56 protein-coding genes and 1 pseudogene (1 of these 57 cut by a window edge) are annotated in these 55,522 nt (G+C 60.5%); 25 read left to right on the plus strand and 32 right to left on the minus strand.

The window, feature by feature from the left end; genetic code table 11:
- Positions 1 to 160: 160 nt before the first annotated feature.
- The 8 genes from ACILRC_RS12530 to ACILRC_RS12565 form a co-directional block, all read right to left on the minus strand.
- Positions 161 to 1,801 (minus strand): methyl-accepting chemotaxis protein, encoded by a 1,641-nt coding sequence (locus tag ACILRC_RS12530; RefSeq protein ID WP_395669709.1) that lies wholly within the window; start codon positions 1,799 to 1,801, stop codon positions 161 to 163.
- Positions 1,802 to 1,817: 16 nt separating this feature from the next.
- Positions 1,818 to 2,555, minus strand: a complete 738-nt coding sequence (locus ACILRC_RS12535) for an amino acid ABC transporter ATP-binding protein (RefSeq protein WP_395669710.1) — start codon at positions 2,553 to 2,555, stop codon at positions 1,818 to 1,820.
- Positions 2,556 to 2,567: 12 nt separating this feature from the next.
- On the minus strand, positions 2,568 to 3,236 hold the full coding sequence (locus tag ACILRC_RS12540; RefSeq protein WP_395669711.1) for an amino acid ABC transporter permease: 669 nt from the start codon (positions 3,234 to 3,236) through the stop codon (positions 2,568 to 2,570).
- A gap of 1 nt (position 3,237) precedes the next feature.
- The gene (locus tag ACILRC_RS12545) at positions 3,238 to 3,996 is read right to left on the minus strand and encodes an amino acid ABC transporter permease (RefSeq protein WP_395669712.1); all 759 of its coding nucleotides are present in this window, start codon (positions 3,994 to 3,996) and stop codon (positions 3,238 to 3,240) included.
- Between the two features lie 42 nt (positions 3,997 to 4,038).
- Positions 4,039 to 4,929 carry an amino acid ABC transporter substrate-binding protein gene (locus tag ACILRC_RS12550; protein ID WP_395669713.1) on the minus strand — a complete coding sequence of 297 codons (891 nt, stop codon included), beginning with the start codon at positions 4,927 to 4,929 and terminating at the stop codon, positions 4,039 to 4,041.
- 61 nt (positions 4,930 to 4,990) lie between these two features.
- Entirely contained in the window at positions 4,991 to 5,356 is a 366-nt protein-coding gene (locus ACILRC_RS12555) for a RidA family protein (RefSeq protein ID WP_395669714.1), read from the minus strand.
- 247 nt (positions 5,357 to 5,603) lie between these two features.
- Positions 5,604 to 6,575 carry an ornithine cyclodeaminase family protein gene (locus ACILRC_RS12560; RefSeq protein ID WP_395669715.1) on the minus strand — a complete coding sequence of 324 codons (972 nt, stop codon included), beginning with the start codon at positions 6,573 to 6,575 and terminating at the stop codon, positions 5,604 to 5,606.
- A 17-nt stretch (positions 6,576 to 6,592) separates the two neighbouring features.
- Entirely contained in the window at positions 6,593 to 7,732 is a 1,140-nt protein-coding gene (locus ACILRC_RS12565; RefSeq protein WP_395669768.1) for an alanine racemase, read from the minus strand.
- A 192-nt stretch (positions 7,733 to 7,924) separates the two neighbouring features.
- On the opposite strand from ACILRC_RS12565, the gene ACILRC_RS12570 reads away from it, so the two are divergent.
- A complete protein-coding gene (locus ACILRC_RS12570) occupies positions 7,925 to 8,851 on the plus strand; it encodes a LysR family transcriptional regulator (protein ID WP_395669716.1) in 927 nt (308 codons plus the stop codon).
- Between the two features lie 327 nt (positions 8,852 to 9,178).
- On the opposite strand, the gene ACILRC_RS12575 is transcribed toward ACILRC_RS12570, so the two are convergent.
- On the minus strand, positions 9,179 to 9,748 hold the full coding sequence (locus ACILRC_RS12575; RefSeq protein WP_395669717.1) for a hypothetical protein: 570 nt from the start codon (positions 9,746 to 9,748) through the stop codon (positions 9,179 to 9,181).
- Between the two features lie 16 nt (positions 9,749 to 9,764).
- Complete coding sequence (locus tag ACILRC_RS12580; RefSeq protein ID WP_395669718.1) at positions 9,765 to 10,079, minus strand: transposase; 315 nt, start codon at positions 10,077 to 10,079, stop codon at positions 9,765 to 9,767.
- Positions 10,080 to 10,272: 193 nt separating this feature from the next.
- Between ACILRC_RS12580 and ACILRC_RS12585 the strand changes: the two genes are divergently transcribed.
- From ACILRC_RS12585 to ACILRC_RS12630, 10 genes are all read left to right on the plus strand, one after another.
- Positions 10,273 to 11,196 carry a hypothetical protein gene (locus tag ACILRC_RS12585; RefSeq protein ID WP_395669719.1) on the plus strand — a complete coding sequence of 308 codons (924 nt, stop codon included), beginning with the start codon at positions 10,273 to 10,275 and terminating at the stop codon, positions 11,194 to 11,196.
- Between the two features lie 296 nt (positions 11,197 to 11,492).
- Positions 11,493 to 12,767, plus strand: a complete 1,275-nt coding sequence (glyA, locus tag ACILRC_RS12590; protein WP_395669720.1) for a serine hydroxymethyltransferase — start codon at positions 11,493 to 11,495, stop codon at positions 12,765 to 12,767.
- 56 nt (positions 12,768 to 12,823) lie between these two features.
- Complete coding sequence (locus ACILRC_RS12595; RefSeq protein WP_395669721.1) at positions 12,824 to 14,215, plus strand: L-serine ammonia-lyase; 1,392 nt, start codon at positions 12,824 to 12,826, stop codon at positions 14,213 to 14,215.
- A gap of 50 nt (positions 14,216 to 14,265) precedes the next feature.
- On the plus strand, positions 14,266 to 15,516 hold the full coding sequence (locus ACILRC_RS12600; protein WP_395669722.1) for a sarcosine oxidase subunit beta family protein: 1,251 nt from the start codon (positions 14,266 to 14,268) through the stop codon (positions 15,514 to 15,516).
- A gap of 228 nt (positions 15,517 to 15,744) precedes the next feature.
- Entirely contained in the window at positions 15,745 to 16,062 is a 318-nt protein-coding gene (locus ACILRC_RS12605; RefSeq protein ID WP_395669723.1) for a sarcosine oxidase subunit delta, read from the plus strand.
- On the plus strand, positions 16,059 to 19,061 hold the full coding sequence (locus tag ACILRC_RS12610; protein ID WP_395669724.1) for a sarcosine oxidase subunit alpha family protein: 3,003 nt from the start codon (positions 16,059 to 16,061) through the stop codon (positions 19,059 to 19,061). The genes ACILRC_RS12605 and ACILRC_RS12610 overlap by 4 nt, the downstream gene beginning before the upstream one ends.
- A complete protein-coding gene (locus tag ACILRC_RS12615) occupies positions 19,054 to 19,635 on the plus strand; it encodes a sarcosine oxidase subunit gamma (protein WP_395669725.1) in 582 nt (193 codons plus the stop codon). Before ACILRC_RS12610 ends, ACILRC_RS12615 begins: the two co-directional genes overlap by 8 nt.
- A complete protein-coding gene (locus tag ACILRC_RS12620) occupies positions 19,628 to 21,712 on the plus strand; it encodes a hydantoinase/oxoprolinase family protein (RefSeq protein ID WP_395669726.1) in 2,085 nt (694 codons plus the stop codon). Before ACILRC_RS12615 ends, ACILRC_RS12620 begins: the two co-directional genes overlap by 8 nt.
- Positions 21,713 to 21,717: 5 nt before the next feature.
- Entirely contained in the window at positions 21,718 to 22,509 is a 792-nt protein-coding gene (locus ACILRC_RS12625; protein ID WP_395669727.1) for a hypothetical protein, read from the plus strand.
- 145 nt (positions 22,510 to 22,654) lie between these two features.
- Complete coding sequence (locus tag ACILRC_RS12630; protein ID WP_395669728.1) at positions 22,655 to 23,746, plus strand: sulfate ABC transporter substrate-binding protein; 1,092 nt, start codon at positions 22,655 to 22,657, stop codon at positions 23,744 to 23,746.
- Between the two features lie 87 nt (positions 23,747 to 23,833).
- Here the strand turns inward: ACILRC_RS12630 and ACILRC_RS12635 are convergent, their stop codons facing one another.
- Positions 23,834 to 25,261, minus strand: coding sequence for an aldehyde dehydrogenase family protein (locus ACILRC_RS12635; protein ID WP_395669729.1), 1,428 nt, complete (start codon positions 25,259 to 25,261; stop codon positions 23,834 to 23,836).
- A gap of 217 nt (positions 25,262 to 25,478) precedes the next feature.
- On the opposite strand from ACILRC_RS12635, the gene ACILRC_RS12640 reads away from it, so the two are divergent.
- Genes ACILRC_RS12640 through ACILRC_RS12650 form a run of 3 tightly spaced genes read left to right on the plus strand, consistent with a single transcriptional unit; the run spans position 25,479 to position 29,746 of the window.
- The gene (locus ACILRC_RS12640) at positions 25,479 to 28,043 is read left to right on the plus strand and encodes an FAD-dependent oxidoreductase (RefSeq protein ID WP_395669730.1); all 2,565 of its coding nucleotides are present in this window, start codon (positions 25,479 to 25,481) and stop codon (positions 28,041 to 28,043) included.
- A gap of 20 nt (positions 28,044 to 28,063) precedes the next feature.
- On the plus strand, positions 28,064 to 28,813 hold the full coding sequence (locus ACILRC_RS12645) for an electron transfer flavoprotein subunit beta/FixA family protein (RefSeq protein ID WP_395669731.1): 750 nt from the start codon (positions 28,064 to 28,066) through the stop codon (positions 28,811 to 28,813).
- Complete coding sequence (locus ACILRC_RS12650; protein WP_395668451.1) at positions 28,814 to 29,746, plus strand: electron transfer flavoprotein subunit alpha/FixB family protein; 933 nt, start codon at positions 28,814 to 28,816, stop codon at positions 29,744 to 29,746.
- On the opposite strand, the gene ACILRC_RS12655 is transcribed toward ACILRC_RS12650, so the two are convergent.
- Both ACILRC_RS12655 and ACILRC_RS12660 read right to left on the minus strand, forming a co-directional pair.
- Positions 29,712 to 30,140 (minus strand): DUF3703 domain-containing protein, encoded by a 429-nt coding sequence (locus ACILRC_RS12655; protein ID WP_395669732.1) that lies wholly within the window; start codon positions 30,138 to 30,140, stop codon positions 29,712 to 29,714. The genes ACILRC_RS12650 and ACILRC_RS12655 overlap by 35 nt on opposite strands.
- Complete coding sequence (locus tag ACILRC_RS12660; RefSeq protein WP_395669733.1) at positions 30,124 to 30,780, minus strand: cation transporter; 657 nt, start codon at positions 30,778 to 30,780, stop codon at positions 30,124 to 30,126. The genes ACILRC_RS12655 and ACILRC_RS12660 overlap by 17 nt, the downstream gene beginning before the upstream one ends.
- A gap of 78 nt (positions 30,781 to 30,858) precedes the next feature.
- On the opposite strand from ACILRC_RS12660, the gene ACILRC_RS12665 reads away from it, so the two are divergent.
- The gene (locus ACILRC_RS12665) at positions 30,859 to 31,323 is read left to right on the plus strand and encodes a Cd(II)/Pb(II)-responsive transcriptional regulator (RefSeq protein WP_395669734.1); all 465 of its coding nucleotides are present in this window, start codon (positions 30,859 to 30,861) and stop codon (positions 31,321 to 31,323) included.
- A gap of 85 nt (positions 31,324 to 31,408) precedes the next feature.
- Entirely contained in the window at positions 31,409 to 31,666 is a 258-nt protein-coding gene (locus ACILRC_RS12670; protein WP_395669735.1) for a DUF2442 domain-containing protein, read from the plus strand.
- A 36-nt stretch (positions 31,667 to 31,702) separates the two neighbouring features.
- Here ACILRC_RS12670 and ACILRC_RS12675 read toward each other — a convergent pair whose 3' ends face one another.
- The 6 genes from ACILRC_RS12675 to ACILRC_RS12700 form a co-directional block, all read right to left on the minus strand.
- Positions 31,703 to 32,005, minus strand: a complete 303-nt coding sequence (locus ACILRC_RS12675; protein ID WP_395669736.1) for a prevent-host-death protein — start codon at positions 32,003 to 32,005, stop codon at positions 31,703 to 31,705.
- Positions 31,998 to 32,156 carry a DUF433 domain-containing protein gene (locus ACILRC_RS12680; protein ID WP_395669737.1) on the minus strand — a complete coding sequence of 53 codons (159 nt, stop codon included), beginning with the start codon at positions 32,154 to 32,156 and terminating at the stop codon, positions 31,998 to 32,000. Before ACILRC_RS12680 ends, ACILRC_RS12675 begins: the two co-directional genes overlap by 8 nt.
- A 125-nt stretch (positions 32,157 to 32,281) precedes the next feature.
- On the minus strand, positions 32,282 to 33,010 hold the full coding sequence (locus ACILRC_RS12685; protein WP_395669738.1) for a hypothetical protein: 729 nt from the start codon (positions 33,008 to 33,010) through the stop codon (positions 32,282 to 32,284).
- A gap of 373 nt (positions 33,011 to 33,383) precedes the next feature.
- Positions 33,384 to 33,833: an SRPBCC family protein gene (locus ACILRC_RS12690; RefSeq protein ID WP_395669739.1), complete on the minus strand. Its 450-nt coding sequence runs from the start codon at positions 33,831 to 33,833 to the stop codon at positions 33,384 to 33,386.
- A gap of 81 nt (positions 33,834 to 33,914) precedes the next feature.
- Positions 33,915 to 35,159, minus strand: coding sequence for an MFS transporter (locus ACILRC_RS12695; RefSeq protein ID WP_395669740.1), 1,245 nt, complete (start codon positions 35,157 to 35,159; stop codon positions 33,915 to 33,917).
- 1 nt (position 35,160) lies between these two features.
- Positions 35,161 to 36,204 (minus strand): Bug family tripartite tricarboxylate transporter substrate binding protein, encoded by a 1,044-nt coding sequence (locus tag ACILRC_RS12700; protein WP_395669741.1) that lies wholly within the window; start codon positions 36,202 to 36,204, stop codon positions 35,161 to 35,163.
- 81 nt (positions 36,205 to 36,285) lie between these two features.
- Here ACILRC_RS12700 and ACILRC_RS12705 point away from each other — a divergent pair, with 81 nt between their 5' ends.
- Positions 36,286 to 37,032 carry an SDR family oxidoreductase gene (locus tag ACILRC_RS12705; protein WP_395669742.1) on the plus strand — a complete coding sequence of 249 codons (747 nt, stop codon included), beginning with the start codon at positions 36,286 to 36,288 and terminating at the stop codon, positions 37,030 to 37,032.
- A gap of 60 nt (positions 37,033 to 37,092) precedes the next feature.
- Here the strand turns inward: ACILRC_RS12705 and ACILRC_RS12710 are convergent, their stop codons facing one another.
- Both ACILRC_RS12710 and ACILRC_RS12715 read right to left on the minus strand, forming a co-directional pair.
- Positions 37,093 to 37,992, minus strand: a complete 900-nt coding sequence (locus ACILRC_RS12710) for an amidohydrolase family protein (RefSeq protein WP_395669743.1) — start codon at positions 37,990 to 37,992, stop codon at positions 37,093 to 37,095.
- Positions 37,976 to 38,665, minus strand: a complete 690-nt coding sequence (locus ACILRC_RS12715; protein ID WP_395669744.1) for an LON peptidase substrate-binding domain-containing protein — start codon at positions 38,663 to 38,665, stop codon at positions 37,976 to 37,978. Before ACILRC_RS12715 ends, ACILRC_RS12710 begins: the two co-directional genes overlap by 17 nt.
- A 139-nt stretch (positions 38,666 to 38,804) precedes the next feature.
- Between ACILRC_RS12715 and ACILRC_RS12720 the strand changes: the two genes are divergently transcribed.
- The 3 genes from ACILRC_RS12720 (at position 38,805) to ACILRC_RS12730 (ending at position 42,386) form a co-directional block, all read left to right on the plus strand.
- Complete coding sequence (locus tag ACILRC_RS12720) at positions 38,805 to 39,587, plus strand: enoyl-CoA hydratase/isomerase family protein (RefSeq protein ID WP_395669769.1); 783 nt, start codon at positions 38,805 to 38,807, stop codon at positions 39,585 to 39,587.
- Positions 39,588 to 39,589: 2 nt separating this feature from the next.
- A complete protein-coding gene (locus ACILRC_RS12725; protein ID WP_395669745.1) occupies positions 39,590 to 41,335 on the plus strand; it encodes a GMC family oxidoreductase in 1,746 nt (581 codons plus the stop codon).
- A 292-nt stretch (positions 41,336 to 41,627) separates the two neighbouring features.
- Positions 41,628 to 42,386 carry a TSUP family transporter gene (locus ACILRC_RS12730; protein WP_395669746.1) on the plus strand — a complete coding sequence of 253 codons (759 nt, stop codon included), beginning with the start codon at positions 41,628 to 41,630 and terminating at the stop codon, positions 42,384 to 42,386.
- Here ACILRC_RS12730 and mrdA read toward each other — a convergent pair.
- From mrdA to ACILRC_RS12750, 4 genes are read right to left on the minus strand one after another with little or no spacing between them, the layout of a single operon-like run.
- Complete coding sequence (gene mrdA, locus ACILRC_RS12735; protein WP_395669747.1) at positions 42,383 to 44,326, minus strand: penicillin-binding protein 2; 1,944 nt, start codon at positions 44,324 to 44,326, stop codon at positions 42,383 to 42,385. The genes ACILRC_RS12730 and mrdA overlap by 4 nt on opposite strands.
- A gap of 2 nt (positions 44,327 to 44,328) precedes the next feature.
- The gene (gene mreD / locus ACILRC_RS12740; RefSeq protein ID WP_395669748.1) at positions 44,329 to 44,859 is read right to left on the minus strand and encodes a rod shape-determining protein MreD; all 531 of its coding nucleotides are present in this window, start codon (positions 44,857 to 44,859) and stop codon (positions 44,329 to 44,331) included.
- 25 nt (positions 44,860 to 44,884) lie between these two features.
- Positions 44,885 to 45,811, minus strand: a complete 927-nt coding sequence (gene mreC, locus ACILRC_RS12745; RefSeq protein WP_395669749.1) for a rod shape-determining protein MreC — start codon at positions 45,809 to 45,811, stop codon at positions 44,885 to 44,887.
- 15 nt (positions 45,812 to 45,826) lie between these two features.
- Positions 45,827 to 46,870 (minus strand): rod shape-determining protein, encoded by a 1,044-nt coding sequence (locus ACILRC_RS12750; protein ID WP_395669750.1) that lies wholly within the window; start codon positions 46,868 to 46,870, stop codon positions 45,827 to 45,829.
- 199 nt (positions 46,871 to 47,069) lie between these two features.
- Here ACILRC_RS12750 and gatC point away from each other — a divergent pair, with 199 nt between their 5' ends.
- The 3 genes from gatC to gatB are packed head-to-tail and all read left to right on the plus strand — an operon-like array spanning position 47,070 to position 50,404.
- On the plus strand, positions 47,070 to 47,369 hold the full coding sequence (gene gatC / locus ACILRC_RS12755) for an Asp-tRNA(Asn)/Glu-tRNA(Gln) amidotransferase subunit GatC (protein WP_395669751.1): 300 nt from the start codon (positions 47,070 to 47,072) through the stop codon (positions 47,367 to 47,369).
- Positions 47,370 to 47,372: 3 nt separating this feature from the next.
- Positions 47,373 to 48,896 carry an Asp-tRNA(Asn)/Glu-tRNA(Gln) amidotransferase subunit GatA gene (gene gatA / locus ACILRC_RS12760; RefSeq protein WP_395669752.1) on the plus strand — a complete coding sequence of 508 codons (1,524 nt, stop codon included), beginning with the start codon at positions 47,373 to 47,375 and terminating at the stop codon, positions 48,894 to 48,896.
- Between the two features lie 2 nt (positions 48,897 to 48,898).
- Positions 48,899 to 50,404: an Asp-tRNA(Asn)/Glu-tRNA(Gln) amidotransferase subunit GatB gene (gene gatB, locus ACILRC_RS12765; protein WP_395669753.1), complete on the plus strand. Its 1,506-nt coding sequence runs from the start codon at positions 48,899 to 48,901 to the stop codon at positions 50,402 to 50,404.
- A 31-nt stretch (positions 50,405 to 50,435) separates the two neighbouring features.
- On the opposite strand, the gene ACILRC_RS12770 is transcribed toward gatB, so the two are convergent.
- Positions 50,436 to 51,074, minus strand: a complete 639-nt coding sequence (locus tag ACILRC_RS12770) for a DUF4124 domain-containing protein (protein WP_395669754.1) — start codon at positions 51,072 to 51,074, stop codon at positions 50,436 to 50,438.
- Positions 51,075 to 51,076: 2 nt separating this feature from the next.
- Positions 51,077 to 51,775: an orotate phosphoribosyltransferase gene (gene pyrE, locus ACILRC_RS12775; protein ID WP_395669755.1), complete on the minus strand. Its 699-nt coding sequence runs from the start codon at positions 51,773 to 51,775 to the stop codon at positions 51,077 to 51,079.
- Between pyrE and ACILRC_RS12780 the strand changes: the two genes are divergently transcribed.
- Positions 51,774 to 52,577 carry an exodeoxyribonuclease III gene (locus ACILRC_RS12780; RefSeq protein ID WP_395669756.1) on the plus strand — a complete coding sequence of 268 codons (804 nt, stop codon included), beginning with the start codon at positions 51,774 to 51,776 and terminating at the stop codon, positions 52,575 to 52,577. The genes pyrE and ACILRC_RS12780 overlap by 2 nt on opposite strands.
- A 218-nt stretch (positions 52,578 to 52,795) precedes the next feature.
- Here ACILRC_RS12780 and ACILRC_RS12785 read toward each other — a convergent pair whose 3' ends face one another.
- Positions 52,796 to 53,011 (minus strand): hypothetical protein, encoded by a 216-nt coding sequence (locus tag ACILRC_RS12785; protein ID WP_395669757.1) that lies wholly within the window; start codon positions 53,009 to 53,011, stop codon positions 52,796 to 52,798.
- Positions 53,008 to 53,220, minus strand: a complete 213-nt coding sequence (locus tag ACILRC_RS12790) for a DUF4177 domain-containing protein (RefSeq protein ID WP_395669758.1) — start codon at positions 53,218 to 53,220, stop codon at positions 53,008 to 53,010. Before ACILRC_RS12790 ends, ACILRC_RS12785 begins: the two co-directional genes overlap by 4 nt.
- Positions 53,221 to 53,379: 159 nt before the next feature.
- On the opposite strand from ACILRC_RS12790, the pseudogene ACILRC_RS12795 reads away from it, so the two are divergent.
- Positions 53,380 to 53,521 (plus strand): annotated as a pseudogene (locus ACILRC_RS12795) (IS110 family transposase); the annotation flags it as partial.
- Between the two features lie 360 nt (positions 53,522 to 53,881).
- Here ACILRC_RS12795 and ACILRC_RS12800 read toward each other — a convergent pair.
- From ACILRC_RS12800 to ACILRC_RS12810, 3 genes are all read right to left on the minus strand, one after another.
- Positions 53,882 to 54,466, minus strand: a complete 585-nt coding sequence (locus tag ACILRC_RS12800; RefSeq protein ID WP_395669759.1) for a hypothetical protein — start codon at positions 54,464 to 54,466, stop codon at positions 53,882 to 53,884.
- Between the two features lie 80 nt (positions 54,467 to 54,546).
- Positions 54,547 to 55,095 (minus strand): CC0125/CC1285 family lipoprotein, encoded by a 549-nt coding sequence (locus tag ACILRC_RS12805; protein ID WP_395669760.1) that lies wholly within the window; start codon positions 55,093 to 55,095, stop codon positions 54,547 to 54,549.
- A 101-nt stretch (positions 55,096 to 55,196) separates the two neighbouring features.
- Positions 55,197 to 55,522, minus strand: the 3' portion of a protein-coding gene (locus ACILRC_RS12810; protein ID WP_395669761.1) for a hypothetical protein. The gene runs 220 nt beyond the window's last position; 326 of the gene's 546 nt are visible here — the last part of the coding sequence; the start codon falls outside the window, past its right edge — the gene reads right to left on this strand; it ends in the stop codon at positions 55,197 to 55,199.

Below are 55,522 nucleotides of genomic sequence, written 5' to 3' on the forward strand. Positions count from 1 at the left end.
CAATCATGTCCATGGTGATCACCTCTTACATCCCCGCTGAAAGTTTCAGCAGAGCAGTGGAACACCCCTGTCAATTTTCAATCGGCACTTGCCCTTTCAGACTGTCAATTTTCGGTCGGCGGCAACATCCACCATATTGAAGTGGACACCATGCTCCCAACTATTGCAGCCAGAGACAAGATGGGTTCACCGCGCGCTTACGAATCAGCACTGATTCGGACTCAAAAAATTTCACTTGTTCAACGGTCTTGAACCTGGCCAACACCCGCTCAAGACTTTGCACCTGTTGCTCCAAAGTCAGGATAGCAGCAGTTGACTCTTCGACAAGAGCGGCGTTTTGCTGCGTGGATACATCCATGTGCGAAACTGCACGAGTAATTTCAGAGACACCGCGCGCTTGCTCGTGGGAAGAAATCTTAATCTCGTCAATAATCTCACCTACCCGACGCGCGGAGGTGACTATGCTCTGCATGGTGTACCCCGCACTCTGAACTAAGTTAGATCCCAGCTCGACATGGGCAACCGAAGTCTTGATGAGTGTGGAAATTTCTTTAGCGGCCTTCGCCGAACGTCCAGCCAGGCCGCGTACTTCAGAGGCTACGACGGCAAATCCACGCCCTTGCTCTCCCGCTCGTGCAGCTTCTACAGCGGCGTTGAGCGCAAGAATATTTGTCTGGAAAGCGATGCCATCAATAACGTTAATAATTTCCGAAATTTTCTTGCTGGAGTGATCAATATCGGACATGGTTGCCTTCACACCCCTCATTACCTCCCCACCCTTTTCAGCAACCACTGAAGCTATAGAAGCCACGCTACTTGCTTCACTTGCGTTTTCTGCATTACGCGCAGTGTCGTCATTAATCTGCAGCACGCTAGCAGCAGTTTGAGATAGTGACGAGGCCTGGTCTTCGGTGCGTTTGGAAAGGTCCAGATTGCCCGCAGAAATCTCGCGTACTGCGACGCCAATGGAGTCCGCTGCCCCTCTTATGCTTTCCACTATCTGGTGCAAATTAGTTTGCATGTAATTTAGCGCTTGCATGAGGCGCCCAATTTCATCGTTAGTAACTATGGGAACCCTATTGGTCAGATCACCAGCTGCGATCCGTTCCGTCATACGCATTGCTAACTTTAAAGGATGAGTTACACCCACGGTAATCCTCCAAGCAATCACTGCCCCGATGACTATCGCGGTCAAAACCAGGCTCCCCAGCAGCATTGACATCATGCTGAAAAGTGTTTTAGCCTCACGGTTCGCTGCTTGTGTTTGGGCAAACTGAAATGCAATTAGCTTGTCGGTAAACTTGCGTAAATCTTCTTCCGCTGGGCGCACACGGTCCATTAGTGTAAGCACTGCGGCCACGGTATCACCATCACTGGCCTGCTTTAATGCATCCTTGATCTCGGGTATCACCTTCTTCGTCTGTTCAGAAATTTGACGAAATAGGACTTGCTCATCGTTGCTAGCGTTTACTTCTCCAAGCAGTATGTTCAATGCTGATTCGCGATTAATGATATCTGCAACAGCATTTGCTGCGGCATTGATTTCCATTTTCAACTGAATCGGATCAAGTTCTGTGAACAAAACTACAGATCGGCTGTGGATAGTCGCGCGATTAATGCTTTCCACAAACGCGTTGGTCGCTTCCGTTTTGCGGTTAGTGATGTTCACGATGTTTTCCAAAGAATTACTGACCTTTTGCATAGAGTAGAACCCCGTCAGCGCAACGCAAACCAACAAAAACAAAACGGAGGAAAAACCAAGAGTCAACTTGTTAGCTATTGACGACGTGTAATAGGCCATAGGAATAACCCATTACTCAGTGCTTGAAAGTTTTCTTCAGAAATTCTTTAACGCGAGGATGACGATCCTCAGTGTTGCCGAAAAACTCCTCCTTAGAACAGTCCTCCAAGATGCACCCCCCCACGTCGATGAAGATCACTCGGTTTGCCACCTCGCGTGCAAAACCCATTTCGTGTGTAACAACCATCATCGTCATGCCTTCCTTTGCTAACGTAACAATGACGTCGAGCACCTCACCGACCATTTCCGGATCCAATGCAGAAGTAGGTTCATCAAAAAGCATGACGATGGGATCCATACTTAGTGCACGGGCAATTGCAACTCGTTGTTGTTGGCCACCAGAAAGCTGGCCTGGGAATTTGTCCTTGTGAGCCCTAAGGCCTACACGGTCGAGCATTTTTAGTCCGCGAACTAAAGCATCCTGCTGATTGCGTCCGAGCACTTTGACTTGAGCAATCGTAAGATTCTCAGCAACACTCAAATGTGGGAAGAGTTCAAAATGCTGGAATACCATGCCAACCCGCGAACGCAATTTGGACAAGTTTGTTTTTGGATGGTGAAGGCCGATGCCATCAACAAAAATCTCACCCTTTTGAAAGGACTCCAAGGCATTTACGGTCTTGATGAGCGTGGATTTGCCTGAGCCCGATGGCCCGCAAACCACCACAACATCGCCCTTGTTGATCGTCACACTGGAGTTATTGAGTACCTGTGTGGGACCATACCATTTCGACAAATTTTTGATTTCAATCACGATATAACCTACTTAACGAATGATTTGAATTTTTTGCTGCAGATGCCGCACGGCATAAGACAAACCCATACAAAGTACAAAATAGACACCTGCTGCCAGCAAATAGGCTTCTACTGGTCTCCCCAGGTTCTTGCCAGCGGTCTCAAAACCCTTGAGCATGTCATATGCCCCAATGGCATAAACTAAGGAAGTGTCTTGGAATAAAATAATGGTTTGGGTCAGTAAGACTGGCAACATATTGCGAAACGCTTGCGGCAAGATCACAAGCTGCATGTTTTGACCATAGGACATACCCAGCGCGTAGCCAGCGTTAACTTGCCCTTTAGGTATCGACTGAATACCAGCTCTTAGAATTTCAGAAAAGTATGCAGCTTCAAATGCGATGAAAGTAATTACTGCTGATGTCTCTGCGCCTAACGGGCGACCTATCGCAAAGGGAACTAGCAAAAAGAACCACAGAAGCACCATTACCAATGGAATTGAGCGCATGGTGTTTACATAGGCGGCTGCTGGTATATCCAGCGCGGGCCTGCCAGACAGGCGCATTAATGCGAGTAGTGTGCCTAAAGCAATCCCACCTAAAGTGGCCACTATAGTGAGCCAAACACTAAAGATGAAGCCCTTAGTCACAAAGGGGCCAATCACTTCCCATCTGAAAAACGTGAGGTCTAAATTACCCATTTCAGTGACCTCCGCCGATTCCACCAGCAGCCACAAATCCGGGAACTCTGGAGCGTTTCTCGACAAAGGAAGTTATGCGGTTCACTAGCAAGGCGGACGCAACATACAAGAGTGTCACTGACAAGTACATCTCCACGGGCAAAGAAGTTTCTTCCCCGGACTGCCGAGCAAAAAATGTAAGCTCTGTAACTGAGACAGCAAATGCAACCGATGAGTTTTTGAAAATGTTCATAGACTCGCTGGTAAGTGGCGGTATGACAATGCGAAGCGCCATTGGCAGCAACACATAACGATACGTTTGTGCAGTTGTGAAACCCATGGCCATTCCCGCATATTGCTGTCCTTTAGGGATCGCCTGTATGCCGGACCGCACCTGTTCAGCTACTCGCGCAGAAGTAAATAATCCCAGTGCGACGATGACCAACAACGAAGCTGGTATTTTTTGCAGCGCCGGGAACATGGTTGGCAATACGAAATACCAGATAAAGATCTGCACCAGTAGAGGTATGTTTCGAAAGAGTTCGACCCATGCGTTGCCTAGCCGTACTGCCCATGGGTTACTTGGCAAAGTACGCAATGTACCTATAACCAAACCTGCTGTCAGAGCAATAATCAGTGCACTCAGTGAGACTGTTAGCGTCCAACCCCATGCAGACAGTATCCAATCTAGATAAGTCTGATCATGGCCCTTTCCGAAGCAACCCGCCGATAATTCGCCGGTAGTTGTCTCCCTACAAAAAACTTGCCAGTCCAACGCCATCCGGCACTCCTTTATGTGGTGTTAACAGCTTAAGACGAGGTCTTATCTTCTGGCGTATTCTTCAGCAGGCTTGTCATTAGGCGTGGCCCATGCTGCCTTAGTACTTTCGCTGGCTGGAAGACCCACGCGTATACCCTTGGGTGGAATTGGTTGCATAAACCATTTGTCATATAGCTTGCCTAGTTCTCCAGACTTAGCTAGGCCGATTACGGTGTCATCAGCTAGCTTTTTAAAATCTATATCGTCCTTTCTAATCATTATTGCTAGCGGTTCAACGGATAGATTTACATTGAGGATTTTGTAGTCCTTGGGGCTCTTGGATAATGCAATATTGCTTGAGAGAACTTGACTATCGGCCACAAGAGCGTCAGCACGACCAGAGTCCAATAGCAGGAAGCTTTCAGCGTGATCTTTACCAAAGACTTCTTTGAAGTCGATATCAGTTGATCGCTCAAGCTTGCGCAGCATTTGTACCTCAGTTGAGCCGCTAGTGCTAGCCACAGTTCGACCATTCAGTTGGTTTATGCTATCAATGCCAGAATTAGTTTTCACGGCAACTCGGGTCTCTTGTACGTATGTTGTGACAAGAAAAGATACGTCTCTTTGTCGCGTAGCGTTATTCGTCGTCGATCCACATTCGATGTCTACTGTCCCGTTTTTAAGCAAGGGAATACGATTCTGAGAAGTTACAAGTTGATACTGCAGCTCAATTTTCCTGCCCACGATTTTTTCAAGATTAGTGATAATCCGTTGACATAATTCAACATGAAATCCGGCATATCTTCCGTCTCCTATGGCGTAAGACAGGGAACCAGAGGAATCACGCACTCCCATCGTGATGAATCCGGTATTTTTAACCTTGGCTAGGGTGTCATCTGCTGTCGCATGCCCATTTAAAGATAGCAGCGTAATAATTAAAAGTAGATATTTCATTTGGAATTTTCCTTTACATTGTTGACTACGACTTCTACGTTCTATTTCGATTTAATTTAATTCAAGATAGTGCAATGGCTTCGATCTCTACAGATAATCCAAAATGCAAGGTACTAACACCTGCTACTGCTCGAGCGGGCTTATGGACACCTATCCATTCGGAGTAGATGCGGTTGAATGTTGGCCAGTCCTTGATGTCGGTCACGTAAACCCTGACCTGTAGTAGACGGTCTTTTGTCACGCCTGCTAATGTCAAACAGCCTTCTAAATTATTCAGCACTTGAACAGTCTGATCAGCGAATGATCGATTCACCAAAGGAGTCCCGTCCTGCTGAACCGGAAGTTGTCCAGATATATAAATATTTCCACCGGCAACACAAACGTGGGAATAGTGGCCCGCAGGCTTTGCTATTTCCTCATTATTCATGCACCGGATCAATGGATTTGTGAGTGAATTTGAATTCATATAAGCGTTAAATCGTATTACCTTTGAAAATATACAGGATGGGGTCTAAGTTATCAAAAGAAATAAATTGGATTTTTTCATAAAATTTTTTTAACCAAGACCGCATTCAGAAATTTCACCTTCAGAGTCGCGGTTTCGGTCCCGGAACCTTCGTAAGAAGATTCTCATACATGAAATTCTTATCCAAAATTTTCCTTTCGTGCTTCTGCTACCACGGCCATGGGATACTCGTACCTATGCCCATCAAAGTTGCTTTGTTATATATGAGCCTTGCAACCGTGAGATCCTGTAGGGCGAGTCCAGTCATGTCAAAAATCGTTATTTCTCTTTCCCGACGTTCAAAATTCACTTTATTGTTCAGAAGATTGCCAAGTTCCTCGCAGACAGTATCAGGAGTCCATTGCAGTTCGCCGAGTTGTTGAGCTTGATGTTTGTCGTCTACAAAAAGTCGGGCAAAGGATAGAAGTCCAGAAGGCAGTTCGCGTTTTCCTTTGGTGTCTGCCCCTACACAATTCAGATGCGTACCCGCGCTTATATCGCTGATTTCAAACAGAGGTCCTGCTCCAGGTGTAGCTGTGATAACTATGTCTGCTCCGGATGTTGCAGCAGTTACATCACTTGCACACTTTATGTTGCACCTATTGTCGAATAGACCCTCAAACTCAGGGTTTCTTTGTTTATCTCCTGAAACATATTGAACGTTTCGTATACTGGAGAAGGTGTCTAGTGCAAACTCTAATTGCGAACGCGCTTGTACTCCAGTGCCGAAAATTGTCAGGTTCGCGCTTTCTTTTCTAGCCAGGTACTTCAGACCGAGTGCTCCAGCAGCCCCTGTACGTAATGTAGTGATTGCATTTGCATCCATCACGCAGAGCGGTCGGCCAGTGACGGGATCAATTAGTAATATTGTTCCCTGATGGGGCTCTGATCCATATTCTCGATTGTTTGGCCAATAGCCTGCTGCCTTAAACCCAAGCAAACCTTCAGATTGCACATCTCCGGCCTTCACGCCAAAAACACCACCAGTTGATAACTGCTCACGAATTACTGGGAATACCCGGCCCTTACCTTGTCCGTGTAACTCGAATGCTTCGCGTACTGCAGCCACAACATCTCTTGGAACGATAAGAGTAGCTACATCGTCCCTATTGATTAAAAGTAGGCGAGAATTATTTGACATAGTTGGATACGCGTTGATTACCAACCGCTAAAGCGGCTCCACGTAGCCAATAAATTGCCGTCAATAGGTAAAACCTGATATGCCGCGTGCTGGGCACCCGTGGCGCATGCGTGGTTCGGAACAACCCTAATCTGACTACCAATTGGAAAGCGCTGTTCGATATCTACCGAGGTATCTCCCCTCCACGTAAGTACACCATGTTCTTGGTTCGCTTCATTGAAAACCAAACTCTCTATCGGACTTCCAGCAATGTCGCAAACCAGTCCATAGCCATAGTCGTGCGGTTGTTTTTGGGTTCCTCTATCGCGACTCATCGCCATCCAGCCACCATCGGTGATGATCCAGCCCGCTTGGGGACGATGCCCTATCACCGTACATAGAACTGAAAGTGCGATGTCTTCCTTCTTGCAGATACCAATTTCGGCCATCACCAAATCAAAGAAGACATAGACACCTGCACGCACCTCCGTAACACCATCCAGAGACCGTGCACTCAATGCAGTGGGCGTCGATCCCACACTAACGACGTCACACAAGTAGCCAGCAGACCGCAGGCGATGCGCTGCCCGCACGCATCCAACCCTCTCTTGCTCAGCCATGGCTACAAGGTCTTCCTCCGAATGCAGAGCATATGAGCTTCCCGCATGCGTCATAACACCGCGCAGTTGCGCCCCGTATCGACCATCCACGCGCAGTGCATTGGCCACGTCCAGCAGTAATGGCGCCTCGGGTGCTATTCCAGAGCGGTGGTTGTCTGTGTCCACTTCGATTAGTACGTCAAATTGCTGTCGTTGGTCGATTCCAAATTGAGTGAGCTCCTTCGCTGCTGCAACTGATTCGACTAACAGCGTAAGCTTTAGTCCCGACTGAATTAACTTGAGCGCGTGTCCAAATTTGGCGGGAGCTATTGCCACAGCATAAAGAATGTCCTCTATCCCGGCTGCATGAAAGCGTTCTGCTTCCTTGAGAGTAGAAACCGTTATGCCTTTCGCACCTGCAGCTATCTGTCGCCGAACGACTTCAGGACATTTACTGGTTTTCGCATGTGGTCGGAACTTGACACCAAAAAGGTCCATGCGTTTCTGCATACGTTGGATGTTTCTGTACATCCGCTTCTCGTCGAGAAGGAGCGCCGGAGTTTCGAGCTGAGAGAGCATGTCGGTAATTGGCATGTTGTCGTGGAAAGCAAAGTTGGGGCGGTGTGCACAGGCGTTTTCCGTATGTGCGATCGTGTCCTTCGCGAGAAACATGTGACCGACACAATTTCTTCACAAAGAACGGTTAGAATTTAGCTAAATTCAGTTGAACTGTGTTTAACCTAAACTTAATAAAACGTTAACTTAAATTTAATGCTGGATTTCGAAGATTTGCAGTTAATTCGTGCCCTGAATCAGAACGGGTCGCTAGCTGCAGCTGCTCGTGCCTTAAACATCACGCCACCTGCGGTTTCTTTGCGACTCAAGCGTATGGAAAACAGCCTAGGGGTGCGACTTGTTTTACGTACTGCACGTGCATCGTCATTTACCGATGAAGGCCTTAGGTTGCGGGACGAGGCAGTCGCTTTGTTGGACAGACTGGAGTCAGTGTCGGAAGTCGTTACAGACTCTGCAGCTGCATTGGCAGGACACCTGCGAATCGGTGCGCCTTTCGGATTTGGACGCCACCATGTGGCACCTCTTATTAGCAGTTTTTGCAGCAAATATCCCGAGATAATTGCGAACCTCACATTATCTGAAAAACCTTTGGCCGAGACCACTGGGGTGGATCTAGTGTTCCACATTGGGGAGATCAAAGACTCATCTTTAATACGTCATGTACTCGCGCCGAACGAAAGGTTTGTTTGCGCCAGTCCGGAATATTTGCACCTTCACGGCGTTCCTCAACATCCATCTGAACTATCCAATAGGAAGTGCTTATGTTTGCGTGAGAACAACGAAAGCGTTGCGCTTTGGCGCTTTTTTTCTGCTCACGTGAACCGAGTGCGACCCAATGCTCGGCAGTCCATGCAAGTCAAGGTCACGCCATTCATGTCGTCCAATAACGGCGAAGTCATTAGCCAATGGACCCAAGAAGGAATGGGATTGATGGTGCGCTCTGAATGGGAGGCCGCGCCGCTGATCCGACAGGGACTCTTGGTGCGTGTTCTTGCCGATTGGCACCTCGAAGAAGCGCCCGTGCTCGCCTTGGTTCCCAGTCGATCTGGCACTTCTGCACGCATACATCGATTTTTGGAACACGCTAAACAAGCACTAAAGTCAGTGCCTTGGCGAAAATGATTTATTGATCTGACGTTAAATGATTGCGCCCGAGAATTTTCTCTAGCGTGCGCAATTTACTACCGGCCTTAAGAATAGCCAGTGCTTTTCCGGCAATCTCGGCAATGCTGGCTTACGATTTTCTACATGCCCGACCTTCACTTTGCCTGACTCTGTGCGGGTGCAACCTCATTAACGGCAGATCGCCAGCCTCCGGCAACACTTTGCCAGCTCCAAAAAGCTCGCTTTTAAGCCATATATATGCGTTTGCAGACCGCCGCTAACAAGGGGCAACGGCCACACAGAATCACCGCTGGCAGCAGCGGTTAATCGTGCTAAAAACTCGGATTACAACCGACTTCCAAAGCTGGTATCACCGCAGGGTAGCGGCCAATTTTTCTCCCCATGATTCCAAATACGGTCCCAAGTCGGATGCGCAATTTGGCTTATCGATACAGCTGCATGTCCGGTGATACCAATGGGCTTTGCAGGCTGCGGGTGATGAAGTTGCTGCTCTAGCCATGCGGACAGCAATGATTTCTGCGGGTGGGGATCGTATGCACCCAACGGAAATGACCGCAATGGCTCAGCCTTCGCAGCATTAAACCAACCTAGCAAGTTGACCTGAAACACGCTTAATCGCTCGCCGCCGAGTGAAGTCAACTTTTCCGACCACCACGATTGCTGCCATCCAGCATCGGCGTTGTGCAGCCGCTGAATGTCCCGCTGAAACTCGGACCATGCGTATGTTTGACCAATGGATTCCATTGCTCGCTTACGAAGATCGAAGTCATTAATCTGGAACTCACTCAATGCCTTGCGAAGATGGAACTCTGCTTGCACCTCGGCAAGCGCAGCACCGGATAGTGCGCTGGCGGCCACAGCATGCCCCGCATCCAAGACGGTTTTGCCCAACACACTGGCAACCAGTTTCTCAAAATGCCCTCTGCGTCTTGTCGCCGTTGTTGGCAAACCAGGCCGTAGCCTTTGCCAATATGTCGCGCTCCATCTGGACTTGGCGCAGCTTGCGACGCAGCTCTACGAGTTCTTGGCGTTCGCTGGTGCTCAGAGCACCGGGTTGGGCTGGCGCAGTGCCACTGGCATCATCGGCCATGCGCACCCAGTTCAGGATGCTGGTGGCGTGGCAGCCAAACTCTTTGGCCAGTTCGCCAGGCCTCCTGCCTGCGCGCACCAGATCGACCATCTGCTCACGAAATTGTGCCGGGTACGGCGCCTTGGGATTGGGCATCTTGGACTCCTTCTGCAAGAACAATAAGGTGTCCGCGAAATGGGGGCAACTTCACTTCTCTTCATGGTTACGTGTTCAGCCCGGACCGGCATTGGCATTTCTCGCGGATTGCGCTGCAGAACCGACTCGGCAGGGGGAGATTGTCGGACTTACGAGTTACTGGTCAAAAAACAGGGAGAGCCCACTGTCGGGTATGGACGCGAACAGCGAAGAGCTGGCCACCCACCTCTCAAACCTCTATGAAGTCATTTCGCTGGCCGCGCCCCCAGCGACGGACCCATATCGCACGGGGGTTTTCCGGCCCAATGCTAGGGACGACGCGAGCCATTTTCGGAGAGCCGTTTTAGGCAAGATTGAGGCGCTTGGCGGCCACTCTGCTTACGTGGCGGCCAGGCGACTGGCTTTGAAGTTCAAGAGTGAAGCGCCAATGGCGGACATGCTCGATGCGATGGCAATTCGGATCGCCGAACGCGCTGCGCTCCCGCCCCCTTGGACGACAGCGCAGTTCGTTGACTTTTCTCGTGAAGCAATGGCGGTGCCTGTCGAAGACGAGCAATCCCTCTGGCGACGGGTCAGGCGCGATACAAAGTCGGCCATCGAAAACATTCAGTCGGGGCGCTTTCACATTGGTAACTTGTTGAAGAAGGGAGAGGAGCGGGATATGCAGTTATGGCTTACCCGCGAACTGGAGTTGCTGTCTCAGCAGGCCTACTCTGTCCACCGCGAAAGCGAACTGGCGGACAGGACGATGCCAGACATTCGCGCCGAGACTCCACGCCATATGGTGACGCTGGAACTCAAGGTAGCAGACAAGCGCTCAGCCACCTCTCTGCTCTCCGATCTTGAGCGGCAACTGACAGGTGACTATCTGCACGACAAGAAGTCGAATCACGGCATATTTGTGGTCATGCTTAAAGAGCCAAGGGGTGGCTTTTCTTTTCTGAAGAAATCACTGTCATTTGCGGAGTTACGGAAGGTTTTGAACCATCGAGCCGATGAACTCACGAAGGAATCCTTAGGCAAGAAGCATGTAGAGGTGATAGCTTTTGAGTGTCCAAGCGGATACAGCCCTCGAAATCAGAGAATGTCTGATCACGCAAGAAGAGTTGCCCCGTAGGTAGTCATGCCTCGAGGGCGGTGTCCTTCTGGTTGACTTTCAACCATTGGTACAACTGCTGACTTCAAAGCTGAATACAGGATTTGGTTGATTTACGACAAGGGTGCAGCCGTCCAACGAGCACTGCGGCGCCCACGCTGACCTGCAGCAAAAAACCCCGGCCTGGGTACTGGGCATAGTGCAACCCCATGTCGCCCGCGCATTCCCCAGTGTCGTAATACCGACACCCCGCCGGGAGTGAGTCTCGACAATTCGGGGATCTGCATGCTTTGCACACCCCTACGCCGAGGCGCTTCATGACTTCGAACCCCAGCATCAACGCATTCGACCCCGAACTCGGCGCCGCCATGGACGCCGAGGCGCGCCGACAGCAGGACCACCTGGAGCTGATCGCCTCGGAAAACTACACCAGCGCCCGGGTGTTGGCCGCGCAAGGCAGCGTGCTGACCAACAAGTACGCCGAGGGCTATCCAGGCAAGCGCTACTACGGCGGCTGTGAGTTTGTCGATGTGGCCGAGCAATTGGCCATTGACCGGGCCAAAAAACTGTTCGGTGCCGATTGGGCCAATGTGCAACCGCATTCCGGCTCCAGCGCCAACGCGGCGGTGTACATGGCGCTGATGCAACCAGGCGAAACCATTTTGGGCATGAGCCTGGCCCACGGCGGCCACCTCACCCACGGCGCCAAGGTGAGCTTCTCCGGCAAGATTTACCACCCGGAGCAGTACGGCATAGATACCACCACGGGCCTGATCGACTACGACGCCTTGGAAGCGCAAGCCATTGCCGTCAAGCCCAAGATGATCGTGGCCGGTTATTCCGCGTACAGCCGCCACCTCGACTTTGCGCGCTTTCGCGCCATTGCCGACAAGGTCGGCGCGTTGTTGTGGGTGGACATGGCGCACTTTGCTGGTCTGGTCGCTGCCGGCCTGTACCCCAACCCGGTGCCTTTTGCCGACGTGGTCACCACCACCACCCACAAGACCTTGCGCGGCCCGCGCGGCGGCATGATTTTGTGCCGCGCCAACCCCGACATCGAGAAGAAGCTCAACGCCATGGTCTTCCCCGGAAGCCAGGGCGGCCCGCTGATGCATGTGATTGCCGCCAAGGCGGTGGCTTTCTTGGAGGCCTTGCAGCCCGAGTTTGTGGTCTACCAAAAGCAGGTCATTGCCAACGCCCGCGCCATGGCTGCGGTGTTCATGGCGCGCGGCTACGACGTGGTCTCCGGCGGCACCGACAACCACCTCATGCTGGTGAGCCTGATCGCCAAGGGCCTGACCGGCAAAGACGCCGACGCCGCACTGGGGCGCGCCCACATCACGGTCAACAAAAACTCGGTGCCCAACGACCCGCAAAGCCCGTTTGTGACCAGCGGCATCCGCGTGGGCACACCGGCCATTACCACCCGCGGCTTCGGTGTTACCGAATGCGAGCAGGTGGCCACCGCCATGTGCGATGTGATGGACAGCATGGCCAATGGCGGCGACAGCGCAGCCACCGAGCGCGACGTTGCAGGACGCATCACCGCGCTGTGCCACCGCTTCCCCGCGCCCGCACCGTTTGCAGCCTGACGTGCACGCCCGACCCCGCCCGAGCTACTCACCCACAACCCCAAAGGCCCACCGCCATGGCACTCAGTGTTTTTGACCTGTTCAAGATCGGCATCGGGCCGTCGAGCTCGCACACCGTGGGGCCCATGAAGGCCGCCGCCATGTTTGCAGGCCGCCTGCGCGAAGACGGTTTGCTAGACACCATCGCCCGCGTGGAGGTGCGCATGTACGGCTCGCTGGGCGCCACCGGCAAGGGCCATGGCACCGACAAAGCGGTGATGCTGGGCCTGGAAGGCCTGATGCCTGACACCATCGACCCCGACACCATCGAACCGCGCCTAAAGGCCATGCGGGCTGCCGGAAAGATTCAGCTCGCAGGCACCCACCCCTTGGCATTCAGCGAGAAGAACGACCTGACCTTTTTGCGCCGCGAGGCCTTGCCCTTCCACTCCAACGGCGTCAAGTTTGTCGGCTTTGGCGCCGACGGCGCGGTGCTAAGCGAGCGGCGTTACTTCTCGATTGGTGGCGGCTTCGTGGTCTCGCAAGAGGAGGCCGATGCGCCTACCGACGGCCCGGCCATCGTCTCCGACCCCACCACGGTGCGCTACCCGTTTTCCAGCGGCGACGATCTGATGGCCATTTGCGCCGGTACCGGTTTGACCATCGCGCAGGTGGTGCGGGTCAACGAGCAGTCCTGGCGTAGCGACGCCGAGATCGACGCCGGCCTGGACCGCATCTGGGACGCCATGAAGGCCTGCGTGGAACGCGGCATCCGCACCGAAGGCCACCTGCCGGGCAACCTGCTGGTCAAGCGCCGCGCCGCCGAGTTGCACCGCACCCTGAGCAGCCGGCCCGAGCAAGCCCTCAAGGACCAGCTCACCATCCTGGACTTTCTCAACGTCTACGCGATGGCGGTCAACGAAGAAAACGCCGCTGGTGGGCGCGTCGTCACCGCGCCGACCAATGGCGCGGCCGGAATCATCCCGGCGGTCATGCACTACTACGACCGCTTTGTGCCCGGCGCGCACCGCGCGGGCATCCACGACTTCTTGCTCACCGCCGGTGCCGTGGGCCAGCTCTACAAAGAAAACGCGTCCATCAGCGGCGCCGAAGTGGGCTGCCAAGGCGAGGTGGGCGTGGCCTGCTCGATGGCGGCAGCGGGCTTGGCCGCGGTCATGGGCGGCACGGTGCGCCAGGTGGAAAACGCCGCCGAAATTGGCATGGAGCACAACCTGGGCCTGACCTGCGACCCGGTCGGTGGGCGGGTGCAGATACCGTGCATCGAGCGCAACGCCATGGGCGCGGTCAAAGCGCTCAACGCGGCGCGCATGGCGCTGCGCGGCGATGGCACGCATTTTGTTTCGCTCGATCAGGTGATCAAAACCATGCGCGATACCGGGCGGGACATGATGACAAAATACAAAGAGACGTCGCGCGGCGGCTTGGCGGTGAACGTCATCGAATGCTGAGGATGTCGTGCTCTGGGGTGCTTGGACTGGGCAGTAACTGACAAAAGACTATGAGCCATTTTTCAATTTTTTCCATCGCCCGCAATGCGATGTCTTACCACGAAAACTGGCAAAAACAGTGGCGCAGCCCAGCGCCCAAAGCCAGTTACGACGCCATCATCGTGGGCGGCGGCGGCCACGGTTTGGCCACGGCCTACTACCTCGCCAAAGAGCACGGCATGCGCAACATCGCGGTGGTTGAGCGCGGCTGGTTGGGTGGCGGCAACACCGCGCGCAACACAACAATAGTGCGCTCCAACTACCTGTGGGACGACGCCACCCACCTGTACGAAAAAGCCTTGCAGTTGTGGGAAGGCCTGTCGCAAGACCTGAACTACAACACCATGTTCAGCCAACGCGGTGTGATGAACGTGGGCCACTCGCACCAAGACATGCGCGACATCCACCGCCGCGTCAACGCCAACCGCCTCAACGGTGTGGACGGCGTGGTGCTGAGCCCCGAAGAAATCAAAGCCATGGTGCCCATCATGAACACCTCGGGCTCGCTGCGCTACCCGGTCATGGGCGCGTCCTTCCAGCCCCGCGCAGGCGTAGCCCGCCACGACGCCATTGCCTGGGGCTTTGCCCGCGCTGCCGACCGCCTGGGTGTGGACATCATCCAAAACTGCGAGGTCATTGGCGTGCAGCGCGAGGGCGACCAGGTGGTGGGCATCGAGACCACGCGCGGCAGCATCAAGAGCAAAAAGATTGGCGTGGTCGCCGCCGGCCACAGCACGGTGATTGCCGATATGGCCGGCATCCGCCTGCCACTGGAAAGCCACCCACTGCAAGCACTGGTGTCCGAGCCACTCAAACCGATTCTGCACACCGTGGTCATGTCCAACGCCATCCACGCCTACGCCAGCCAGTCCGACAAGGGCGACCTGGTGATTGGCGCGGGCATCGACGCCTATGTGGGCTACGGTCAGCGCGGAAGTTTCCCGGTGATCGAGCACACGCTGCAGGCCATTTGCGAGCTGTTCCCCATCTTCCGCCGGGTGCGCATGAACCGGCAGTGGGGCGGCATTGTGGACGTGGCGCCCGACGCCTGCCCCATCATCTCCAAGACCCACATCAAGGGCCTGTACTTCAACTGCGGCTGGGGCACGGGCGGCTTCAAGGCTACTCCGGGGTCGGGCTGGGTGATGGCGCACACGATTGCGCAAGACAACCCGCACCCGCTCAATGCGGCCTTTACCTTGAACCGATTTAACACCGGGCATTTGATTGATGAGCATGGGGCGGCTGGGGTGGCGCATTGACCATGGTTTTGATTGACTTGGTTGCTTGCAGCGGCGGTGGTTGCCCCCCGCTTCCCCCCCGCCCCTTCACCCCGGGCGGGGTGAAGGGGAGCCCCAACAGCCGATTCGGTTGTGGCGCGCCGACCATCCATGAACTGGCGTGGCGAACTGGCGGTCACGCTGCGCGGCTCGCCTTTCTTTAGCAGCCCTAGCCCTATTTGAAGACAAACACAAACTCCAACCATCGACATGCTAAAAATCACCTGCCCCTGGTGTGGCCCCCGCGAAGAAAGTGAGTTTTCCTGCGGTGGCGAGGCCCATATTGCCCGCCCCCTGGACACCGATGCGCTGAGCGACGCGCAGTGGGGCGACTACCTGTTCATGCGCAAAAACCCCAAGGGCCTGCACCGCGAACAGTGGTTGCACAGCGCCGGATGCCGCCGCTGGTTCAACGCCGAGCGCCACACCGTGAGCTATGCCTTCACCAAGTTCTACAAGCCCGGCGTGGACCCGCAGACCGTGCCCAGCATCGCACCGGGCCAAGCCATCACCGGAGACGCACCGTGAGCGGCAAGCGCATTGCTTCCTTGGGCACGCGGCTGGACCGCAGCAAGTCCATCAGCTTCCAATTCAACGGCCGCAGCTACAACGGCTTTCAAGGTGACACCTTGGCTTCGGCCTTGCTGGCTGCGGGCGAGATGGTGCTGGCGCGCTCGTGGAAGTACCACCGTCCGCGCGGCATCATCACCTCGGGGGTGGAAGAACCCTCGGCCTTGGCGCAGATTGAGAGCGGCGCCTTCACCGTGCCCAACGCCAAGATGCCCGAGGTAGAGCTGTACCAGGGCCTGAGCGCCGAGGCCGTCAACGGCTGGCCCCATCTGCTGGCCCGCCTCTTTAGCATCAACCGCAATTTCTCTGCGCTGTTTCCTGCAGGCTTTTATTACAAGACCTTCATGTGGCCGGCCAAGGCCTGGATGCTGTATGAAAAAGTAATCCGCAAAGCCGGTGGCCTGGGCGCAGCGCCCACCGAGGCCGACCCCCAGCGCTATGTGCACCAGAACCTGCACTGCGATGTGCTGGTGGCCGGTGGCGGCGTGGCCGGGCTGGCTGCCGCGCTGGCAGCAGGGCGCAGCGGCGCGCGCGTGGTGCTGGCCGAGCTGGGCCCGGTACTGGGCGGCAGCGCCCACCGCTTGACCGGCACCATCGACGGCCAAAGCGCCAGCGACTGGGTGCGCGCCGCGCAGGCCGAGCTGGCCACCATGCCAGAGGTGACCGTACTGCGCCGCAGTGTGGTGTTTGGCTACCACGACCACAACTTTCTAACCATCCGCGAGTCGCTCACCGACCACCTGCCCCTCAAGGACCGCAAGGGTTTTCGCGAGCGGCTGTGGCGGGTGCGCGCTGGACAGGTCATTTTGGCCACGGGCGCGCACGAGCGCCCCATGGTGTTTGGCAACAACGACCTGCCCGGTGTGATGCTCTCCAGCGCGCTGGCCGATTACGCCCAGTGCTACGGCGTGCTGGTCGGCCAGCGCACCGTGCTGCTGACCAACAACGACACGGCCTATGCCGACGCGCTCACGCTGCAAGGCGCGGGCGCCCAGGTAACGGTGGTGGACACCCGCGCAGGCGCCGTGCTGGCGGGCAGCTTGGCGCAGCAGGCCCAGGAAGCCGGTGTGGCCGTGTTGCGCGGCTTTGTGCCGCTGCAGGCCACGGGCGGCAGCCAGGTCAGCTCGGTGGTGGTCTGCCAAACCGTGGGCACGCAAGCCACGGGCGAGCAGCGCACGCTGCCGGCAGACGCAGTGGGCATGTCCGGCGGCTGGAACCCGGCCATCCACTTGTATTCGCACGCGGGCGGCAAGGCACAGTGGTCGCAGGCTGGCGTGTGTTTTCAGCCGGGCACGCCGCTGCCCAACCAATGCAGCGTGGGCGCATGCAACGCCGACTGGTCGCTGGCGCACACCCTGAAAGCGGCCGACAGCGCCGGTCGCAGCGCTGCTGCACGCGCCGGGTTTTCCACGTCAGCGCGCAGCTACCAAACCCAGGAACCGGTGCCCGAGCCGATCGCGGAGTTCTGGATTGCCGAGACCGGCCAGCCGGTGTCGCGCCGCGCCAAGGCGTTTGTGGACTACCAAAACGATGTGGGTGCCAGCGACATTGAACTGGCGATCCGCGAGGGCTTCGAGTCCATCGAGCACATCAAGCGCTACACCGCCATGGGCTTTGGCACCGACCAGGGCAAGCTGGGCAACATCAATGGCATGGCCCTGGCCGCACGCGCCATGGGCAAGCCTATTGACCAAGTCGGCACCACCACCTTCCGTCCCAACTACCTGCCCATCAGCTTTGGCACCTTCGCCGGGCTGGAGCGCGGCGAGCTGTTCGACCCGGCGCGCAAAACCAGCCCGCATGAGCTCCATGTGGCCGCCGGTGCGCTGTTTGAAGACGTGGGCCAGTGGAAGCGCCCCTGGTACTTCCCCAAAGGCCAAGAAGATATGCACGCCGCCGTAAAGCGCGAGGTGCTGGCGGTGCGAAATGGCGTGGGCATCATGGACGCCTCCACGCTGGGCAAGATCGACATCCAGGGGCCGGACGCTGCCAAGCTCTTGAACTGGATGTACACCAACGCCTGGCTCAAGCTCGAAGTGGGCAAGTGCCGCTATGGCCTGATGCTCGACGAAAACGGCATGGTGTTCGACGATGGCGTGACCGCGCGCCTGGGCGAGAACCACTTCCACATGACCACCACCACCGGCGGCGCCGCCCGCGTGCTGGGCTGGATGGAGCGCTGGGTGCAAACCGAGTGGCCCGATATGCAGGTCTACATGACCTCGGTGACCGACCAGTGGTCCACCTTTGCGGTGGTGGGCCCGCAGAGTCGCACGGTGGTGGAGCGCGTGTGCAAGGACATCGACCTGAGCAACGCAGCATTTCCCTTCATGAGCTGGCGCGAAGGCACGATTGCTGGCGTCAAAGGCCGCATCATGCGTATCAGTTTTTCGGGCGAGATGTCGTTCGAGGTGAACGTGCCGTCCAACTACGGCGCATCGGTCTGGAAGGCGCTCATGGCAGCCGGTGCCGACCTGAACATCACGCCCTACGGCACCGAGTCCATGCACGTGCTGCGGGCGGAGAAGGGCTACATCATCGTGGGCCAGGACACCGACGGCTCCATCACCCCGCACGACTTGGGTATGGGCGGCATGGTATCCACCACCAAAGACTTTCTGGGCCGCCGCTCGCTGTCGCGCAGCCACACCGCAGGGCCGGACCGCAAGCAGCTGGTGGGCCTGATGACGCTAGATGCGCAACTGGTGTTGCCCGAAGGTACGCAACTCACCGAACTGGCCCAGTTGCCCGCGCCGCCGGTGCCCATGATCGGGCACGTGACGTCGAGCTACTACAGCCCCACGTTGCAGCGCTCGATTGCCATGGCCGTGGTGCGCAACGGCCACGCGCGCATGGGCCAAACCATTTACGCCGCGCTGGCCGATGGCCGCAATGTGGCTGCCACCGTGTGCAGTCCGGTTTTTTATGACCCAGAAGGGAAACGTCTCCATGCCTGAAGTCGTAATGGAAAGCCCGCTGGTCGGCATCGAACGCCCCAGCCACCGCGTAATGCAGGTGGACGGGCGCAACTGCTCGCTATCCGAAGTGCCCTTCATGGCCATGCTCAACCTGCGTGGAAACAGCGGCGACGCTGCGTTCACCCAGGCCATTGGGGCCGCGACCGGGCTGCGGCTCCCGGTGCAAGCCAACACCTGCGCCATGAACGGCCAGCGGCAGTTGTTGTGGCTGGGACCCGACGAGTGGCTGCTCAAAACCAGCCACGGCCAAGGCGAGGTGTTGATGGACGCGCTGCGCAGCGCGCTGCGGGGCCTGCATGCGGCGGTGGTGGCAGTGGGTGACGGCTACACCACGCTGACCGTCGAAGGTGACGGCGCGGCGGCATTGCTTTCGCGCGGTTGCCCACTGGACCTGCACCCGCGTGCATTTGCCGCAGGTGCAGTGGCACAAAGCCATGTCGCCAAAACCAACGTCACCGTGTTGTGCCTGGAAGCCGGCCAGCGCTACGAGCTCACCGTGCGCCGCAGCTACGCCGACTACCTGTTTCGCTGGCTCTGCCAAGCCGGTGCCTGAGACCTCGCCCAAGGCCGCCGTTGTAGTCGGCGGTGTCGCCTCGGCCGTGACGGGAGCTAGCCGCTACTTCCTGGGCATTGACACCGGCGGCACCTTCACCGACGCGGTGTTGCTTGACGAGGCCCAGGCCATCGTCGCCTCGGCCAAGAGCCTGACCACCCGCTTCGATCTGGCCGTTGGCATTGGCGCCTCGCTGGACAAGCTCCCACCTGCGCTGTTGGCGCAGGTGGTGCTGGTGTCGCTGTCGACCACGCTGACCACCAACTCGGTGGTCGAAGGCAAGGGCGCGCCGGTGTGCGTGCTGTTGGCGGGCTACGACGAGCGCCAGGTCAAGGCCAGCGGCCTGGTGGAGTTGCTGGGCATGGACTCGATCGCCATGCTGCCCGGTGGGCACGACGCTGGCGGCGCGGAGGCGCAGCCTCTGGACGAAGCGGCCACGCGCGCGGCGATCCTGCGCTTCGCCCCGCGCGTTTCGGCCTTTGCCATCTCGGCGAGCTTTGGGGTGCGCAACCCCGAGCATGAGCTGCAGATGCGCGCCTGGGTGGAAGAACTCTGCGACAAGCCGGTGGCCTGCGGACACGAGCTGGCCTCCAGCCTGGGTGCGCCGCGGCGCGCGATGACGGTGGCGCTCAATGCGCGCATGGTCTCGCATGTCAAGGCCCTGATCGACTCGGTGCAGCGCACCCTGGCCGCGCGCGCCATTGACGCACCGCTGATGGTGGTCAAGGGCGACGGCAGCCTGATCAACGTGGCCAGCGCACTGGCGCGGCCGGTGGGCACAGTGCTTTCCGGCCCGGCCGCCAGCGTGCTGGGCGCCTGCGCATTAAGTGGCCTGCGCAACGCGGTGGTGGCCGACATGGGCGGCACCACCACCGACATTGCGGTGGTGCGCAACGGCCAACCGGCGCTGAGTTTTGATGGCGCGCTGATCGGCCAGTGGCGCCCCATGGTGGAGGCCGTCAAGGTCTACGCCATCGGCTTGGGCGGCGACAGCGAGGTGCGCTTCTCTGGGGGCGAAGGGCTGGCCATTGGCCCGCGCCGGGTGGTACCGCTGAGCCTCTTGGCGCACGAGCACCCGCAGGTGCTTGCCGTGCTGCGCAACCAGCAAAGCGAATCGCCCCACGCCAGCCAGATCCGGTTTGCGCAGCGCCTGCATGCCGACGCCGCCATGCTCGCGCGATTGACCGATGATGAACTCGCCGCCTGGAACACCTTGGCCCAGGGCCCCGTCGACCTAGAGCGCGCCAATCTGGAGCAGCGCGCCCTGTCGCGCGCCATCGCCCGCCTCGAACGCAAGGGCTTGGCGATTTACAGCGGCTTCACCCCCAGCGACGCTGCGCATGTGCTGGGCATGTCGGCGCACTGGAACTCCGAGGCCGCCACGCTCGGCGCCATCATCTGGGCGCGCCAAATGCGCCACCTCTATGGCCTGGGCACCTGGGTGCTGGGCGACGCACGGGCCCCGGCCCGCCAGGTGGTCGACAAAGTGGTCGACACCATCTGCCAAAAACTGATCGAAGCCGGCCTGAACGATGCCGGCCACATGAACGAAGGCAACGCCCACAAAGTCGCCACGTTGCTCACGCACATGGCACTGCACCGGCGGGGCAGCGCGACCGCAGCCCAGCCGGTGTTCCAGCTGCAGTTCGCGCCCGAGCTCCCGCTGGTCGCCGTGGGCGCACCCGCGGCCAGCTACTACCCGGCGGTGGCGCAAGGCTTGGGCGTGCAACTGGTCATGCCGCCCCACGCCGATGTGGCCAACGCCGTCGGCGCCGTGCTGGGCCAGGTGGCGCAGCGGGTGCACCTGACCGTCACCCAACCGGTGCGCGGCACCTACCGCGTGTTTGGCCCCAACGGCCCGCACGACTTTGCAAACTTGGACGACGCCCTCGCGCTGGCCCGCAGCCAGGCCGCCGCACTGGCGCTGCAACGTGCGCACGATGCGGGCGCCAGCGCCCCGACCGTGTCGTTCAGCCAGGAAGACAACGCCGTAACCAATGACATCGACGGCCACCTGTTTTTCGAGGCCCGCATCACCGCCACCGCCAGCGGCGCGCCGGTCACCAAGGTCGTCTAGCCACGATGACGGCGACAGCGGCCCTGCTGGCCGAAGCCTTACAAGCCCACGGCTTGCAGTTGCGCGGTGGGTTTGCGGTGCAGCCGGACGAGGGCTTGGGAGCTGTAACGGATGGCCGCCCTGTGACTTCGCTGTGGATGGTGGGCGTGGTGGGGTCGGCGTTTTGGCCGACGTTTGTCGCCAGTAGCTTCTACCGCGACGGCTTGCCCGACCCGCTGGACCGGTGGAGCCAGTCCATTGGCGACGCGCTGGCCCAGCGCCTGGGCGGGCGTGCCCTGTACCCGTTTGACGGACCGCCCTACCACCCCTTCCAGCGATGGGCCGACCGCGCCGAGGTACTGCAGCCCAGCAGGATGCTGCTGCGCATCCACCCGCAGTTTGGTCTGTGGCACGCCTACCGTTTTGCATTGGCGCTGCCACAGGCGTTGGAGGTGCAGGATGTGGCGCACATCCAAACCAGCGCCAACAGCAGCAAGCCCCCTGGCGCCTGCGGCTCCCTACCTGGCACCCCACCGACCGCGCAGGGCGTCAGCGCCCCACGGTTTGAAACCGGGTTGTGCGCCACCTGCAGCGGTCAGCCCTGCCTGAGTGCATGCCCGGTGGGCGCGTACTCCACCGCTGGCTTTAATCTGGCGGCCTGCGCCACCCATCTGCACACCGAGGCGGGCCAACCTTGCATGCAAGCAGGCTGCCAGGCACGGCGCGCCTGCCCGGTGGGAGCGGAGCACCGCTACCGGCCCGAACATGCGGCATTCCACATGCGCGCCTTTGCGGCGGGCCGGGGACATGCAGGGTGATGTGCGCTCCGGTGTGCGGCCTGAAAAGTAGCTTGATATGCGGTTATGTAATTTGAAACTGATTTTTTAGTCGTTTCGGTTTTGACGGGTCGCTTCCAGAATCGGCGCCATCGCACTCTTGCGTTGCCTGATTTTGGAGTTCTGCATGACCAAGTCCTTGTTTGCGCACCCTACAGCGCTCAACACCGCCCAGGGCGCCCCGCTCAGCCTGCCGCGCCACAGCTTCACCCGGTTTGCGCTGGCGGCCACCGTGTCGCTGACCGCGCTTGTCGCCATCCTTCCGGCAACGGCCCAGGCCCAGGCACCGGCCGTGACCTTGCTCAACGTCTCCTACGACCCCACGCGGGAGTTTTACGTGGAGTTCAACGCCGCCTTCGCCAAGTACTGGAAGGCCAAGACCGGCCAGGATGTGACCATCAAACAAAGCCACGGCGGCTCGGGGCGGCAAGCGCGCTCCATCATCGACGGGCTGGACGCCGATGTGGCCACCCTGGCGCTGGCCGGCGACACCGACGCGCTGCACAGCAACGGCGGACTCATCCCCAAGGACTGGCAAAAGCGCCTGCCGCTCAACAGCTCGCCCTACACCTCCACCATCGTGCTGGTCACCCGCGCGGGCAATCCGAAAAACATCAAAGACTGGGATGACCTGATTCGCTCCGATGTGAAAGTCATCACCCCCAACCCCAAAACCTCGGGTGGCGCACGCTGGAACTACCTGGCCGCGTGGGAGTTTGCCAAGCGCAAATACGGCAGCGAAGCCAAGGCCAAGGAGTTCGTCACCAAGCTGTATGCCAACGTGCCGGTGCTCGATACCGGCGCGCGCGGCTCCTCGGTCACGTTTGCCCAGCGCGGCCAGGGCGATGTGTTTATCTCCTGGGAAAACGAGGCCTACCTGCTGGAAAAAGAGTTCGGTAACAAGGTGGACTTCATCTACCCCTCCCTGTCCATCCTGGCCGAACCCGCCGTGACCGTGGTCGACAAAAACGTGGACAAAAAAGGCACCCGCGCGGTGGCCGAGGAATACCTGAAGTACCTCTACACCGAAGAAGCGCAAGACCTGATCGGCAAACACTTCTACCGCCCCACCTCGGCCAAAGCCCAAGCCAAGTACGCCAAGCAGCTGCCCAAGCTCAACCTGTTCACCATCGGCGAGGCCTTCGGTGGCTGGGACGCGGCATCCAAAGTGCACTTTGTTGACGGTGCGAACTTCGACCAGATTTACACCACGAAGTAAGTGAGCCGCCTGTCGTGCAGCGCTATCGGCTGAGCACTCCATGGGCGCATACGAGACCGGCCCACAGCGCCAGGGTAGCCGCCGGACTTAAGCACCGTACCCGACCAGCCCCTTCACTTCCAGAAAATCGTGGATGCCCCAGTCGGCGTATTCGCGGCCGTTGCCGGACTGCTTGTAGCCACCGAACGGTGCGTGGGTGTCCCAGTCGGGGTAGTTGATGTTGACCTGGCCGGCACGTAGCTGGCGCGCCACCGCGCGGGCATGGGCCAAGTCGGACGACTGCACGTACGCGGCCAAGCCGTACACCGTGTCGTTGGCGATCTCGATTGCCTGCGCTTCGGTGTCGTAGGCCATGATGACCAGCACCGGCCCAAAAATCTCTTCCCGCGCCAGCGTCATCTCTGGCGTGACGTTGCCAAACACGGTGGGGCGCACGTAGTACCCGCGGCTCAAGCCCTCGGGCCGGCCCATGCCGCCGGTCACCAGCGTGCCGCCCTCTTGGATGCCCACTTCGATCAAGCGCTGGATTTTGTTGAACTGCAGCTCGCTGATCACCGGGCCCAGCACGGTGTCGGCCGCGCGCGGGTCGCCAATCTTGATCGCCTCGGCGGTGGCCCGGGCCACAGCGCAGGCTTGCTGCATTTTTGCGCGGGGCACCAGCATGCGGGTCGGCGCGTCGCAGGACTGGCCGGTGTTGCTCATGCAAGCGTCCACGCCTTTGCGCACGGCGGTGTCCAGGTCGGCATCGTCCAAGATGATGTTGGGCGACTTGCCGCCCAGCTCTTGCGCCACACGCTTGACCGTGTCCGCCGCTGTTTTGGCCACCTGGATACCAGCGCGGGTGGAGCCCGTAAAAGACACCATGTCCACATCCGGATGCGCGGACATAAAGTGCCCCACGTCGGGCCCGGTGCCGTTGATCATGTTGTACACACCGGGTGGCGTGCCTGCGGCCTCCATGATTTCAGAGAACACGATGCCGCTGATGGGCGCAATCTCGCTGGGCTTGAGCACCACGGTGCAGCCCGCTGCAATGGCGGGCGCCACCTTGCACACAATTTGGTTGAGCGGCCAGTTCCATGGCGTGATGAGCGCTGCCACACCGATGGCTTCGTGCACCACACGGGTGCTGCCACGTTGTGATTCAAATTCAAAGTTTTCCAGCGCGGTGATGGTGGCCTCCAGGTGCACCCGTCCGGCAAAGGTCTGGGCGTCGCGCGCCCAACTCAGAGGGGCGCCCATTTCGTCGGACACGGCCTGGGCGATGTCTTCGGAGCGCTCGTTGTAGATGGCCAAAATGCGCTTGAGCAAGGCCAGACGCTCTGCCACCGAGCTTGCCGAAAACGCAGGAAACGCCGCTTTGGCCGCCGCCACCGCGCGGTCCACATCGGCCGAGGAACCCAATGAAATCTCGGTGTAAGCCACTTCAGTAGCGGGGTTGATGACCGGCAGTGTGGCGGGTTGGACGGGGGCGACCCATTGGCCGTTGATAAAAAAGCGTTGGTGGTTGGTCACGTTGGAGCTTCCTGAAAAACCCGACATTACCGCAAACTGGCGGGGCTGGAATCGCGCGCCTGTGGATCGATATGCTGGTTCCAGTTTTTGCGGCTGCACTGACGCGATTCCATCAACGACTGTCGCAAATAATGCGTCGATCGCACCTGCGTTCAATACACTTTGGACCTCTGCCAAGAGGCACACCCCCACCTTTCCCTAGGAGCAAAGCGCAAACATGGCCCAATTTCCCCAACGCGCCAAAGTTGTCATCGTCGGCCAGGGCGGCATCGTCGGCGCATCCGTGGTGCACCACCTGATTGAACGTGGCTGGAGCGACATCGTCGGCATCGACAAGTCCGCCATCCCTACCGATGTAGGTTCGACCGCGCACGCATCGGACTTTTGCTTCAACACGATGCACGACCCGCTCACCATCTTCACCACCAAGTACAGCATCGACTTCTACGACAAGTTGGGCCGCTACGAGCGCATCGGCGGGCTGGAGGTGGCGCGGGTGGGCGACGACGAGCGCATGCAGGAGCTGCACCGCCGCGTGGCTTCAGGCAAAGCGTTTGGCAACCGGGTGGAGCTGATCACCCCGGCAGAGGCCAAGGCCCGTTTTCCGCTGCTGGAAGAAAGCATGATCCAAGGCGCGCTGTGGGACCCGGACGCCGGCCTGGTCAAACCGCGCTCGCAAATGGTGGCCGGCGAGTTGGTCGATGCCGCCATTGCCAGCGGCAAGCTGCAGTCGTTTGCCAACACAGCCTGCACCGGCTTGCGCATAGAGAACGGCCGCATCGTGGGCGTGGAAACCACCAAGGGTTTTATCGCCGCCGAGTACGTGGTGGTGTGCGCCGGTCTGTGGGGCCGCTTGATTGCGGGCATGGCCGGGGAAGACCTGCCCATCATGCCGGTGGACCACCCGCTCACCTTTTTCAAGCCCTACCTGGAGTTTGCAGGCACCGGCAAAGACATTGGCTACCCACTCTTGCGCGACCAGGGCAACTCGGCCTACCTGCGCGACACCGGCGACCCGAAGACGCCCGAGGGCGGGCAGATTGAGTGGGGCTACTACGAAGAGAAGAACCCCCGCATGTGCCACCCGCGCGATTTGCTGGAGAAAGAGCAGGCCCGCCTGAGCCCCTCGCAGCGCGACCTGGAGCTGGAGCAAATCATGGCGCCGCTGGAGCGCGCCATGGAGCTCACACCCATCCTGGCCGAGCTGGGCTACGACGACAAATACTCCTTCAACGGCCTGCTGCAAGTCACCACCGACGGCAACCCGTCGATTGGCGAGTCCTCCAAAGTGCGCGGCCTGTGGTACGCCGAGGCGGTGTGGGTGAAAGACGCACCCGGCATCGGCAAGCTGGTGGCCGACTGGATGACCGACGGCTACACCCACCTGGACCATGCCCGCATCGACGTGGCGCGCACCTACCCCTTCCAGCAAGACGAAAAATACATCCACGACCGCTGCTACGAGGGCGCGTTCAAGATCTACAACCCGCCGGTGCACAACCGCGAGCCCTACAGCGCCGGGCGCGGCATTTACAAAAGCCCGTTTTACGAGCGCGAGAAGGCGCTGGGCGCGTACTTCATGGAGCTCTCCGGCTGGGAGCGCGCCCACGGCTATGCCAGCAACGAACACCTGCTGGCCGTGTACGGCGACCAGGTGCCAGTGCGCGCCAACGAGTGGGACAACCGCCACTTCTGGCGCGTCTCCAACGCCGAGCATTTGAAGATGTCGCAAGACGTGGGGATGATCAACGTCTCGCACTTTGCCGAGTTCGATGTGCAGGGGCCGGACGCCGCCGATTTGCTGGAGTACATCTGCGTGGCCAAGGTCGGCGGCGACACGCCGGTGGGCAAGGGCGTTTACACCCATTTTCTGGACGCCAAAGGCGGCGTGCGCGCCGACCTGACGGTGCTGCGTCTGGCCGAAGACCACTACCGCGTGATCGACGGTGCCGACGCCGGCCACCGCGACCTGACCTGGGTGCGCCGCATGGCCCAGGACCGCGGTGCGCGGGTCACCATCACCGACACCACCACCGAGTACGGCTGCCTGGGCGTGTGGGGCCCGAACGCCCGCGCCACCATCCAAAAAATTGCCGAAGACCCGGCGGCCTGGACGCACGAGGCCTTTCCGTTCACCGCCTTGCGCAACCTCAAGATCGCCGGTGTGTCGGTGTTGGCATTTCGCATCTCCTACGTGGGCGAGCAGGGCTGGGAGCTGCACTTCAAACTCCAGGACGGCCTGCCGCTGTGGGACGCGCTCTTCGCTTTGGGCGTGACGCCGGTGGGCGTGGAAACCTACGCCAACAGCCGCCGCATGGAGAAAAGCCTGCGCCTGCAAAACGCCGATTTGCTCACCGAATACAACCTGTTCGAGGCCGACCTGGCCCGCCCCAAAGTCAAGGCCGCCGACTTCCACGGCAAGGCCGCGCACATGGCGTTTCGCGAACGCGCGCACCAACCGGCCATGCTGTGCACCCTGACCATGACCAACAACCTCGACAGCACCGGTGTGGCCCGCTACCCGCTGGGCAACCTGCCGGTGATGGACCCCGCCACCGGCAAGACGCTGGTCGATTCAGAGGGCCGCCGCTCCTACACCACCAGCATCGCCTACGGCCCCACCATCGGTAAAAACATTGCCCTGGCCTACCTGCCGTACGACTACTGCCAGGTGGGGCGCGAACTGCAGATTCAGTACTTTGGCGATGTGTACCCGGTGCGGGTGGAAGCAGTGGGCTACGGCCCCTTGTACGACCCGGAAAACACCAAGCCCCGCTCCTAAACCGTTACCCGGAGAAGCCCATGAAAGTCCTGGTCAGCGTCAAACGCGTGGTTGACTACAACGTCAAAGTGCGAGTCAAGTCCGATGGCAGCGGCGTCGACACCGCCAACGTCAAGATGAGCATGAACCCCTTTGACGAAATCGCGGTGGAAGAGGCGGTGCGCCTCAAAGAAAAAGGCGTGGTCAGCGAAATCGTTGCCGTCTCCTGCGGCCCCGCAGCCTGCGCCGAAACCCTGCGCACTGCGCTGGCCATCGGCGCCGACCGCGCCATCTTGGTCGAGAGTTCTGAAGAACTCCAACCCCTGGCCGTGGCCAAACTCCTCAAGGCCCTGGTCGCCAAAGAACAACCCGGCCTGGTCATCCTGGGCAAACAAGCCATCGACGACGACTGCAACCAAACCGGCCAAATGCTCGCCGCCCTGGGCGACTGGCCCCAAGCCACCTTTGCCAGCAAAGTCGAAGTGGCCGACGGCAAGCTCCTGGCCACCCGCGAAGTCGATGGCGGCTCCGAAACCCTGAGCTTGAGCCTGCCCGCCATCATCACCACCGATTTGCGCCTGAACGAGCCCCGGTATGTGACCCTGCCCAACATCATGAAGGCCAAGAAAAAGCAGCTCGACACCGTCAAGCCCGAAGATTTGGGCGTGGACGTCGCCCCGCGCATCAAAACCCTCAAAGTCTCTGAGCCGCCCCAGCGCAGCGCCGGCATCAAGGTGGCCGATGTGGCCGCTTTGGTAGACAAACTCAAGAACGAAGCAAAGGTGATCTAAATGGCATCCCTCGTCATCGCCGAACACGACAACGCCACCCTCAAAGGCGCCACCCTCAACACCGTGACCGCTGCCCTGCAGTGCGGTGGGGACGTGCACCTGCTGGTAGCAGGCCACCAGGCCCAAGGCGCTGCCGCCCAGGGCGCGCAGATCGCTGGTGTGGCCAAAGTCATCCACATCGACGACGCCGGCTTGGCGCACGGCCTGGCCGAGAACGTCGCAGCCCAGGTGCTGGCCTTGGCTGGCAACTACAGCCACATCGTCTTTGCTGCCACCGCTTCGGGCAAGAACATCGCACCACGCGTGGCCGCCAAGCTCGATGTGGGCCAAGTCTCGGACATCACCAAAGTGGTCAGCCCCGACACCTTTGAGCGCCCCATCTATGCGGGCAACGCCATCGCCACGGTACAAGCCAGCGACGCCACCAAGGTGCTCACCGTGCGCACCACCGGCTTTGACCCGGCAGCCGCCAGCGGTGGCAGTGCCACCGTCGAGGTGCAAGCGGCCGCAGCGGCTGCCAGCAGCGTGCAGTTTGTGCGCAGCGAGATCGCCAAGATGGACCGCCCGGAACTCACTGCGGCCAAGATCATCGTCTCGGGCGGGCGTGCGCTGGGCTCGAATGAGAAGTTCATGGAAGTGATGACGCCGCTGGCCGACAAGCTCGGCGCAGCCATGGGTGCGAGCCGTGCGGCGGTGGACGCGGGCTACGCGCCCAACGACTGGCAGGTGGGCCAGACCGGCAAGATCGTCGCCCCCCAGCTGTACGTGGCCTGCGGCATCAGCGGCGCTATCCAGCACCTGGCAGGCATGAAAGACAGCAAGGTGATTGTGGCCATCAACAAGGATGGCGAGGCTCCGATCTTCAGCGTGGCCGACTACGGGCTGGAGGCTGACTTGTTTACCGCGGTGCCGGCTTTGGTGGCGGCGTTGTAGGAGTTGGACCGACAGGGGCTGGACGCTGTCCATTGAGTGCAGCTATCAGCGCAGCGAGTTCGGGCCGCACAGGCAAGGGCGCGAAGGCGCTCACGGCGGCCCGGCCCGGATTGCCCAGCGGCAGTCGCCCGCTTAGGTGGCCCAGGGGCACCAACGCCAGCCTGAACGCCTGACCGGCCGCCTCCGACCAGTCGCGGGTGCGCAGGGCCAGGGCCAACATATGTACGTGGGTCTGGAGGTGCGGCCTGAGCTGCAACTGCCCCACCACATGGGCCGCCTCCAGGTACAACCAGGCCTGCTCCGTAGAGGCGGCGGCCTGCGCACCCTGGATCAACTTGGCGTGGGTGGCGCGGTCCAATCGGCGCTCGCCCGAAGTTTCAGTGGGCATGTCCATGGTGGTCTCCTTCGTCACCGTCTTGATGCAACTCCCCACGTGCCTGCCGCAGCACCGTCCAGCCGCCGTGCAGGGCCAGCGCCGCCATCAGGCTGGCCACCGCCAGATCGGGCCAGGCCGCACCCGTGCCGAATACGCCGAGTGCGGCCAAGAGCACGGCCAGGTTGCCGATGGCATCGTTGCGCGAGCACAGCCACACGCTGCGCATATTGGCGTCGCCTTCGCGGAACGCGTAAAGCATCCACGCCACCGCCACGTTAGCCATCAAAGCCAGCAGCGCCACGGCACCCATGGTCGTGGCTTGGGGAACACCACCGTTCCAGACCGACCACAGCGCAGCACCCAGCAGGTAGAGGCCAAAGCCCATCATGCTCAGCGCCTTGAGGATGGCCGCGCGCGACCGCCAGGCCAAGGCCGAGGCCAGCACCGCCAGCGACACCGCGTAGTTCATCGCGTCGCCCGCAAAATCGACCGCATCGGCCAGCAGCGAGAGTGAACCGGACTGCAAACCTGCGCCGATCTCGATGAGAAACATCGCGGCGTTCAGCACCAGCGCAGTCCAAAGAATCTTGCGGTAACGCGGCAGGTTGATCGTGGACTTTGGCTCCGGAGTTGCGTGGGCACTGCAATAGGCTGACATGGTTTTTCCTTTCAATGCGTGCATTGGAAACCTTGGAGCCACTACAGTGTCAAGCGTCGAATATGAAAGGGCGTTGCCATGCAGATCAAAGACCTGTCCCGCGCCACCGGCGTGGATGTCGAAACCATCCGTTTCTATGAAAAGCAGGGCCTGTTGCCCGAACCAGCGCGGCGCGACAACGGCTACCGGGACTACGCAGCGTCGCACCTAGAGCGGCTCTCGTTCATCCGCCACTGCCGCGCGCTGGATATGCCACTGGCCGATGTCCAGCGGCTTCTGGTTTTTGTGGGCGAACCCGCCGCCAACTGCGGGGAGGTGGACCAGCTGGTGGACGAGCAACTGGCCAGGGTGCGGGCCCGCCTCAAGAGCATGCGCGCCCTGGAGAAGCAGCTACTGCAGCTGCGCGCGCGCTGCTCCGGCACACACGCAGGGCACTGCGGCATTCTGGATGAGCTGGTGTCTGCAGCCCATGGCGAGGCTTGCGCTTGTCATGCGGCTGCAAGCAGCAGCCGTTTGTCAGGGAGGCAGGCGCAATCCTTTTAAGGGCTTAGTGTGCTTTCGCAAACACCGGCGTCCTGTGAATTCGGCGCCAGGGCACCCACCTTCATCTGCACTTTGAAACAGCACTTTGGCATCTGAAGTCACCCACATTTCCGCGCGCTGCTTTTGGCTGCTGCTAGGCGACGAAGAAATGGCCGTACCGTTCGCTGAATTCCCGTGGTTGAAGAAAGCCACGATTGGGCAACTCTCTGATGTGCAGCGCCCCTCGGAAGACCATTTGTACTGGCCGCAACTCGACGTTGACCTCTCCATTGAATCGATCCGCGAACCTGCGGCCTTTCCGCTGGTGTCGAGGAGCGCGGGCTATTGGGTTCGCGTCCGCTGATGACGTGCTGCTTGCAGCGTTAACCGCCACAGGTGGTCAGCCGCACTTCTTGGTCGTGCTCTTGCCAGCGTTTGCTAAGCCACTGCGCTTGGCGGCAGTCTTGCGCCGGTGCTGCAGCTGGGCAAGGGCCGTGTCTGCTTCAAAGGTGCGGCCTGCCGCGATATCGGCCAGGCCACGATTGGCGTCGTCGATCAACAACCGGTGGGCGCGCTCGCGCTCCAGCCAGTGGTAGCAGTCCAGCCTATTGGTGTTTATCACTACAACGTGGCTTTCTCTATTGTTGGTGACTATCTTCTCCGCACCGGCCTTCACTTGAGGCGGCAGACCCAGTTCATTCACGGGGAATCGATAGCTTAGGTGTCCAGTGAAGTCGCAGCCATGCCAGGTAGTCGAGTAGCTTCTTGACAGGCACGCGCGCGCCGAAAAAGCAAACCGCTCCGCTCATGACTTCGGGGTCGCGGCTTACAAGAGATGCATCCCTAGACTCCATAATGCTTTAGAGAAATCCGAGGCGGCTTGGGTCATATTCGAATGCTCAGGTTCTATGGTGCGCTCAAACGCTGGAATTCACTGGACTGACGCGGCTTGCCGCGACAGGTCAGGCGGGATGAAATGTTAAGCGTTTGCAAGATCAACTTTCGACATGGGGATGGCGCTTTCCATGACGATGCGGAATGCCAGCCCGGGTTCAATTGCTTCCTTGCCGGCGTAGATGGCTTCTTGGATTGCGAGGCTATAAAGGATTGGCCAGTCTACTGGGTTGGGGCAAAACAACTTGATGGTTGGAAGAAGCGTGGGCCAAAGAGCCTTTAGATAGTTAAGTGGCGTATCGGAGGGTTTGTGATTGTCGGGAACACGAGGAATCCCAAATTGCTCGCTACCCAACACAGCAATTGTGTGTTGGAGGATTTCATTCAGATCAGGAAAGTCTTTGGCACCAGCATGCTGCGCAGCGCCTCCTACCAAGCTCCACACGGAGTATTGGGACCCAGCGAGGGCATATGGGTCACCAAAGAAATACTGCTTGCCATCCTTTGTACCAATGACTTGAAAAGGCGCCGTCTCCGGCATGCCTTTAGCCAAAGCCTGTGCTCGAAGATTTGCTTGGCATGCGTAGCCTGCCAAGGCGCCCAGTGCAGTTAAGAGAGACTCAACATGAACGCCTTTTGAGTCCTTCATACCGTCAAGCAGGCGCTGAAACACCTCTTTGGCACCGAGTTTGGCACCAACTAGAGGATCTTCTTGACTGCGTTTCTGGATCGCGTTGAGGAGCGCCTCCGTCTTCGGATCCAATTGCGGTTCTTTTTTCTCTTGTTGTTTCGAGCCGAAAAACTTGCCAAACATGATTAGCGTCCTGAGAAAATGTGAGTGAAATTGGCGCAGGGTGAAGAACACTAACCTAATGTCCAGAGCAAATCCCGCTCCATAACTTGCGCGCTGCTCCATAAGTTGCTCATCCGTCCGCCTTCGAAGTGGCTTGCGGCTTGAACTGCCGCTCAATATGCCGTACGAATGCGCAACTATAAAAGTACTCCGAATCCCAACATCCCGGCGCTGCAGTCCACTCGGATGCTGGGCTAGCTGCGCGAGCACATTCTGCAAATGCACTATTCCCTCCGCACCAAGCAGGTGTACGTCTTCTAGTGCCGAGTCGTCGTTCGCAGGTCGGGCAATGGCGGGTCCATGCGACACCCATGCACCCGACAGCGATGCTGCCCTACCCACCCGCAATCTCCGGCTCCACCAAGGTCGCCAATTGCGCCAGCGACTCCTGCCAGCCCAGGTAGCACATCTCCACCGGTATCACCTCGGGAATGCCAGTTTGCGTGATGCGAACTTCGGTGCCGCACAGCACCTTGTGCAAGGCCACCGTTACCAGCAGTTCGCCCGGCAGGTTGGGGTTGTCAAACTTGTCGGTGTAGCGCAGCAGTGCGCCGGGAATCAGCTCCAGGTATTCGCCGCCAAAGGCGTGGCTGTGGCCGGTGCCGAAGTTGGTAAACGACATGCGAAAGCTGCCGCCCACGCGGGCATCCAGGTGGTGCACTTTGCAGGTGAAGCCGTAGGGCGCAATCCATTTGGCCATGGCGTCTGCGTCTGAAAACGCGCGGTACACGCGCTCGGGGGGTGCGCGCAAAACGCGGTGCAGTTCTACAGTTCCAGTGGCCATGTTGGCTTCTCCTTGGTTGAAGTAGCACGATAAAAACCGTTGCCGCCCGCAGCAGAACTTGCCTGCGCTTGCGGCAAGCCGCTAGCGCGGCCCGCGCACCCGTTTGGCGCCGGGCACGCCGAGTTGCGGGTGCAGTCGCCCGGCCACACTCCACGCGGCCAGCATGCCCGCACCCGCGGCGGCAAACACGGCGGAAACGGGGAACACCAGCAACACCAGCCAGGCCACGCCCGGCGAGACGATGCCCGAGGCATCGCGAAAGCTGGAGTACACCGAGGACATTTCGGTGCGTTCCGAGGGCTTCACCGCCATCATGAACGGCAGGCCGGCGCACACATCGAGCAGCACCAGAAAACAGGTGCCCGCCACCAACAGCGCCACCGTCACCCAGGGCAGCGGCGCCGCCAGCGTGGCCAGCACAAAGCACACGCCGCTGACCAGGCAGCCGGTGCGCACCGCTTTGCGTACCGAGTGCCTGCGCATCCACTTGAGCATCAGCGGCGCCAGTAGCAGCCCCATGTTGGCCACCGAACTGGCAATGCCACCGACCTGCTCGCCCAGTCCATTTTCCACTGCAAAAATGCCCACGTAAACGAAGTAAAACCACCAGCCACACGAGCGCATCAGCGGGATGAACCACCCCGTTACCAGCCGCGGCTGCTGAAAAAACCGCCGCAAGTTGGCCAGCGGATGCGATGCGCGCTTTCGCACCACCGCAATGGCCTTCCCGCTGCCCAGCCGCATGCGCCGGGTCAGCCACAGCATGAACAAAGCCGCCAGCGCCACCAGCACAAACGGCGCGCCATGCCAAAACGACATCAGCCACACGCCCAGCACCGGCCCGATTACCCAGCCCCAGGCGCCATAAAACAGGCGCAGCGTTTCGAGTTTGCTGAACTCGGATTTGTCCACATAGTCCAGCACATAGGCGTTGAAGCAGACAAACGAGGTGGCCGCCGCCATCACCGCGCACAGCAGCGCCAGCGTGACCCACTTGCCACCCGCCACGCCCAGCAGCGCCGCCACCGCATACAGCAAGATGGCCACCGAGTACACCCGCTGGCGGGGCACGTAGCGGGTCAGGCTGGGCACGGTCAACGCCGTCAACAAAGACACCAGCCCAATGACAAAGTAGATCTGCGACACCAGCGCCGCGCTGCCCCAGGCGCGGTACATCACCAGCGGAAACACCGACAGCGTGGTGCCGCGGATCACCGCCTCGATGCCGCCCACAATGCCAAAACCGACCGCGTCGGGCAGCGGCGTGCGCAAGCTCCCAAGCGAACGTGGCAGCTGCAAATGCTCAAGCAATCGTGGGTTGCGCAAGCTACTGCGCCACAAAGCCGCTGGCCTTGATGAGCCGTGCCCAGGCCTGAGAGTACGCCTGCTCCCGGCTGGCGAGCTGCTGCTGGTTCATGAAACCCACCGTCAGTCCCATGGCGGTCAGGCGTTCGCGCACATCCGCTTGGGCCAGCACCTTGGCCAGGGCATCGGCGATTTTGTCGAGCGCAGCGCGCGGTGTGCCCGCAGGCGCGAACAGGCCGTAGTAGGGCACATCGTCAAACCCGGCCAAGCCCAGTTCGGAGAAGGTGGGCACGTCGGGCAAGGTAGCCTGGCGCGTGGGCCCCAGCACCGCCAACACCCGCAGCTTGCCGGCCTTGTGGTTCTCGATGAAGTCCGGCACCGAGGCCACGCCGGACGCAATCTGGTTGCCCAGCATGTCGGCCATCATGGGCGCGCTGCCGCGGTAAGGCGCGGCCTGCAAGTCGAGGGCGTATTTCTGGCCGATCACCTTCACCAAAAACTCGGGCGTGGAGGCCGGTGCCGGCACGCCCACCGTGCCCTTGCCCGCACCTTGAGATTTGACCCAAGCCACGTACTCGGCCACCGATTTGGCCGGCGTACCGCCCGACACCGCGAAAGCGTTGACGAACGTGGCAAAGCCAACCACCGGCACAAAGTCCTTGGCCGGATCGAAGCCTGGGTTCTTCATCACCTGGGGCAGGATGGAGATGGTGTGGTCGTGCGTCAAAAACACGGTATTGCCATCGGGCGCTGCGGCCTTGAGCGCCTGCGCGGCAATCTGGCCACCGGCACCAGCGCGGTTGTCCACCACCACCGGCACGCCGAGCTGGTCTTTGAGGCGGTCGGCCAGGGTGCGGGCAATCGCGTCGGTGCCACCACCCGGCGGAAAGCCCACCAAGATATGCAACGTGTTGTTTTGCGCCTGCACGCCGGCGCACGCCAGCAAGGCCAAAGCGGCCGCCGCGCGGCGGGCGATGCGACCCAGCCCACTGAACCTTGTGGATCCGCCCCAACCGACGACCCGACCCCAGCCACCCATCCCACTGCCATCTTGCAATCGCGCCATGCTGTGTCCCTCCAAATAGCCATGCCGAATAGGCCCTATTGTGTGGCGCAAAATGCCGCAAAACCTTCCGGAGAAACCCACGTGAAACCCCTTGTTTTGATCACCGGCGCCTCGCGCGGCATTGGCGCGGCCACCGCTTTGCTGGCTGCGCGCGCAGGCTACGCGGTGGCGGTGAACTACCGCGCCAATTCGCTTGCCGCCGACGAGGTGGTGCGCCAGATCCGCGCCCAGGGCGGCACCGCCATGGCGGTGCAGGCCGATGTGACCGATGAAGCGCAGGTGCTGGCCATGTTTGCCCACATCGACGCCAAGCTCGGGCGCATCAGCGCACTGGTCAACAACGCGGGCGTGGTGGATGTGGCCTGCCGGGTGGAGGCGATGTCGGTGGCGCGGCTGCAACGGCAGTTCGCGACCAACGTGATTGGCAGCATGGTCTGCGCGCGCGAGGCCGTGTTGCGCATGAGCACGCGCCACGGCGGCGCGGGCGGGGCCATCGTCAACCTCTCCAGCGTGGCCGCCACCCTTGGTTCGGCGGGCCAGTACGTGGACTATGCGGCCAGCAAGGGCGCCATTGACACCTTCACCGTCGGGCTGGCGCGCGAGGTGGCCGACGAGGGCATCCGCGTCAACGCGGTGCGCCCCGGCGTGATTGACACCGAGATCCACGCCTCGGGCGGCCAGCCCGAACGCGCGCAGCAGCTCGCCGCCCACATTCCCATGCGCCGCCCCGGCAGCGCGCAAGAGGTGGCCAACACGGTGCTGTTTTTGCTCAGTGGCGCGTCGAGCTACACCACCGGTGCCATCGTCGATGTGGGTGGTGGGCGCTAGCTGGCGGTAGCGGGCACAACGGGGCGCGCACACGGGCGCGCAACAGCACGCCCAGGCCGCTCAGGGGCTGCCCAAGCCGAACAGGCGCGCGCCGTTGTCCCACGCAATTTTGCGGGCGACCGCCGGCGGCAAGTCGCCCAGCCAGGCGCGGTACTCGGCAAAGGTCTCGCCGTAATACTGCCAGCGCTGGTTGACCCAGGTGTCCGAGCCCAGCAAGAAGCGGTCGGGGTAGGCGATGAGCAATTGCCGCCACTGCGGGCACAAGACCACGGTTGTGGCGCCGCCGCTGCATGTCAGGCCGGGGCGGTACGACAACTCGCCCATCAGCAGCGGATAGGCATCGAGCAAAGCCTTGACACGCTCCACCGGCACACCGCCAATGCCGGTGTGCGCCCAGATCAGCCGCACCGCCTTGCCGCGTGAAGGCGTGGGTTGCATCAGACCATCGATTGCGACGTCATCGACATGGGCCAGGACAACGAGCTTGCGCGCTTCGGCCAGGGCCATCAGTTTTTGGGCCACCGGTCCGGCCGCGTTGGCGCTGTCGTACAAATGAAACTCGCCAATGCCACGGTACGGCCCTGCAGCGGTGCCACGGGCCAGTTCGGCCAGCACCATGTCGTAAATGCTGTCGTCTTGGAACCAGGTGCTGTAGTCCTCGCGGTTGCGGTACAGGCGCACCAAGGGTACGACCGTGACACCAGCCGCAGCGGTTTCAGTACGCGCCTCGGCTAAGGTGCGGGTGCCATCGTTGGGGCGCGAATTGGCCACGATAGCGCGCACCCCACTGCGTTGCATGCGCGCCAGCACATCAGGTACCGGATGCGGGCCTTGCGCTTCGACGTTGTAGTGCAAATGGGCGTCAAACACCGGGCCGGTGTACGCGGCGACTTGCGCCAGTGCGGGCCAGGACACACAGGAAACCAGCGCCAACAGCGCGCAACTAGCGACCGACCGCATGGATGTGCTTGCCCAGCATGTCGCCCACCAGTTCCAGGCGAAGCAAGGGGTTGTCAAGTTGCATCAGGTTTTGCTTGGCATCCAGCGGCATGGCAAGCAGATCGCACCAGCGGTTGGCCACCCAACCGCAATCGTCAAGGTGGAAGGGCAAGGGCGCAGTGGCCTGCGGCGGCCCGTTCACGCGCTGCTGCTCCAGCACACGCGCCAGTGCGTCGGCAAGGGGCAGCAAATCGGGTGGGACGGGGGTGCTCTGGTCGCCGCCCAGGGTGTCCGCATCGGCCACCCACAGACCGTACTTGCGCTGGTTGCGCGTGCGGATGCGAAAGCGCGCACCGCCTTGGCAGCGCACCACCATCAGGCCGGCTTGCGGCGCAGAAAACTCGGTCACGGTTGCCAGGGTGCCCACATCGGCAAAGTGCTCAGGCGCAAAGCCCTCGGCCCCGGTGGCGTGGGTGTCCACGCGGCGCACTTCGCTGCCCTTGCGCAGCGCCACCACGCCAAACGGTGTGCCGTTCTTGTGGCATTTGCCAATCATGTCGAGGTAGCGCACTTCAAAGATTTGCAGGTCCAGCATGCCGCCTGGAAACAAGACGGTGGACAGCGGGAACAAGGGCAACTCGGCGATGGGGCCGGTGGCGTCAGGCGGCTGAGGCGCGGGGGCGTTGGGGTGCATGGGCGGTCCCTCGGGGGTGGCACGGGTGGGGCACAAATGCGCTGGCGCGCTGTGGCTGCCCAACCATGCTACCGCGTGCAACAGCGGTGCAAGCAAAATAGGGTTTGTTCTCCACCTTAAATCACGCCGCGCCATGCCCATGCCCATTCCCAGTTCAACCCCCGAGTTGTCGCTTGCGCAGCACGGCGCCTGCCTGTGGCTCACCATCACCCGCGAGGAGCGCCGCAACGCCATGAGCCACAGCCTGCTGGCCACCATGGCGGATGCCATCCATGCGGCACAACAGCAGCGCGACATCCGCGCCATCGTCATCACCGGTGCGGGCACCAAGGCGTTTTGCGCCGGGGCCGATCTGCAAACCGCCAACGCCTTCACCACCGACCATTCCGAACCCCAAGGTCACTTGGCGCGCGTGCTGCGCGCGGCCCGCGCCAGCAACATCCCGCTGATCGCGCGGGTCAACGGCGCTTGCATGGCCGGTGGCATGGGCCTCTTGTCGATGTGCGATATGGCGGTGGCCGCGCGCCACGCAGTGTTTGGCCTGCCCGAGGTCAAGCTGGGCTTGTTTCCCGCCCAGGTGCTCAGCGTGCTGCAACACCTCATCCCGCGCCGGGCGCTGGTGGAGATGTGCCTCACCGGCGAGCCCATCAGCAGCGCCCAAGCGCTCGAATTCGGCCTGGTCAATTACGTAGACGACGATGTGGACGCCAAGCTGCAGTGGCTGCTTGAGCGCATGCTCGACAAATCGCCCGCTGCGATTCGACGCGGGCTCTACACCTTGAAGCGCGTGGAATCGCTGGCGTTTGAGGAGTCGATATCCTTCACCGAGAGCCAGATCGCCCTGTTCACACTGACCGAAGACGCGCAAGAAGGCCAAAAGGCATTTCAAGAAAAGCGCAAACCCGTGTGGACGGGAAAGTAGCCATGAGCGACACCACGTTCGACTACATCATCGTCGGCGCCGGCACCGCCGGCTGCCTCTTGGCCAACCGCCTGAGCGCCGACGCCAGCAAGCGCGTACTACTGATCGAAGCCGGCCGCAGGGACGATTACCACTGGATCCATATCCCTATGGGTTACCTGCACTGCATCGGCAACCCGCGCACCGACTGGCTATTTCATACCGAGCCCGAAGCCGGCCTCAACGGCCGCAGCCTGCGCTACCCGCGCGGCAAGACGCTGGGTGGCTGCAGCAGCATCAACGGCATGATCTACATGCGCGGCCAGGCCCGCGACTACGACCAGTGGGCGCAAACCACCGGCGATGCCAGCTGGAACTGGGACCACAGCTTGCCCTACTTCATGCTGCACGAAGACCACTACCAAGGCGCAGGCCCTTTCCACGGAGCGCGCGGCACCGCCCCGGCCCTGATGCAAGACGACAGCACGCCCTACCGCAGCATCTTGCGCCACCGCAACGCCGGTGGCGAGTGGCGCATCGAAAAGCAGCGCCTGCACTGGGACCTGCTCGACGCTTTTGCGCAGGCCGCCACCGAGGCCGGCATTCCTGCCACCAGCGATTTCAACCGCGGCGACAACCACGGCGTGGGTTACTTCGAGGTCAACCAGCGCAGCGGCTGGCGCTGGAACACGGCCAAAGCTTTTCTGCGGCCCACCTGCTACGGGCGGCCCAACTTCGAGCTGTGGACCGGCGCCCAGGTGGCCAAGTTGCTGCTCGACGCCAACACCACGCCCGAGGCCGACACCGACGAGGCGCGCCCGATGCGCTGCACTGGCCTGCAGGTCTGGAACGGCCAGGAGATGGTGACGGTGACCGCCCGCGCCGAGGTGCTGCTGTGCGCGGGCAGCGTCGGCTCGCCGCACATCCTGCAGCTCTCGGGCCTGGGCCCGGCGGCGCTCTTGCAAGCCCACGGAATCGCGGTGGCGCAAGACACGCCGGGCGTGGGTGAGAACCTGCAAGACCACCTGCAAATCCGCGCGGTCTACCAAGTGCGTGGTGCGCGCACCCTCAACACGCAGGCGCACTCGCTTTGGGGCAAGGCGCGCATTGCGCTGGAGTACGCCTTCAAACGCAGCGGACCCATGAGCATGGCGCCCAGCCAGCTCGGTGCCTTCACCCGCAGCGACCCCAGCCAGCCCCACCCGAACCTGCAGTACCACGTGCAGCCACTCAGCCTGGACGCCTTTGGTGAACCCCTGCACCGCTTCGACGCCTTCACCGCCAGCGTGTGCAACCTCAACCCCACCAGCCGCGGCACGGTGCGTCTGAAGTCGGCGGACTTTGCCGCTGCACCGGCCATCGCGCCCAACTACCTCAGCACCGAAGCGGACCGCAAGATCGCAGCGGATTCACTGCGGATCACCCGGCGCATCGTGGCGCAACCGGCCTTGCAAAAGTATGCGCCGCAAGAAGTCAAACCTGGCACCACATTCCAGAGCGATGCCGAATTGGCCCAAATGGCCGGCGACATCGCCACCACCATCTTCCATCCCGTGGGCACCACCGCCATGGGCCACACTGCGGGCGCGCACAACGACCCGATGGCGGTGGTCAACGCACGCCTGAAGGTGCGCGGTGTGGCCGGCCTGCGGGTGGTCGATGCCGGGGTGATGCCGCGTATCACCAGCGGCAACACCAACGCACCCACGCTCATGGTTGCGGAGAAAGCCGCGCAATGGATCGCAGAGGATGCGCTGGCACAGCGCTGAGCAGTGGCTGCGCGCCCACTAGGGTTAGCCCGAAAGGGTTAATCCGGATACGCCGCCACCCATGCGACGACTACATTGGGTCCCTTCTCATCCAAGCAGGCAGCTGCGACGCAACCGTGACGAGAAACTTGAAGTAGACGCCGAGGACCCAAGCCGCTTTGCGGCCCACAACAACTACGGCAGCAACCCGATTTGCTGCTCCAAAAGCACCGGACACCCCGGTGCTTTTTTTATGGCCTCGCCGCTGCAGCGCAGGCGTCAGTACCGAAGGTGCGGGTGCGACAATCGACCGATGGAATTGCTCGTTGTCTCGCTGGCCTCGCTGCTGGCCGGTTTTGTGGACTCGATCGTGGGTGGCGGCGGCCTGATTTTGATGCCCGCGCTGTTTGCCACCTTCCCCAACGCGGCCCCGGCGACGCTGTTGGGCACCAACAAAGCCACCTCCATCTGGGGCACCGCGATGGCCACGCTGCAGTACAGCCGCCGGGTCACCTTGCCATGGCACGCCTTGCTGCCAGCCGCAGGCGCTGGCTTTGTCGCGTCCTTGGGTGGCGCTTGGCTGGTAACCCAAGTGTCACCGGATTTTTTGCGCAAGTTCATGCCGGTGCTGCTGGTGGCGGTGCTCATTTACACACTGGCCAAGAAGGAACTGGGGCGCCACCACGCGCCGCGTTTCTCTGGCGGCTTTGAGGTGGCCGTGGCCTGCGGCATTGGCGCGGTAGTGGGGTTTTACGACGGCTTTTTCGGGCCGGGCACCGGCAGCTTTTTTGTGTTCTTGATCGTGCGCCTGCTGGGTTATGACTTCCTCCATGCGTCGGCGTCGGCCAAGCTGCTCAACACCGCCACCAACCTGTCCGCGCTCATTTTGTTTTCGTTCAAAGGCCATGTGTGGTGGCATTTCGCGGTGTTCATGGCCGTGGCCAATGTGGCAGGCAGCCTGCTGGGAACCCACATGGCGCTCAAGCACGGCACCGGCTTTGTGCGCGGCGCTTTTTTGCTGGTGGTGTCGGCCTTGATCTGCAAGACCGCTTACGACGCGTTTCTGCGCTAAGGGGCCAACCAAGGCACTTCGCTGGCAGGGCGGGTTGGTCCCAGCGGCGGGCCGGCCTGGCCTTTACTGACGGCCAATAGATCCTGCTCGCTGGGGTATTGCCCCACCAACCAGTAGTCGAACACCCGCCGGGCGATGGGCGCGGCCGAGGCCGAGCCAAAGCCTGCGTTTTCCACAATCACCGCCAACGCAATCTTGGGCTCATCCGCTGGCGCGAACGCCACGTACAGCGAGTGGTCGCGCAGGTGCTCCTCCATTTTGGAGGCGTTGTACTTTTCGTTTTTGCCCAGACCCACCGCCTGCGCGGTGCCGGTCTTGCCGCCGCTGGTGTAGGCCGCCCCGGCGAACACCCGCGCCGAGGTGCCAACTTGCGTGACATCGACCATCGCTTTGCGGATGGTGTCCAGATGCTCGGGCTTGTAGCCCAAGTCCACCGGCGGCGCTGGCGCCACCGGGCTGCGGCTGCGGGTGGTGGCGTCTTCGATGGCGGTGACCAGCTGCGGCTGGCGCTTGATGCCTTGGTTGGCCACGATGGCCATGGCCTGCGCGAGCTGCAGCATGGTGAAACTGTTGTAGCCCTGGCCAATGCCCAGCGAAATGGTTTCTCCTGCATACCACCTCTGCTGGTCTGGACGTTTGTAGTACCTGCGCTTCCATTCCTGGCTAGGCAAGATGCCACGGACTTCGCCCAGCAAGTCCAGGCCGGTGAGTTGACCAAAACCAAGCGGCTTCATGAAGTCGTGCATCGCGTCCACGCCGAGCTCGTTGGCCAGCGAGTAGAAGTAAGCGTTGCTGGACTCGACGATGGCACGGTGCATGTCCATGATGCCGCCGCGCTCGTTTTCCGGGCTGCCAAAGCGGTGGCCGCCAAACATGTAAAAGCCCGGATCGTTGATGAGCGTTGCCGCGCTGCGTTTGCCGGTTTCCAGTGCGGCCAGCGCCATGAAGGGCTTGTAGGTTGACCCCGGCGGGTAGGTGCCGCGCAACGCGCGGTTGAGCAGCGGCTTGTCGGGTGAGCCGTTGAGCATTTGCCAGTTTTCCTGGTCAATGCCTTCGACAAACAGGTTGGCGTCAAACGTGGGTTTGCTCACAAAAGCCAGCACCTCGCCGGTCTTGGGGTCCAGCGCCACCAAAGCGCCACGGCGCTCGCCAAACATGTCTTCGATCAGCTTTTGTAGCTTGATGTCAATCGACAGCACCACGCCGTTGCCGGGCGTGGCCGGCGTGCTGGCCAGCTTGCGGGTGGCACGCCCTCCAGCCGAGGTTTCGATCTGTTCCACCCCGGTGATGCCGTGCAACTGGCTCTCGAAACTTTGCTCCACACCGAGCTTGCCGATGTACTCAGTGCCCCGGTAGTTGGCCTGGTCTTCACTTTCGTCGATGCGTTCTTTCTCGGCCTGGTTGATGCGGCCGATGTAGCCAATCACATGGCTTGCCAGTTCGCCATACGGGTAGCTGCGAAACAGGCGCGCCTTGATCTCGACGCCAGGAAAGCGAAAACGCTGCGCTGCAAAGCGGGCCACTTCGGTATCGCTCAAGCGGGTGCGGATGGGCAAGGACTCAAAGTTGCGGGATTCTTCAAGCAACTTTTTGAACCGCCTACGCTCGCGCGGCGTGATGTCAATCACTTTGGAGAGTTCGTCCAAAGTCTGGTCCAGAGCGCCGGTCTTGGACGGCGTGATCTCCAGGGTGTAGGCCGAATAGTTGCTGGCCAGCACGATGCCATTGCGGTCGGTGATCAGCCCGCGGTTGGGAACGATGGGGACGATGGCGGTGCGGTTGGTCTCGGCCTGGGCGCGCAGCTCGTCATGGCGCCACACCTGCAGATAGACCAGCCGCGCCAGCAGCAAAGCAAAGCACACCAGCACCACCAGGCTGATGACAAAAACGCGCGAACGAAAGCGCGACAAATCCGCCTCGACATTGCGCAGCTCGGTCATTGCTACAACGGCCGGTTGGCGTCGGGATCGGGTGCGCGGCGTTGGGGTGCCAGCAAGGCAATGCTGGCCAGCGGCCACAACAGCGCCTCGAGCACCGGCGCCAACAACAGCAAGAAGCCCGGAAACCTGCCTCCCACCACCAACCGCAGAATCAGCTCGATGGCATGTGCTGCCGCAAACAACGGAAACACCTGGGCGGCCTGCGAGGGCACGGTGAACCACAGCAGCCGGCGGTGGATGGTGATAGCAAAAAAGCTCAGTACGGTGTAGGACATGGCGTGCTGCCCCAGCAAGGCGCCTTGGTGCACATCCATCATCAGGCCAAACACAAAGGCCGCCACGATGCCCACACGCATGGGTTGGTGCACCGTCCAAAACACCAGCACCAAGGCCAGCACATCGGGCGTCCACGCAGCGCGGCCCCACAGCGCCATGTTTTGCAGCATGTTGAACAACAAGGCGGCCAACAAACTACCCCAGATAAACACCGGATTGGCTGGCAGCAGCAACTGCTGGCCTTGGCGCATGATCATGGGCGCACTCCCTCGCAGCTGCGCATCATTTCAAGTCCCTGCTGCGACTGGGTTTGGCCGCCGGTGCCAGTTGCGGTTCCGGACGGGGTGCGATGCTTGCGTTCCCAGGCGCCAACACCACCACATGGCTGGCGCCAGCCACCAGCGCAACCGGCACGCAGTAGATGCGGGCAAACATCGCATCGACGCGCCGTTCCACTTTCTCGACCCGCGCCACCGGCAGGCCCGGCGGGTACACACCATCGACTCCGCTGGTGGTGAGCAAGTCGCCCACCACCACATCGGCATTGGCAGCCATGAAGCGCAACTCCATCGCATCGGCGTGGGTGGCCGTGTCGCCAAAAGCAACGCCACGCGCACCGGTGCGGGTGTTGAGCACGGGTACGGCGTGGTCCCGGTCGGTGATCAGAGTGACTTCGCTGACCAAGGGGTACAGGCGGGTCACTTGCCCCAGCACGCCCGACGCGTCCAGCACCGGCGAGCCCAGCGCCACCTGGTGCAGCATGCCTTTGTCGATGATGACTTTGCGGGTGTAGGGGTCGGCGGCGTCGTATAGCACCTGCGCCGCCACGCCGTCCACCGGCAGCCGCGCACGCAAATCCAGCAATTGGCGCAGGCGCTGGTTTTCCAGCAGCAACTGCTCCACTTGGTTGGCGCGCAGGGATTGCAGGCTGAGTTGGGCTTGCGCGCGCTCTTTGGCCGACTCGGCTGAGCCTACCGAAACCAGGTAGCCAGACACCGACTGCACCAAGTGCACCGGCTGCAATGCCAGCCACTGCATGGGGTACAGCACCGTGCCAAAGAAGGCGCGCATAGGCTGCATCACCTGAAAGCGCGCATCGGCCACCATCAAAAACAGCGCCATGGCGCTGCACACTGCCAGCTTGGACAGGGCCGAGGGGCCCTGGCGGAAGAAGGCCGGGGGATCTCTGTCCAGCGTACCAAGAGGCATCGCTGCGTCCGGCGATTATTCGTTGGTGAAGATAGAGCCCAGACGGTCCATCTGCGCCAGCGCGATGCCGCAGCCGCGCACCACGCAGGTCAAGGGGTCTTCGGCCACGTGCACCGGCAGGCCGGTTTCTTCGGCCAGCAGCCGGTCGAGATCGCGCAACAGTGCGCCACCGCCAGTGAGCATCATGCCGCGGTCGGCAATGTCGGCGCCCAGCTCGGGCGGGGTTTGCTCCAGCGCGTTTTTGACGGCGGAGACGATGTTGTTGAGCGGGTCGGTAAGCGCTTCCAGAATTTCGTTGCTGGAGATGGTGAAGCTGCGCGGCACGCCCTCGGAGAGGTTACGTCCACGCACTTCCATTTCGCGCACTTCCGAGCCGGGAAAGGCCGAGCCGATTTGCTTCTTGATAGCTTCTGCCGTGGGTTCGCCAATCAGCATGCCGTAGTTGCGGCGGATGTAGTTGATGATGGCCTCGTCGAACTTATCGCCGCCCACGCGCACGCTGCCCTTGTAGACCATGCCGCCCAGCGAAATCACACCGACCTCGGTGGTGCCGCCACCGATGTCCACCACCATGGAGCCGCTGGCCTCGCTCACCGGCAAACCGGCGCCAATAGCGGCTGCCATGGGTTCTTCGATGAGTTGCACATCGCTGGCGCCAGCGCTCTCGGCCGACTCGCGGATGGCGCGGCGCTCCACCTGGGTGGAACCGCAAGGGACGCAAATGATGATGCGCGGGCTGGGCCGAAACACGCTGCGCGGATGCACCATCTTGATGAACTGCTTGAGCATTTGCTCGGTGACGGTGAAGTCGGCAATCACGCCGTCTTTCATGGGGCGAATCGCTTCAATGTTGCCGGGCACCTTGCCCAGCATTGCCTTGGCTTCGCGGCCCACCGCCTGGATGGTTTTCTTGCCTTGCGGGCCGCCTTCGTGGCGGATGGCGACGACTGAAGGCTCGTCAAGCACAATGCCTTTGTCGCGCACATAAATCAGGGTGTTGGCAGTACCCAGGTCGATTGCCAGGTCGGTGGAGAAGTACCGACGGAACGCTGCAAACATCAAAAATCCTCTCGGGCATGTACGCGGCTTCGCCGGTGCAGCACCGTGTTTTGTCGTTGAAAATCGGGTTTTTTGGCCTCAAAAGCGGCGTTTTCCGACGCATCAGCCAAAGGCAGGATAATAACCGATCGCCTGTGAATAACCGGTTGATTCCCGCTTTGCGGGGCCCCACTTTCCCTTTGCTTTCACTCCATTTTTCATGGCACTGACCTCCAGCGACATCGACCGCGTGGCCCAATTGGCCAGGCTCCAGCTCGAACCCGCCGAACGCACGCGCATGCTGGCGCAAATCAACGGCTTTTTTGACATCGTCGAGCAAATGCGCGCGGTCGACACCAGCGGCGTTGAGCCCCTGGCCCACCCGACTGCGGCGCTGGGTGAAGTCGCGCTCTCGCTGCGCGACGACGTGGTCAGTGAGACCAACCAGCGCGAAGCCAACCAGCGCAGCGCACCAGCGGTGGAACGCGGCCTGTTTCTGGTTCCCAAGGTGATCGAGTAGGCCATGGCAAGCTCTACCTCTCTCTCGCAGGGCGCGCTGCACGACCTCGGCGTCAAGGCTTTGGCGCAAGCGCTGCGCAACAAACAGGTGTCTGCGGTCGAAGTGGCGCAGCACTTTCTGGACCGGGCGGCGGCGCACACCAATCTGGGCGCTTTTGTGGATGTGCGAACCGAGGTCACGCTGGCACAGGCAGCGGCTGCCGATGCGCGCATTGCACAGGGCAGCGCTGGCGCGCTCGAGGGCGTGCCCATTGCCCACAAAGACATCTTTGCAACCAAAGACTTCGTCACCACAGCGGGCTCGCGCATGCTGGCTGGCTACCGCTCACCGTTTGACGCCACCGTGGTCCATCGTCTGGCGCAGGCTGGTATGGTGACCTTGGGCAAGCTCAGCTGCGATGAGTTCGCCATGGGCTCCAGCAATGAAAACACCGCCACCACGGCGGTCGGCCACAGCAGCCTGCAACCGGTGCGCAACCCGTGGAGCACCGACCGCATTCCCGGTGGCTCGTCCGGCGGCAGCGCAGCTGCCGTGGCAGCACGCATCACGCCCGCGGCCACCGGCACCGACACCGGCGGCTCCATCCGCCAACCCGCAGCGTTCTGCGGCATCACCGGCATCAAACCCACCTACGGCCGCGCTTCGCGCTACGGCATGGTGGCCTTTGCCAGCAGCCTCGACCAGGCCGGCCCTATGGCACGCAGCGCCGAAGACTGCGCGCTGCTGCTTTCGGCCCTGTGCGGCCCCGACCTCGACCGCGACGCCACCTCACTGGACCGGCCCGAAGAGGACTTTGCGCGCGACCTGGACCGCGCAGTCCACGGCCTGCGCATTGGCGTGCCGCAAGAGTTTTTTGGCGAAGGCCTGTCCGACGATGTGCGCAAGGCAGTGCATGCCGCCTTGGCGCAGCTGGAAGCGCTGGGCGCCATCCTGGTGCCCATCCGCCTACCGCGCACCGAGCTGTCCATTCCGGTGTACTACACCATTGCGCCGGCCGAGGCGTCGAGCAACTTGAGCCGATTTGACGGCGTGCGCTACGGCCACCGCGCAGCGCAGTACACCGACCTGGCCGACATGTACCAACAAACCCGCGCCCAAGGGTTTGGCGACGAGGTCAAGCGCCGCATCATGATTGGCACCTATGTGCTGTCGCACGGGTATTACGACGCCTACTACCTGCAGGCGCAAAAAATCCGACGCATGGTGGCCGACGACTTCCAAGACGCTTTTAGGCACTGCGACGTGATCGCCGGCCCGGTGGCCCCCACGGTGGCCTGGAAGCTGGGCGAGAAATCCGACGACCCGGTGGCCAACTACCTGGCCGACATCTTCACCCTGCCCGCCTCCTTGGCCGGCCTGCCCGGCATGAGCCTGCCGGTGGGTTTTGCCAGCGCCACAGCCGACGCAGGCCTGCCCATCGGCATGCAACTGATTGGCAATTATTTCCAGGAAGCGCGGCTCTTGAACCTGGCGCACCGCTTCCAGCAAGCGACCGACTTCCACGCCGCCAAGCCGGCAGGATTCTGACCATGGCAGACACCACACCCAGTCTTTTGGACCGTCCTGACGCCCCGCTGGTGGGCGGCTATGAGGTCATCATCGGCTTTGAGACGCATGCGCAACTCTCGACCGCGTCCAAGATTTTTTCGCGCGCCTCCACCGCCTTCGGTGCCGAGCCCAACACCCAGGCTTGCGCCGTCGATTTGGCCTTGCCCGGCACCCTGCCGGTGATGAACAAGGGTGCGGTCGAACGCGCCATTGCTTTCGGCTTAGCCATTGGCGCGCACATCGCGCCCAAGAGCATTTTTGCGCGCAAGAACTACTTCTACCCCGACCTGCCCAAGGGCTACCAAATCAGCCAGTTCGAGATACCGGTGGTGCAAGGCGGCGTGATTGAATTTTTTCTCAACGAGAAGAAGATGGCGGTGCGCCTGGTGCGCGCCCACCTGGAGGAAGACGCGGGCAAGTCGCTGCACGAAGACTTTGTGGGCCAGACCGGCATCGACCTCAATCGCGCTGGCACACCGCTTTTGGAAATCGTCACCCAGCCTGACATGCGCTCGTCCGCAGAAGCGGTGGCCTACGCCAAGGAGCTGCACAAGATCGTGACCTGGATCGGCATTTGCGACGGCAATATGCAAGAGGGCTCGTTCCGCTGCGACGCCAACGTGTCGGTACGCAAACCCGGCGGAGCCCTGGGCACGCGGCGCGAAATCAAGAACCTCAACAGCTTCAAGTTCATGCAGCAAGCCATCGACTACGAGGTGCGCTGGCAGATCGAACAGATTGAGGACGGCCACAAAATCCAGCAGGCCACGGTGCTGTTCAACCCCGACACCGGCGAAACCCGCGCCATGCGCACCAAGGAAGACGCGGCCGATTACCGCTACTTCCCCGACCCCGATTTGCCACCGCTGTGTATCGCGCCGGAGTGGGTTGAACGCATCAAGGGCGAAATGCCCGAGCTGCCGCGCGAGTTGGCGCAGCGTTTTCGTAGCGCGTACGGCCTGAGCGAGTACGACGCCACCTTGCTCACCCAAAGCCAGGCGACGGCCACCTACTTTCAATCCGCAGCGCAGGTAAGCGGTCAACCGAAATTGGCAGCCAACTGGGTGCTCGGCGAGGTGTCTGCATTCATCAACAAGCAAGGCCTGGCGATTGACGATGTATTGGTTCCGACCGCAGTTGCGGTAGGCCACGTGATCAAGCGCATTGCCGCAGGTGACATCAACGGTGGAGGTGCCAAAACGGTCTTCCAGCAGTTGTGCACCCAGCAGCAAACCGGCATTGAAGATCTGGCGGCCTACATTGACCAACTGATTGACACACTGGACCTCAGGCAAGTCAACGACTCCTCCGCTTTGGAAGCCATCGTGGACACGGTGATTGCCGCCAACGCCAAGAACGTGGCCGAGTTCCAGGCCGGCAACGACAAGGCACTCAATGCCTTGGTCGGCCAGGCCATGAAGGCGAGTAAAGGCAAGGCCAATCCGCAACAGATCAACGACCTGTTGCGCAGCAAGCTGGCCCGTTGAAACTGCGCCCCGCCCTGGGCGCGCCAGCCGCCTATCGGGCGACGGTGGGCCAGAGCTGGCGCAAGCGCACTAACTCATCGTCAAAGCGCTGGTTGACGCGGCGCGCTTCGTCCTCTTGGTCCGCAATGAAGCGCTGCTGTACCGCCGTGCTTTGGGTGTTGTCATCGACTTGGCGGCGCAGATACAGCGGCGCTTTGGACGGGTCCTTGGCGTAGAACTCCATTTCTTGGAGCAGTTTCTTGCGCTGTGCGCCCAGCTCGGTGAGCCGCTTCGCCGCCGCCTGCTTGACCACGCTGATCTGCGCCAGGGCGTCTGCGCGCTCCTTGTCGTGCAGCTCACGGCTGGGGTAGCGATTGAGCAGGGCCTTGTCGCGGCGGCGCTCTTCGGCAATGCGGTTCCGCTCTTCCTGGGCCTGCTTTTCCTTCTGCTCCTGCACCAAAAGCTCCTGCGCGGTCAAGGTGGGGCCCACCGTTTTCTTGACGGTGCCGCTGGGGTTGAGCACCCGCTGCTCGCGGTCGGTGCACTCGGGGATGGGGCGGTCGGCCGTGAGTTTGCGGCCGTTGGCATCGATGCAGGTGTAGACGCCTTTAACGACGGGCGCCTGCGCCAGCGCCGATGTTCCGGCGGCCCACAACAGCAAGGCTATTGGCAGCGCTGTCCATTGCTTCATCGTCACCCTTGTTCTGCGCCATAACGTGCGCGGTAGGCCAACACCCTGCGGTGGTCCTCGGCGGACGCCGCGTTGCCAGCTTGCAGATACTGCATCAGGTCGTCGAGCTTCGCAATAGCGCAGACCTGCATGCCGAGTTGGCGCTGCACATACTGCACCGCGCTGTAGGGCACGTCGGCGCCGTTTTCGGTGGCCATCTCCTGGCGGTCCAGCGCGATGCAGACCGCGTGCGGCGTGGCACCGGCGGCCACGATGGTGGCAATCGACTCGCGCACTGCGGTGCCCGCCGACATCACATCGTCCACCACCAGCACCCGCCCCGCCAAGGGCGCGCCCACCAGGGTGCCGCCCTCGCCGTGGTCTTTGGCCTCTTTGCGGTTGTAGGCGAAGGGCACATTGCGGCCGCGTCGCGCCAGCTCCACCACCAGCGCGGCACCCAGCGGGATGCCCTTGTAAGCCGGGCCAAACACCATGTCGAAAGCGATGCCGCTTTGCAGGATGCGCCGGGCATAAAATTCGGCCAGACGCAAGAGCCGTTGACCATCGTTGAACAGCCCGGCGTTGAAAAAATAGGGGCTCATGCGGCCCGCCTTGGTCTTGAACTCACCAAAGCGCAGCACCCCACACTCCACCGCAAATGCCACAAACTCCAGGGCCAAAGCGTCCTGCGATGCGGCACCTGAAGGGTCTTGATTCGACATGCAACATTCCTCGTTTAAGTTAACCAGCCTCAACCTCAACGGCATCCGTTCGGCCACCAGCAAGGGCCTAGAAAACTGGCTTGCGCAGGAGGCGCCCGATTGTATTTGCGTGCAAGAAGTCAAAGCCCAGGCGCCCGACCTGGCAGGCCGGTTTGACGACTTGTGCGGCATGCGGGGCTACTTTCACCTGGCGGACAAAAAAGGCTACTCCGGCGTGGCGGTGTACTCGCGCCACGAGCCCAGCGAAGTACGCATTGGCTACGGCTCCACCGAGTTCGACCCCGAGGGCCGCTACGTGGAGCTGCGCTTTGACACCCCCACCCGCAAACGCTCCATCATCAGCGCCTACTTTCCCAGCGGCTCGTCGGGCGAAGAACGGCAGCAAGCCAAGTTTCGATTTCTGGCGGAGTTTTATCCGCACCTGCAACTGTTGCGCGCCGAGCGCGACTTCGTGCTGTGTGGCGACGTCAACATTGCGCACCAGGAAATCGACTTGAAGAACTGGAAGGGCAACCGCAAAAACTCAGGCTTTTTGCCCGAAGAACGCGCCTGGATGACCCAGCTCTTGGGGGAAGGCGGCCTGGTCGATGTGTACCGCCAACTGGAACCCACCGCCACCGATGCTTGCTACACCTGGTGGAGCAACCGCGGCCAGGCTTATGCGAAGAACGTGGGCTGGCGGCTGGACTACCACTTGGCGACACCGGCACTGGCTGCGACGGCGCGCAGCGTGGCCATTTACAAGCAAGAAAAGTTTTCAGACCACGCGCCGGTGACGGTGCACTACAACTTCACGGCCTGAATGACGGGGTTGGGCAGCACGCCGCGCAGCATGTCGGGGACAGGGGTTAGGAGAAGGCCACGGTGATGCCCAAGCGTTAGCGCCACTTGAAAGGCGCCTACCCCGGCGCAGACAAGCGCGAAGAGCAGTGCAGCAGTTTGCGCCATGTTTTCAACGCTCAGTAGGTTGCTTCGTGCCGCCCAACGTGCAGCTAAGGGGCCGCGCGATTTTGATTGCTATTACTCATCAATGAATCCTTTAGATTTCATTTCTTTGTCAGTGAGGTATTCACGAATTGCCAGAGTAACCACCAAAACAATTGCTACGACCAGCCCCGCAGTAGCAGACAACTTCAAAAACACATCACTGGAAACGATCTGAAACCAAAGCTGAGCTATCGCCAGAAATACCCAAGCTATGGCGATAGAAAGACAGGTAATCATTCCGATCTTCATGCGTCTTTTTCCATAACCACCAAATATGCCTCACGCTTCCAAAGAAGAAGCATTCTCCGAATATCTTTTTCCATCGTAACAACTCGCCAACCTTGACTTGCATTCTTGTTTAGGAAGTCAGTGAATTTAAGTGGGTCAACTTTAGATGCCCCAAGTAATAGAGAACCCAGCATCCCTTCTTGATAAATTACAACTTTGTATTGCTTCATATGTGTTCCCTTTGTGGTTGAAAAAAGCTAACGAATGAGAGGGACTTCCCCGTCCCAAGCGAGCCGCGACCCGTAGGGGCTGCGGTTGTCGGCAACACAGTGCCACGATGGAGAGACGAATCTTTTCACCAGCTCACCTATTGAGTGGAAGGGGAAGTCATGGCAATCGTAACGGTTGGAATCGACCTTGCAAAGAACGCCATTGCGGTGCACGGCATGGATGAATTGGGCAAGCACCGTGCTGGTGCGACCTGAAGTATCACGCGCCAAGCTGCTCGAACTCATCGGCAACTTACCGCCCCGCCTCTGGGCTTCAACTTCAAGGTGATCCTCAGGGCTGCGCAAGCAGCCTTGAGTCTCGACTAACGAGTGGAGCCCCCGGCGCGCGTCTTTCATCAGGGTCCGCAAGATTGACTTGCACCAATGACCGTTTGTAGTTTCGCCGTCCACATGCCTTGGACACCACAACCAACGACCCAGAGCACGGGTGATATTGGGTAAAAGTGAATCTAGGTTTCGTGGTCAATCGCTGCGCGATTCAACCACGATGAGTTTGTGTTTGACAAAGATGGGGAAGCCCTTGTACGTGCAGCTAAGGGGTGCTCCGAAGGCGTGTCCCAGCGACCGGAGGGAGCGAACTTGAGCGTAGCGTTAGGCAGTTTTATTTGAGTCGGCCACTTGTCTTTAGGTCGTTTGTAAATCTCAATGCGACCTGCTCCCAGGAAAGGTTCGGATCAGCACCGGGGCCCTTGAGAAGGTAAGACCGCTCAAATGGATTGGTGGGAATGACGCTCGCTGGGGCGCCATCTCGCATGACATAGCGCAAGTCGAAGTACCTGACCTTCAGCTGAATGGTGTACTCCCCGTTTGAAAGGGGTGAGTCAATGCCGAGAAGGACCACGTTGTCAGCGTTGCTCTGCGAGGCATGCAGCGCCAGCGTCTCGCCCGCTGAGTATTTTCGCGTCTTGTCGTTGACGTTAATGGGCGTTTTACCGGCAGCAAAGAGCAGTGGTTGCAGTTGTATGGAGAAAGCTTGCGTGACGTCCTCGGTCAGCTTGTTGATACCTACCGTATCGGTGGTTGGATCGTAGTACGAGGCCGATAGGATGAGAACGCGGTTTGCGGTCCTCGCGAAGGCAGCGTTATTTGGAAGTTCCGCATTCGAGCTGGGCTTGACACCCGGATTCGGGGTGGTGCATCCGTTTAGTGAAAAGGCAGCAATTAGTAGTAGCCAACGAATCTTCAAGTTATCTCTCCGGTTGTTTAGAAGCGTCCAACGTCTAAGGTCAGCGGCCGGCGAAGCCGTCTGCTGAAGCGCACGGTTGGTTAGCCACCCGCCTTAGCCGGCACAAGATAGGGCTTTTCATGAGGAATCACATTTCCCGTGGGGCACCGCTCAGAGCCCGTGACATAGGGCTCTATGGCTGCAAGTAAAAGACTAGCGCTATAGCTTTGCGTCGATGTAGCTAAACTTGGTTCGCTGACGAGTCGAATAGTGCCGCGATAGGACGGGTAGTTAAAATTTCCGAATGTTGCAACGATATCGCAGGGAGACGTAGCCTTAGGATTGATGTACTTTCCTGATGACAAGGCTGGATTCAGACTCAAGATTTGAAATCCCCAGACTCCCTTTTCCCGGGCTAATGTCGCTGCTCGATAGAGCCAAAAAGTCTGAACCGTTTCCCATGAAGGGTGGTTCGTTCCCGCATATACAACTGAATAAACGTCTGCGGACACGGCTTTCACTTCGTGTCCACCACCCCATCCCATCGGGTGGTAGCGATAGCGCTCGTTGTCCAACTTTGAGTAGGCGCATCCAGTCAGTAGAGTTGACAAAGCGAGGACAATGCAGAGACAGAGACGCATGATGTGCATTTGAAATTATTGCCAACACGCGAGTTTATCCGCATACGAAGGCAGGCCGGCTTGGTCAGGTTGAACGAGGTGTTAGGCCTCTCTGGGACTCAGTATCCGCGCTACTTTATAAGGGCAGCGAACGACGGATTGGCTACTGTTTTACCAATCAAGTTCTGGACAGCTCGTGAGAATGCCTCAGCAGTTTGCCTGCATGCTTCTGGCGCACTAAACCCGCTTTCAAACTCATAGTATTCCTTTGCCGACATTGATTGTCCGTTTGAGGAACTGATGTTTAGATCTATCGTCCACGATCCGCCTACTAGGCCTCGTGAGGAAGAAAACTCAAGCCTCTCAACCTTTCCAGTTATGGTGACTCTAGGGGCAGTTGCGGCAAAGACGCCTGCAACCTTGAGCTCATCTTCAAAAGCGCGCTGGATGTACTGGG

The sequence above is a fragment of the Rhodoferax sp. genome (assembly GCF_044236835.1).
GTDB lineage: Bacteria > Pseudomonadota > Gammaproteobacteria > Burkholderiales > Burkholderiaceae_C > Allorhodoferax.

Excerpts from the sequence above, each read along its gene's own strand:
- ACILRC_RS12780 (WP_395669756.1), top strand. The coding sequence starts at position 51,774 with ATGCAACATTCCTCGTTTAAGTTAACCAGCCTCAACCTCAACGGCATC.
- gatC (WP_395669751.1), top strand. The coding sequence starts at position 47,070 with ATGGCACTGACCTCCAGCGACATCGACCGCGTGGCCCAATTGGCCAGG.
- ACILRC_RS12785 (WP_395669757.1), bottom strand. The coding sequence starts at position 53,011 with ATGAAGATCGGAATGATTACCTGTCTTTCTATCGCCATAGCTTGGGTA.
- ACILRC_RS12725 (WP_395669745.1), top strand. The coding sequence starts at position 39,590 with ATGAGCGACACCACGTTCGACTACATCATCGTCGGCGCCGGCACCGCC.
- ACILRC_RS12700 (WP_395669741.1), bottom strand. The coding sequence starts at position 36,204 with ATGGCGCGATTGCAAGATGGCAGTGGGATGGGTGGCTGGGGTCGGGTC.
- ACILRC_RS12680 (WP_395669737.1), bottom strand. The coding sequence starts at position 32,156 with ATGGAGTCTAGGGATGCATCTCTTGTAAGCCGCGACCCCGAAGTCATG.
- ACILRC_RS12630 (WP_395669728.1), top strand. The coding sequence starts at position 22,655 with ATGACCAAGTCCTTGTTTGCGCACCCTACAGCGCTCAACACCGCCCAG.
- ACILRC_RS12530 (WP_395669709.1), bottom strand. The coding sequence starts at position 1,801 with ATGGCCTATTACACGTCGTCAATAGCTAACAAGTTGACTCTTGGTTTT.
- ACILRC_RS12540 (WP_395669711.1), bottom strand. The coding sequence starts at position 3,236 with ATGGGTAATTTAGACCTCACGTTTTTCAGATGGGAAGTGATTGGCCCC.
- ACILRC_RS12650 (WP_395668451.1), top strand. The coding sequence starts at position 28,814 with ATGGCATCCCTCGTCATCGCCGAACACGACAACGCCACCCTCAAAGGC.
- ACILRC_RS12720 (WP_395669769.1), top strand. The coding sequence starts at position 38,805 with ATGCCCATTCCCAGTTCAACCCCCGAGTTGTCGCTTGCGCAGCACGGC.
- ACILRC_RS12550 (WP_395669713.1), bottom strand. The coding sequence starts at position 4,929 with ATGAAATATCTACTTTTAATTATTACGCTGCTATCTTTAAATGGGCAT.
- gatB (WP_395669753.1), top strand. The coding sequence starts at position 48,899 with ATGGCAGACACCACACCCAGTCTTTTGGACCGTCCTGACGCCCCGCTG.
- ACILRC_RS12715 (WP_395669744.1), bottom strand. The coding sequence starts at position 38,665 with ATGCACCCCAACGCCCCCGCGCCTCAGCCGCCTGACGCCACCGGCCCC.
- ACILRC_RS12690 (WP_395669739.1), bottom strand. The coding sequence starts at position 33,833 with ATGGCCACTGGAACTGTAGAACTGCACCGCGTTTTGCGCGCACCCCCC.
- ACILRC_RS12545 (WP_395669712.1), bottom strand. The coding sequence starts at position 3,996 with ATGGCGTTGGACTGGCAAGTTTTTTGTAGGGAGACAACTACCGGCGAA.
- ACILRC_RS12615 (WP_395669725.1), top strand. The coding sequence starts at position 19,054 with ATGCCTGAAGTCGTAATGGAAAGCCCGCTGGTCGGCATCGAACGCCCC.
- ACILRC_RS12685 (WP_395669738.1), bottom strand. The coding sequence starts at position 33,010 with ATGTTTGGCAAGTTTTTCGGCTCGAAACAACAAGAGAAAAAAGAACCG.
- ACILRC_RS12750 (WP_395669750.1), bottom strand. The coding sequence starts at position 46,870 with ATGTTTGCAGCGTTCCGTCGGTACTTCTCCACCGACCTGGCAATCGAC.
- ACILRC_RS12645 (WP_395669731.1), top strand. The coding sequence starts at position 28,064 with ATGAAAGTCCTGGTCAGCGTCAAACGCGTGGTTGACTACAACGTCAAA.
- mreC (WP_395669749.1), bottom strand. The coding sequence starts at position 45,811 with ATGCCTCTTGGTACGCTGGACAGAGATCCCCCGGCCTTCTTCCGCCAG.
- mreD (WP_395669748.1), bottom strand. The coding sequence starts at position 44,859 with ATGATCATGCGCCAAGGCCAGCAGTTGCTGCTGCCAGCCAATCCGGTG.
- ACILRC_RS12605 (WP_395669723.1), top strand. The coding sequence starts at position 15,745 with ATGCTAAAAATCACCTGCCCCTGGTGTGGCCCCCGCGAAGAAAGTGAG.
- ACILRC_RS12660 (WP_395669733.1), bottom strand. The coding sequence starts at position 30,780 with ATGTCAGCCTATTGCAGTGCCCACGCAACTCCGGAGCCAAAGTCCACG.
- ACILRC_RS12710 (WP_395669743.1), bottom strand. The coding sequence starts at position 37,992 with ATGCGGTCGGTCGCTAGTTGCGCGCTGTTGGCGCTGGTTTCCTGTGTG.
- ACILRC_RS12665 (WP_395669734.1), top strand. The coding sequence starts at position 30,859 with ATGCAGATCAAAGACCTGTCCCGCGCCACCGGCGTGGATGTCGAAACC.
- ACILRC_RS12625 (WP_395669727.1), top strand. The coding sequence starts at position 21,718 with ATGACGGCGACAGCGGCCCTGCTGGCCGAAGCCTTACAAGCCCACGGC.
- ACILRC_RS12655 (WP_395669732.1), bottom strand. The coding sequence starts at position 30,140 with ATGGACATGCCCACTGAAACTTCGGGCGAGCGCCGATTGGACCGCGCC.
- ACILRC_RS12565 (WP_395669768.1), bottom strand. The coding sequence starts at position 7,732 with ATGCTCTCTCAGCTCGAAACTCCGGCGCTCCTTCTCGACGAGAAGCGG.
- ACILRC_RS12555 (WP_395669714.1), bottom strand. The coding sequence starts at position 5,356 with ATGAATAATGAGGAAATAGCAAAGCCTGCGGGCCACTATTCCCACGTT.
- ACILRC_RS12640 (WP_395669730.1), top strand. The coding sequence starts at position 25,479 with ATGGCCCAATTTCCCCAACGCGCCAAAGTTGTCATCGTCGGCCAGGGC.
- gatA (WP_395669752.1), top strand. The coding sequence starts at position 47,373 with ATGGCAAGCTCTACCTCTCTCTCGCAGGGCGCGCTGCACGACCTCGGC.
- pyrE (WP_395669755.1), bottom strand. The coding sequence starts at position 51,775 with ATGTCGAATCAAGACCCTTCAGGTGCCGCATCGCAGGACGCTTTGGCC.
- ACILRC_RS12730 (WP_395669746.1), top strand. The coding sequence starts at position 41,628 with ATGGAATTGCTCGTTGTCTCGCTGGCCTCGCTGCTGGCCGGTTTTGTG.
- ACILRC_RS12770 (WP_395669754.1), bottom strand. The coding sequence starts at position 51,074 with ATGAAGCAATGGACAGCGCTGCCAATAGCCTTGCTGTTGTGGGCCGCC.
- ACILRC_RS12790 (WP_395669758.1), bottom strand. The coding sequence starts at position 53,220 with ATGAAGCAATACAAAGTTGTAATTTATCAAGAAGGGATGCTGGGTTCT.
- ACILRC_RS12595 (WP_395669721.1), top strand. The coding sequence starts at position 12,824 with ATGGCACTCAGTGTTTTTGACCTGTTCAAGATCGGCATCGGGCCGTCG.
- ACILRC_RS12560 (WP_395669715.1), bottom strand. The coding sequence starts at position 6,575 with ATGTCAAATAATTCTCGCCTACTTTTAATCAATAGGGACGATGTAGCT.
- ACILRC_RS12580 (WP_395669718.1), bottom strand. The coding sequence starts at position 10,079 with ATGCCCAATCCCAAGGCGCCGTACCCGGCACAATTTCGTGAGCAGATG.
- ACILRC_RS12805 (WP_395669760.1), bottom strand. The coding sequence starts at position 55,095 with ATGCACATCATGCGTCTCTGTCTCTGCATTGTCCTCGCTTTGTCAACT.
- ACILRC_RS12585 (WP_395669719.1), top strand. The coding sequence starts at position 10,273 with ATGGACGCGAACAGCGAAGAGCTGGCCACCCACCTCTCAAACCTCTAT.
- glyA (WP_395669720.1), top strand. The coding sequence starts at position 11,493 with ATGACTTCGAACCCCAGCATCAACGCATTCGACCCCGAACTCGGCGCC.
- mrdA (WP_395669747.1), bottom strand. The coding sequence starts at position 44,326 with ATGACCGAGCTGCGCAATGTCGAGGCGGATTTGTCGCGCTTTCGTTCG.
- ACILRC_RS12570 (WP_395669716.1), top strand. The coding sequence starts at position 7,925 with ATGCTGGATTTCGAAGATTTGCAGTTAATTCGTGCCCTGAATCAGAAC.
- ACILRC_RS12600 (WP_395669722.1), top strand. The coding sequence starts at position 14,266 with ATGAGCCATTTTTCAATTTTTTCCATCGCCCGCAATGCGATGTCTTAC.